The organism is Cellulophaga sp. RHA19, assembly GCF_002813425.1.
GTDB lineage: Bacteria > Bacteroidota > Bacteroidia > Flavobacteriales > Flavobacteriaceae > Cellulophaga.
On the sequence record NZ_PHUL01000001.1, the window covers coordinates 3,871,029 to 3,928,699 of the forward strand.

The window sequence follows — 57,671 nt, forward strand, 5'->3', positions numbered from 1 at the left end:
CAGCTAATTCAAAAGATAAAGCATCAGAATCTACAGGGTGGAAAGATCCATCTTTTAATACAACTTTCATTGTATCCATTTCATAACCAGCTAAAGGACCATTTCTCATAGCGACATCAAATCCTTTCTGTACAGCAGGTATAAACTCTTTAGGAATACGCCCACCTTTAATCTCATCAACAAACTGAAGACCTTCACCTTCGAAATCTGAATCCGCAGGACCCATTTCAAATACGATGTCACCAAATTTACCACGACCACCAGATTGCTTCTTATAAGTCTCTCTGTGAGATGCAGTTTTTGTTAATGCTTCTTTATATTCAACTTGAGGCTCACCTTCGTTCACTTCAACTTTAAACTCCCTTCTTAAACGATCCACAATGATATCCAAGTGAAGCTCACCCATTCCAGAAATAATAGTCTGTCCTGAAGCCTCATCTGTTTTCACCTGAAAAGTTGGATCTTCTTCAGCTAATTTAGCCAAAGCCATACCTAACTTATCAACATCTGCTTTAGTTTTTGGCTCAACCGCAATACCAATTACTGGATCAGGAAAGTCCATACTTTCTAAAACAATAGGATGCTTTTCATCAGACATAGTATCACCAGTCTTAATATCTTTAAAACCTACTGCCGCTCCAATATCTCCTGCTTCGATATAATCAATAGCATTTTGCTTATTAGAATGCATTTGGTAAATACGAGATATACGCTCTTTTTTACCAGATCTATTATTCAATATATAAGAACCAGCATCTAAACGACCTGAATATGTTCTAAAGAAAGCCAAACGACCAACAAAAGGATCTGTAGCAATCTTGAATGCTAATGCAGAAAACGGCTCCTTAACATCTGGCTTACGAGTCTCCTCTTCACCTGTATCAGGATTTGTTCCTACAATATCATCCTTATCCACAGGAGAAGGCAAATACCTACAAACAGCATCTAATAAAAACTGAACACCTTTATTCTTAAACGAAGAACCACAAATCATTGGAATAATAGCTCTATCCATAACAGCAGCCCTTAAAGCAGCATGTACTTCATCTTCAGTAATAGAATCCTCATCCTCAAAGAACTTCTCCATTAGGTTTTCATCGTACTCAGCAACAGCTTCAATTAAAGCAGCTCTATACTCGTGTACTTCAGCCTTCATTTCCTCAGGAATCTCAACTACATCAAAAGTAGCCCCAAAGCCCTCATCATGCCACACAATAGCTCTATTCTTTGCTAAATCAACAATACCTTTAAAATCAGCCTCATCACCTATTGGCAATACGATTGGAACCGCATTAGAACCCAACATTGTTTTAACCTGCTTACAAACCATTAAAAAGTTTGATCCCTGACGGTCCATTTTATTAACAAAACCAATACGAGGAACCTTATAGTTATCAGCCAATCTCCAGTTAGTTTCTGATTGAGGCTCAACACCATCAACAGCACTAAATAAGAAAACCAAACCATCAAGAACACGTAAAGATCTATTTACTTCTACAGTAAAATCTACGTGACCCGGAGTATCTATAATATTAAAATGATATCCTTTTGCACCTTCTGTAGGCTGACCGTTTTCCATAGGAAACTGCCAAGTACAAGTAGTTGCAGCAGAAGTAATTGTAATACCTCTTTCCTGCTCTTGCTCCATCCAGTCCATAGTTGCAGCACCATCATGCACTTCACCTATTTTATGACTAACACCCGTATAAAATAAAATACGTTCAGTCGTTGTTGTCTTACCTGCATCAATGTGCGCAGCAATACCAATATTTCTTGTATATCTTAAATCTCTACCCATATCTAGAATCTAAAATGTGAGAATGCTTTATTTGCTTCAGCCATCTTGTGAGTATCAACTCTTTTCTTAACCGCCGCACCTTCTTCTTTAGCCGCAGCTAAAACCTCCGCCGCTAACTTCTGAGCCATTGACTTTTCATTTCTCTTACGAGAATAACTAATCAACCACTTCATAGCAGTAGAAATTTTACGATCTGGTCTAATCTGCATCGGAATCTGAAATGTAGCTCCACCCACTCTACGACTACGTACTTCTACGTGAGGCATAACATTAGATAACGCTTCCTTCCACAACTCTAAAGCTGACTTCTCTTCATCAGTGTTCTTCTCCTCTACAATAGCAATTGCATCATAGAAAACCTTAAAGGCTACAGATTTTTTACCATCCCACATCATCATATTAACGAAACGCGTCACTAATTGATCATTAAATTTTGGATCCGGTAAAAGAGGCCTTTTTTTTGCCTGTTTTTTTCTCATCTCTTCTCTTTGTAAGTGTTAGTTAATTACTTCTTAGGGCGTTTTGCTCCATACTTAGATCTACGCTGAGTTCTCCCAGCAACACCTGCCGTATCTAAAGCACCTCTAACGATGTGGTACCTAACACCTGGTAAATCTTTTACTCTTCCGCCTCTTACTAATACTATCGAGTGCTCTTGTAAATTGTGACCCTCTCCTGGGATGTAAGCATTTACTTCTTTTCCATTTGTCAACCTAACCCTTGCAACTTTACGCATTGCAGAGTTTGGTTTCTTTGGAGTAGTTGTGTAAACACGTGTACAAACCCCTCTTCTTTGAGGACACGAATCCAAAGCAGCCGATTTACTCTTCTTAGTAATTGAGACCCTTCCTTTTCGTACTAATTGTGAAATTGTTGGCATACTATATTTATATGTATATAAATTTTTTCCCTTCTTTTAAGGGCGGCAAATGTAGTAATTATTTATTAAAATTCAAATAGTTAGACACTTATTTTTCTTTTTTCAACAATTAAACAAATTAGAATCTAAAAATAACCAAACTAAAACCACTTAAACATTCACTTAAAAAAGTCAATAATTAACCAATAGATAACGATTGTTAATCTATATATTTTCAAACATTACTTAAAATAATACCTTTATTATTTTTTTAATTAACATTATTTTTTGATTTTTGGGATCGACTAATTCAAATTTCAAAAAAAATGAAAACAAAACAAAAAGGAATCCTAACGCTACTCTTAGCGTTTATTGTGCACTTAACATTTGCACAACAAAAAACGGTTTCTGGTACAGTTACCGACCAAGATGGTATACCATTACCAGGCGTAAACATCCTTGTACAAGGAACAACTACTGGAACTCAAACAGACTTTGATGGCAAATATTCTATTTCAGCATCAAGTGGCCAAGTACTTGTTTTTACCTATCTAGGACAAACTCCTACATCCAAAACAGTTAGTAACCAAAATGTTATTAACGTACAAATGAAAGAGGATGCAGAAGCTCTACAAGAAGTAATTGTTACTGGGCTTGGAATAAGTAAAAAAGAAAAAGCTATCGGTTATGCAGTTCAAAAAGTAACTGGAGAAAGTATTGACAACGCCAAAGAGGTTAATCTTGTAAACTCATTACAAGGTAAAGTGGCTGGTGTACAAATACAAGGTAGTTCATCTACACTTGGTGGATCTTCAAGAATAACTATTAGAGGCTCAAATTCTTTCTTAGGAAACAACCAACCTCTATTTGTAATTGACGGTGTACCTGTAAGTAACCAAAGCTACTCTAACTCTGGACAAGAGAGAGGTTTTGGTGGAGGTAATTACGATTATGGTAACTCTGCCTCAGATATTGATCCTTCAAGTATTAAAACTATGTCTGTATTAAAAGGTGCTGCTGCAACAGCTATATACGGATCTAGAGGTGCTAATGGTGTAATTTTAATTACAACTAAAAATGGATCTGAAAAAAAAGGTCTTGGTGTAACTTTTGATAGTAGTATTACAATTGACGAAGTTAGAAACTTAATTCCTCATCAAAGAATGTACGGTGGCGGATCATCTTACCCTACAGCTAGTGGTTTTAATGAATTTACTCAAGACGGTGTAGCATATTTAGCACCTAACTATGGAAAAGATGGCTCTTGGGGTCCAAAATTTGATTCAAATGTAAATGTAAGACACTGGGATTCATGGGATCCAGGAGCAAGCAATTACAAAGAAACTAGACCTTGGGTTGCTCCAGATAACACATATGAATCATTTTTTAACTCTGGAATTACACTTATGAACAGTGTTTCTTTAAGCGGGGCTAACGACAAAGGTTCTTTTAGACTAGGTTATTCTAACGTTGACCAAACAGGTACCACACCTAATGGTGCATTACAAAGAAATACTGTAAACATTAATACCACCTATAATTTAACTGATAAATTGAAGGCAGGACTAACAATGAGTTACATTAAAACAGATGCACAAAACAGAAACATTACTGGATACAGTAATGGTAACCCATTACAAGGTTTTACTCAATGGTGGCAAACTCAATTAGATGTTAAAAGATTACAAAATCAACAAAATACTACTGAAGGCAACCAATACACTTGGAACCCAAAAGGTATAGTGACAGATGCCTCTGGAAACCTTACCTCATTTGACCCTACTCCAAATTATTTTGATAATCCATCTTGGGTTAGAGATAACTTTATGCAGGAAGATACTAGAAACAGGGTTTTTGGGAATGCAAATTTCAGCTATGCAATTAATGAGAATTTAAGCTTATCTTCTCAATTTGGTACAGATATTTCTCAATTTAGCTTAATAGAAGGAATTCCATTAAGATCTGTAGATCCATCTAAATATTTAGAAACAGAGAGAAAATTTCAAGAAACAAATTTTGAAGTAAGATTAAACTACCAAAAAGATTTCTCTGAAGACTTTACTTTTAGCGGTATATTGGGAGCAAACAGAATGAGACAGTTTACAAAAAGAATTACTGCTGCTACGTCTGGAGGCTTAGTTGTAGATCGTTTTTTTAACGTTAGCAACTCAATTGCTGCAGTAAATACAGATACATTTGAAGCCAACAAAGGAATTAACAGTATATTTGGATCTACTTCTTTCGGATTTAAAGACATGTTATTCTTAGATTTATCTGCAAGAAATGACTGGTCTTCTACACTACCAAAGAAAAACAACAGCTATTTTTATCCTGCTGCATCTATAAGTTTCGCTTTATCTGAATTAGACTTTATTAAAGGAAGTAATGTTGTAAACTTTGTTAAACTAAGAGCTAGTATTGCGCAAGCTGGTAATGATGCTGCTGCATATAGATTATCAGATGTTTACTCTCCACTAACACCTAATTTTGGAAGTTTCCCAATGTACACTGTTCCTAACTCACAACAAAATCCTGATTTAGTTAATGAGTTAACAACTGAAACTGAATTTGGTATTTTAGTTAAGTTATTTAATAGCAGACTAAGCATTGACGCATCTTACTATGACAGACTAACAGAAGATCAAATATTTAACGTACCTACATCTTCTTCTACTGGATACACATCTAAATTACTGAATGCTGGTAGCATGAAAAACTCTGGTTTTGAGTTTCAAATTAGCGGTACTCCAATACAAACAGAAAACTTTAGATGGGATATTGGCTTAAACCTTACTCAACAAAAAAACGAAGTTGTTGAGTTATTAAAAGATGAAAACGGAGAAACATTAGTAGAAAGTATTAATATGGGTGGAACTTGGGCTGCCGATTTAAGAATACAAGAAGGTAAACCTTATATGGCTCTTTATGGTCAGGATTACATCTACGATGATAACGGAAGTAAAGTTGTTGGTGATGATGGGGCTTACCTATTTACAGATGACAGAGTTTATTTAGGCTCTGCAATTGCTGATTGGGTTGGTGGCATAAGTACGTCTTTTACTTATAAAAACTTTACACTATCAGGTTTAATAGATTTCCAAGAAGGAGGAATTATTCACTCTTCTTCTTTACAATGGGCTAAATACTCAGGTATGTCACCAGAAACAGTTGCTTTTAATGGAGAAAGTGACACTAGAGCAAATGGTATGATCTTACCAGGTGTTACATCAACAGGTGCAGAGAATACAACTAGAATTGACCCTCAAACATACTATCAAACTTACTGGAACAGAGCTGCTCCAAATGTTTATGATGCAAGCTTTGTTAAATTTAGAGATCTTAGATTAAGTTACTCTTTACCTGCTAAAATATTAAAAGATCTACCTTTTACAAGTGTTAATCTTAGTGTTTTTGGTAGAAACTTAGCTATCATATCTGCAGATGTACCATACATTGACCCACAAGTTATTACAGGATCTGGAAATGTACAGGGATTAGAGAACGCTCAAGTACCTCCAACTAGATCATTTGGTGTTAATTTATCCGCTAAATTTTAAATTTTAAAAACATGAAAAAAAATAAAATATTTACATTATTACTTTCCGCGACAATGTTATGCGCATGTGATAATGGACTTGAAGAACTAAATATTGACCCTAACAATGCAGTTATTGTTAGTCCTTCGACCTTACTTACTACAGCTGAATATACATTTTACAATAGTTTAGCTGGTACAGGAGTTAATGCTGGCTGGGGTATGCTAATGACCCAACAATGGGCAGAAAATGAATATACTGAAGACAGTAGATACAACCAAACTATTACAGCTTTTGATGGCACGTGGTCTACTATGTATGCATCTGTTTTAAAAGAATTAGCATCCGCTAAGGAATTAGTAGAGTTACAAGATGTGTCAGATAATATAAAAACAAATAAGAAAAACATATTAGATGTTATGTCTTCTCAGGTTTTTACTTTTTTGTCCGACGGATTTGGAGCTGTTCCTTACACAGAAGCTATTAATAGTGAGTTTAATTTACCATCATACGATTCTCAAGAAAATATATACTTAAGCGTATTGGAATCGTTAGAGCAAGCAAGCAATACTTTTGATACAAGTTCACCTTCTTTTTCTTCGGGTGATGTAGTATACGAGGGTAATGTTGAAAACTGGATTAAGTTAACAAATTCATTGATGCTTAAATATGCTATTCGCTTATCTGATATAGATCTAGCAACAGCTACAAAATATGCAACTATTGCTTCTACTAATTTAATATCTAGTAATACAGAGAATGCATTATTTACCTTTGACTCTGCTCCAGACAGATCTAATCCACTATGGAGAAACGTTAACATTAACAACAGAGATGACTATGCTGTTTCTGAATTTTTAGTTACAACATTAACAGATTTAGGAGATCCAAGATTAGATATTTATGCTAAGCCTGCATCTGCAGGAACTATTGTTGGTATGCCTTACGGATTGTTAGATAATGATGCTACAACATTAAAACCAACTACTTCTAGACCAAGTGATTTAGTAAGAGCTGCAATAGCACCACATGTGATTATGTCTTACAGTGAGGTTCAGTTTTTATTAGCTGAAGCATACCAGAGAGGTATTTTAACAGGAGATGCAGAAACTGCATACAATAATGCCGTAACAGCTTCAATGAATTACTGGGGAATTGACGATGCAGCAGCTATATCTGATTATTTAACAAACAATGCATACGACGCAGCTAACTGGAAAGAGTCAATTGGTATTCAAAAATGGATTTCTTTGTATGTTAAAGGTTTTGAAGCTTGGAATGAATGGAGAAGATTAGATTACCCTCAATTGAGTGCACCTACAGCAGCGTTTATTAATACTATTCCTGTACGCATGCCTTACCCTCTATCTGAAACAACGTCAAACTCAGCATCATTAAATGCTGTATCTTCTAATCCTGGAGATATGACAGAAAAAGTATGGTGGGATGTTAATTAATTTTAATTAGCTGAAAATTCATATTTTAACACTTAAACCTGCGGAGATTTCCGCAGGTTTTTTTTTATTAAACTTTAAGAAAAAAAAGAATCTTTTCTATGTTAAAGCTAGCTCTGATTAATTCTTATTAATCTAAAACAACATGCACAAATGTTAATTTTAATAATATTTAACGTACACTGAAAATTAACTAATTTACATTATTAATATCTATTTGATATTTTTATTATTAATTCCACAACGCAATAAGCTTTTTTCTGACAATCTTGTTAAAATAAGTAGAAAATTAGTTTGCTTATTAACAAATATTTTTGATTTTTGATATCGACTAATTCAAATATTTCAAAAATGAAAACAAAACAAAGAGGAATCTTAACGCTACTCTTAGCGTTTATTGTGCACTTAACTTTTGCACAACAAAAAACGATTTCTGGTACGGTTACCGATCAAGATGGTATACCATTACCAGGCGTAAACATCCTTGTAAAAGGAACAACTACAGGTACTCAAACAGATTTTGATGGGAAATACACAATTTCTGCATCTAACGGACAAGTACTTTTATTTACCTATTTAGGTCAAACACCTACTTCTCGTACGGTTGATAACCAAAATATGATTAATGTAAAAATGACTGAGGATGCAGAAGCCTTACAAGAAGTTGTGGTAACAGCTTTGGGCATTTCTAGAGAAAAAAAATCTCTGGGTTACTCTACACAAACAGTTAGCGGTGATGATATCGCAGAAACAAGAAGCTCAAATGCACTTAACGCAATGTCTGGGAAAGTAGCAGGCGTTCAAGTATCTAACAATTCAGGAAGTTTAGGAGGATCAACAAGAATTGTTTTAAGAGGACCTAGTTCTATTACTCAAGAAAACAGACCTTTAATGGTTGTTGATGGCATCCCATTAGATAATTCAAATTATAATAGCAACGCTACTCAGTCAGGTGGTGGCGGACGTGATTTTGGTGATGCTGGTTTTGACATCAATCCAGATGACATTGAGACTATGAATATACTTAAAGGTGGTGCTGCGGCAGCACTTTACGGATCAAGAGCAAGTAACGGTGTTATCTTAATTACTACAAAATCTGGAAAAAAAGGAAAAGCACAGATAACAATAAATTCAGGTGTTACATTTGACAAAGTTAATATTTTACCAAAAGTGCAAAACCTATATGGTGGCGGTGCTGGTGATGCTAGCACTATTGGTCAAGTTGGTTTTGGTACAACTACAATTAATGGTACAGAGTATAGTGTTGTTGATTATGGCACAGATGAATCATGGGGACCTAGATATGAAGGTCAACAAGTTTTACATTGGGATGCTTTTGACCCTGAATTTAGTAATGATTATTTACAAACTAGACCATGGGTGGCTCCTAAAAATGATAAAGATTCATTTTGGAATACTGGGATCACTTATAATAATGGTGTATCCTTTTCACAAGGTACAGAAAAATCTACGGTACGTTTAAGTGCTAATAAAACAAGTACACACGGTATTGTACCTAATTCTGAATTAAATAAAAGCTCTGTTAATTTTAATGCTACAAGTCAATTAACTGAAAAGTTAAAAGTAGATGCTCTTGTAAACTTAACAATAACTGATGGGTTTAACAGACCTGCCTCTGGCTACACTGGTTCTGGTGTGGTTCAACAGATGTATCAGTTTGGACAGACTTCTCTAGATTTTGAACGTTTAAAAAATTATAAGAGAGAAGATGGAACTCAACGTAGTTGGAATAGAGTTTCTGCAGAAGATGGAAGCCCTAGATACTCTGATAATCCTTACTGGACATTATATGAAAATACATCAGAAGATAAACGTACACGTTGGTATGGTAATATAGGTGCAACATATAATTTTACAGATGAGTTATATGTAGTAGCTAAAATATATGCAGATACTTATGACTTTAGAATAAATGATCGTAGAGCAGTTGGATCTCAATCACCAGCATTCTATTCTGAAGCGGATAGAGATTTTCAAGAAGTAAATTACGAGGCTAGACTACACTTTGACAAAAAATTTATGGATGACAAAATTAGTGTCAACTCATTTATAGGTACAAACCGAAGAGATAATGAATTTCATAGATTATCTGCAGCTACATCTGGAGGCTTAGTTGTTCCAGGTTTATATAATATCAGTAATTCATCAGATCCAGCTCAAGCTACAGAATTTGATTCTTACAAAAGAGTCAATAGTGTTTACGGATCTGTTTCTTTAGGTTATGACAACTTTGCTTATTTAACTGTAGTTGGTCGTAGTGATTGGTCTTCAACACTTCCTGAAAATGACAACTCTTTCTTTTACCCAGGTGTAAACGGTAGTATTGTTTTCTCTAATTTAATTAAAGCTGATTGGCTATCATTTGGTAAGATACGTGGTGGTTATGCAGAAGTAGGTAGTGATACTGATCCATATCAATTAGCTACAACATTTGTAGCAGATATTCCTTTTTTAGGAGATGTACCTTTTAGTACAAATGGTGTCAGTCAAAACCCAAATTTACGACCAGAATTAAAGCAAACTTATGAAGTAGGTTTAGAAATGGCATTTTTAAAAAATCGTATTAGTTTTGACCTTACTTATTATAACGAAGAAACTAGTGATTTAATTACTCCAGTAACCGTTGATCCTTCAACAGGTTATAACTCTACATTTACAAATGCAGGTGTATTAAGAAATAGAGGTATTGAAGCTTTAGTTAATATAACTCCTATTCAAACAGAAGATTTTTCTTGGGATTTTACATGGAATTTTTCAAAAAACAACAACGAGTTATTAGAGATAATTGACGGTGTTGAGTCATTGCAAATTGCTTCATTCCCATTTAACTCAGTGTCAATTAATGCAGTTGTAGGGGAATCTTATGGTGTTATTAGAGGTACTAATTTTGTCTTTGACGACCAGGGTAATAAAGTTGTAAATGCTAATGGTAGTTATGCAGAAACTCAAAATGTAGAAAATTTAGGATCTATACTTCCAGATTACAATATGGGTTTCAAGAATACATTAAGGTATAAAAATCTTAGTTTAGGATTTTTAGTTGATGTACAAAAGGGTGGTAAATACAGATCTTTAACAAATATATGGGGTAACTACTCAGGTATTCTTGAACAAACTGCAACTAACAACAAAAGAGAAGTGGGAACCGTTTTAGAAGGCGTAACAGGTACTATCACGTATGACGCTAATGGTGACTATGTTGTTACAAATACCTCTCCTAATACTCAAGTAATATCTGCACAACAAGAAGGTACAGATTATTTCTTTGGAGCAGATGCTGCTAACGTATTTAATGCAGATTATATAAAGTTAAGAGAAGTTAGTTTAAGTTATAAATTACCTTCATCATTATTAAAAAACACAGGTATTACAGCTGTAAACATATCTGCTTTTGGAAGAAACTTAGGTGTTTGGGGACTAGATAATGAAAACTTTGACCCAGAAGTAGCTACTTCTGGAAGTGGAAACATCCAGGGTTCTGAAGGTGGATCACTTCCTTCAACTAAAAGCTATGGATTAAACTTACAATTAAAATTCTAAGAAAATGAAAAATAAACTTATACTATTATTAGCAATTGTATTGGCAATTACTTTTAATTCCTGTGACCAAGATTTAGCAGAAATTAATGAGAATCCAAACAACCCAGAGGTAGTACCCACTAGTAATATTTTTGCTAGTGCTACTAAACAATTTACAGATTTCTCAAGAGACGCATTTAACGAAGGGAGATTAACTCTTCCTTGGGTTCAATACTGGGGACAAACTGCTTATGCTGATGAAGACAGATATTTATATCGTGAATCTTCCGCAGAATCTATATACCGTAACACTTATTTAGTTGCTACAGATTTTAAAGCTATATTGGATCAAAATACAAACGAAGAAACAAGAGGTCTTGCTGCCGCATACGGAGATAATGACAACCAAATTGCCGCTTCTCGTATTATGCTTTCTTATATGTTTTACGAATTAACAAACTTTTTTGGGGATGTTCCTTACTATTCTTATGGTTCAGACAACGCTAGTTTTGAAGGTTTAAACTTAGATTTAACCGCCACTCCTGTTTTTGCTTCTCAAGAAGACATTTATATTGACATTCTTAAAGAATTAAGAGAGTCCGCAGATATGATTAACGAAGGCTCCGTAGTATTTAATAGTGGAGATAATATTTTTGGAGGAGACGCTTCTAAATGGAAAAAATTTGCAAACTCATTGATATTAAGAGTTGCTACAACTATAAAAGGTGTAGATAATGCAACATATGAGTCGGCTTTTGATGCTGCTATCGCAAGTGGTGTTATGACTTCTAACGATGATACTGCTGCACAATCTTACGATACTGCTGATGCAAATTCTTCTCCTTTATGGGGTTCTTTCATAGATAGAACTGATTTTGCTGTTGCCGCACCATTTATAGATTTATTAAAAGGAGAAAGAGGAAATTTCAATCCAGATCCACGTTTATTTAAAATGGCTGTCCCAATTTCAGAAGGAATAGAGGAAGTTAAAAAAGGTACTGCAGTGGTAACAGAAGATTATGATGATTATATAGGTATTCCTTATGCTTTTAGAAACACTAATTTCTTAAGGAACATAGCTTACTCTTACCCTAGCAGTAATGTTTTAAAACCAGATTACAAAGAGGTTTTAATGGAATACGCAGAAGTAGAATTTTTAATTTCGGAACGTAATGGTTGGTCACAAACTAACTATGAAAATGGGGTTACAGCAAGTATGGAAAAATGGGGAGTAGATGCTACAGATATATCTACTTTTGTATCTAGCTTACCTCCAGCTAACCAAGCAAACGTTCTTAATCAAAAATATATAGCTTTGTATATGCAAGCTCACCAAGCTTACACAGAATACAGAAGAACTGGTTTTCCTAATACTTTAATTCAAGCAAATGAAGTAGTTACATTACCACAGATTCAGATTGACGAACAAAATACTGATGAACCTTTAAGTAGTTATACTTTTGAACCTGGACCAGTAGATCCTTCAGTAGATGATTTACCTTTTCGTTTGAGATACCCACAAGTACTTCAAACTTTAAATGGTGAAAATAGAAATACTGCTGCTCAAGGACTTTCAAATGGCGATTTAATTACAAGCAAATTATTCTGGGATGTTAACTAATTTTAATTAGCTAAAAATTCCTAATTTAATATTTAAACCTGCGGAGATTTCCGCAGGTTTTTTTTATACCTTTGCCAAATGGAAAAAACTACCCAAATTTATGGTATTAGAGCAATTATAGAAGCTATAAATGCTAATGAAGCTCTAGATAAAATTTTTGTTCAAAAAGGATTAAAAGGAGATCTTTTTAGAGAACTTGAAAATTTAGCCAGAAAAAAAGGAATTAGTATTTCTTATGTACCTGTTGAAAAACTAAACAGACTAACAAGAAATAACCACCAAGGTGTAGTTGCTAACATATCTCCTATTACGTTTCATAATTTTGAAGAATTGGTAGAAGCTATAATTGAAAAAAAAGAAAACCCTCTTTTTTTACTGCTAGACCAACTGTCTGATGTACGTAACTTTGGTGCAATCATAAGAACTGCAGAATGTACTGGTGTAGATGGTATCATTATTCAGAAAAAAGGTGCTGCTCCTGTAACTGCAGATACCATAAAAACTTCTGCCGGTGCTGCTTTTAAAGTGCCAATTGCAAAAGTTAACCATATTAAAGACGCTGTACATTATCTACAAGCTTCTGGAGTTAAAATTATTGCTGCATCAGAAAAAACAGAAAATACAATTTACGATGTTTCTTTTAAAGAAGCTTCTGCAATAATTATGGGTTCTGAAGATGTAGGTATATCTCCATCAATATTAAAAGCCGCAGACCATACTGCCAAATTACCTTTATTAGGAGAAATAGAATCTTTAAATGTTTCTGTTGCTTGTGGTGTGTTTTTATACGAAGCCGTAAGACAACGTTTAGGATAAAATACTCCTACTACTCTTCTGTTTTCTTTTTAAAGTGATACGTAATATTGATTGGACTTGAACTTGTAGTGTCTAATTCTGGATCATCATCTGGTTTAAATTCTACAAAATTACCATTCTCATCAAAATGACGTAGAAATTCGTCTGCTTCTTCATTGTAGTTATCCTCTTCCCAAGCATACTTTTGGGGTTTAGGAATATCTGCTTTTAAAAAGTATGCAAAAAATAATCCCGTAATAAATCCGCCTAAATGACCTTCCCATGAAACACCTTCTTTTATAGGGAGTATATACCATAGCATACTACCATATACAAATACTACAAGTAAAGAAAGTGCAATTAACCGGTAATGCTTAGCAAAAACACCTTTAAAAAATATAAAACTAGCAAGTAAATAAATAACACCACTTGCACCAATATGGTAAGATGGTCTACCAATTAACCAGGTAATTAAGCCAGACAATAGCGTGCCATAAAAAAGAACTTTAAACGCAACTGGCTTGTAAAAATAAACCAATGCAGCACTTAACACTACTAACGGTAAAGTATTGCTATATAGATGTTTTAATGAGCCGTGTATAAACGGACTAAACAATATACCTTTAAGCCCGCTTAACGTTCTTGGATACACTCCAAAATTGTTAAAATTTATTTTAAACTGTAGCTCTACCCAATAGACTGTCCAAATACTTAATACAGCTATTATTGGCACTAATAGCACTGAATTAGAAAATTTAAAGTAATTATTGTCTGTCATTAACACTAATTTACTACAATAACGCAATGATTTAGCCAAAAAATATAAATCTGCTAAATTGTCATTTAGATTCTTTTTATTTTTGTGGTATGAATGAGCCTTTAGCAGAAAGAGTAAGACCTAAAACATTATCTGAATATGTGAGTCAGACCCATTTAGTTGGAGATAATGGCACACTAACGCACCAAATTAAAAGAGGTATTTTACCTTCTTTAATTCTTTGGGGACCTCCTGGTACTGGTAAAACAACATTAGCCAATATTATTGCTAATGAAATAGATAGGCCATTTTATACTTTAAGTGCTATTAGCAGCGGAGTTAAAGATGTTAGAGAGGTTATAGAAAAAGCAAAAAAAGGCGGTGGTTTATTCACTACAAAAAATCCTATTTTATTTATTGATGAAATTCATAGGTTTAGTAAATCCCAGCAAGATTCATTACTAGCTGCTGTAGAGAAAGGTTGGGTTACATTAATTGGAGCCACTACAGAGAATCCTAGTTTTGAGGTAATTCCTGCCCTTTTAAGTAGATGCCAAGTTTATATTTTAAAACCTTTTGATAAGCACGATTTAGTTGCTTTGTTAGAGCGAGCAGTAAGACAAGACACTCAGCTACAAAAGAAAAACATAGAGCTAAAAGAAACCGAGGCTCTACTTAGACTATCTGGTGGAGATGGCAGAAAATTATTAAATATTTTTGAACTAGTCATAAACTCAGAAAACACAGAAGATGTTATAATTACTGATGAATTAGTACTTAGCAAAGTGCAAAAAAATACTGTTTTATACGACAAAACAGGTGAGCAACACTATGATATTGTATCTGCTTTTATAAAATCTATTCGTGGTAGTGACCCAAATGGTGCTGTGTATTGGTTGGCACGTATGATTGAAGGTGGTGAGGATGTAAAATTTATTGCTCGTAGAATGCTTATTGCTGCATCTGAAGATATAGGCAATGCCAACCCAACTGCTTTAGTAATGGCAAATACTACTTTCCAAGCTGTTAGCACTATTGGCTACCCAGAGGCAAGAATAATTCTAAGTCAATGTGCAATTTACCTAGCTACGTCTGCAAAAAGCAATGCTAGCTATGCCGCTATAGGCAAAGCACAACAAGTTGTTAAACAAACTGGAGATTTATCTGTACCGCTTGCTTTACGTAATGCTCCTACTAAGCTTATGAAAGATATTGGATACGGTAAAGACTACCAATATGCTCACAATTATGAAAATAACTTTGTAGCAGCAGAGTTTTTACCAGATGAATTATCTGGTTCATCTTTTTATATTCCTGGTAATAACAACAGAGAAAGAACTATTAAAGAATTCTTAAAAAATAGATGGAAAGATAAATACGAACTTTAGAATTAAAATTTAATATTTAATTCTTTAGATTGTAATTTATCTCCTTGATAATACTCAAAAAACCATTTACCGTTTTTAGATACTATCATTCCGTTGATATCATTATTAATAGCTAAAAATACACTTGGCACAGTAGTTTTGTACATTTTGTATTCAATTTTTGGTGTACTGTCTACCAATTGATACCCATTTGGTATTTGCTGCGCATACAAAACACCTTCTAACACTGTTTCCTCTGCTTTAGCTGCAGCTATAACTTTTTTATCAACCGGAGCCGCCGCTACTGCTTTTTCTTCAACCTTTTTTACATCATCCTTGTAACTAACAATCAAAGTTTGGTTATTATGTTTTTCTTCTTCTTTAGGAGTGTAACTATAACTTATAGTATTAAAAGATTTAAAAGCCTCCCTTATTGCTTGGCTGTATGCTTTTTGATATTCTTTTTCTTTGCTTTTTTCTACTGAAGTTGCAAAAACTTGATCTGAATTACAGTCCTTTAAAAGCAAACCTGCTTTTGTAGTAAACATATTAGACTCATCTTTTAAATCAACTACTAAACCTAAACACCTATTAGACTTTAAATCCTGTGGTAAATCATCATCATAAACAACAGTATATCCTTTTTTATCAAACAAAAACTTAATTAAAGCACTTGTTCTATATTGATCTGCCTCTTTAAAAGCATTGAATTTTTTAGGTACAATTATATACTTATATTCATTAAAATTTTGTGCTGATAAAAAAAATGAACACATAAAAATTGCTCCAAAAAGTAACTGTTTCATAGGACTAACTTAAATTTAGCGCCAAGATATAACATTAATTCCTAACTGAAAAGATGCGTATTGTGAAGCTGCTAAATTTTTGTAACCAACTAAATTATCTGCCATTGCATATAAATTTACAGGGCCTAGATTTAAATTTGCTCCAAAACCAATATTTGTTGCTGAATATTTATCAATTGTATAAGTAGTTTTTAAGCTAAGTGTTTTTCCAAAATTTCTTTGATAAAATCCTGTTACTGCTACTTGTGGTCCGCGTGGTCTGTTAATTACATACAATTGTCCGCCAACAGCGTTAGGGTAACCTAAACTACCTCTACTACCACCAGCTTTACAGTCACAATCTTGCATACTTCTATTCTGTTCTCCAAAATTATAACGTATGGAACCGTAAAGTTTGGTTGGCCTAAAACTTATATATGAATCCTGATTCTCTTCATAAGGAATTAAACCATCCACCTCATCTACCAATTCTTGCCAAAAATCTCTACCTGTACCTATTAAGTCTTCAGGTAAAATTACCTCTACACCTTCTACGGTTGCTTGCCCTTTTAAAGTGTAATTTCTAACATCTGTAGAGTGCATTATAAATCCTAGATCTAAAATACTAGCAGTTACTGTTGTATTTCTGTTTAGTTGGTATGTAAAACCTAAATCTACACCCACTCCTAAATCGCCTCCTAACAGGCCTCTTTTAGTTAAAACACTACCAACACCTGTACCGTCATCATTAGCATCTTTTATACTATTTAAACCAGATGTTTGCAGCTGCATATCTGCTACCAATGTAGAAGCTAACAAGTTATTTTCTCCTGGCGTTGTCACAAAATACCCTTTATTTTTTGTTGACTTAAATGAAAAAATACTAGAGTACAATTTACCTCTTACACCAACTATTAGCCTATTATCTATACGTTTATTTATACCAAAATGGAAAACGTTTACCATTTCCCCTCTTGTTTTTAGATGAGACAAATCAAACCTTTGGTTAAGTCTGTCTGCATTACCCTCAAAACCTAAAATAGCATAATCTTTAAACCAATAACCTATAGCATCACCTTCATTGTAAATACCAAAAGAGTAAAAATTGTCTGGATTTTTTTTACTTCTAAATCCTACATTTAGTATTTCTACTTGGTATGTACCACTAAGATCGTCTGTTGGTTTCATACCATACAAGGCACGTTCTCTAATTTTATCGTTAATATCTAAACCATCATTTGCAAAAAAATCGTTTACAGATGCTCCACTAGAACCTGCCTGAAAAGATATACCAGACAATAAAGGAACGCCAACATACATATTTAAACCTGTTTCTATACCAGGATTTAAAAGCATTGCTTGTGGCACTTCTTTAAAATCGTACATTATTTGTTTATTCTGCGCAAAGCCATAAAAAGTGCACGCAAAAAATAGTAACATTACATACCTATTTATCATCTTACACCTATTTTTAATTTAGCACTAGACCTAAATATTAATTTTGGATTTGCGTTACTAGACACAGTGGTATTATCTCCTAAATTTTGAGCAGATAAACGCAATGCAGATGTATTTCTTATAATATCTAAAGATTTACCAGTACCGCCATATAAAACATCTAAATCTGTAGTTGTAGTAGATTCTGCTCCTATATTTAAAACAGTAGTATCTAATACATTACCACCATCATCAATAAGTTCTATAACTACGCTAACAGGTTTGCTAGTAGTGTTTTCTAATTGATAGGTAATTGTACTCTCTATTACATTATCTGAAATGTAATCTTCACTAAAAGCATCAAAATTAAAATCATTAGTGTAAAATGATGAAGGGTTAGAGTTTATAAGATCCTCTGTTGTTTCAAAATAAAATATACTTGCTTCTACAGTGGGTTCTATTACAATATCATCTGTTTGGCTAAAATCTTGCTCATCTATGCAAGATACCAACGATAAACATAAAAATAGAACACTAAATAAATAGTGGGGACTTTTCATTTTATAGTATTTGTGTAATTAATGGTAAAAATATAACTCTACAAATACATTTTTATTTCATCTAAAGAGTTAATTATACTACAATGATTGTGTATTTCCTCTTGATGCGTATTAAAATGTAATGCGTGTAAACCCACAGATTTAGCTCCTAAAATATCTGCCTCTAAACTGTCGCCAATCATTAAAGATTGTTCTGCTGATACGTTAGCTTTTTTTAAAGCAAGTTCAAAAATATAGGGATCTGGCTTTTTAACACCAGCCATTTCAGAATCTATTATCACATCAAAAAAACGATCTAAATTTGAGTTTCTAATTTTTTTATTCTGTACTTCTTGGAAACCATTAGTTATAATATGCAACTTATAATTTGGTTTTAAGTGTTCTAATATCTCTATAGCATTAGGAAATAAGTGGTTATGAGATGATAAATGATTTATATATTCTTCTGCTAACAAATTAATTTCATTATCTGTTGCATTATAATTTATGGTTTTAAAAGTGGTTTGCAAACGTTGAAAACGTAAGTCGGCCTTAGATATTTTTTCTTCTCTAAATAACTTCCAATATTGATGATTTATAGGCACGTAGGCTTTTAAAAAATCTTCAACTTTTACGCCAATTTTATTATCTTCTAATATTTTGGTAAACGTAAGGGCAGAGTTTTTTTCAAAATCCCATAATGTATGGTCTAAATCAAAAAAAACATCGGTGACAAGGTCTTTATACATTGTATTTTTTTAGTACTGTTTCGTAAATATTCATCCAGTTAAAACGGTGTTTTTCACCTAACAACTCATTAGAAAATATAGTAACTAACTTGCCATTAACTTTTTGCAACTGCAAATGTAGACCATCTAATTTAGAGAAAATTACTTTTTGACTTTTTAATCCTCTTAGAGCATAATTATGTACTGCAAACGGATGAATTTTTATAGGCTGTTGAGACTCTAAATGAATATCATAAAAAGAAAAAGGAGAACAAGTACCTGCTCTAAACCCTATACAATGCGTGTAACCCATTGTAAAATCTTCTCTAAAATCTGCATCAACTAAAGCTTTATATGTAGTAGGTATTTCTACTCTATTAAATCTAAACCGCACATATTTAATGGGTCTGTTTATTACAGAAGCTAATTTGCGTTTCTCTTCTTTTAATATTTCTAAGTTAGAAAAAGAATTGTAAGAAGCTGATAAGGATACTACGCTATAATCTGCTACTGATTTTATTAAATACTTAAATTTATTGTTGGTAGTAGATACATTTTTATCAAAAGTAGAGTAATCTGCAAACTGAAAAAAGAACATACTTTTTATATTATTAGCTTTGTGCAAACCTATTAGATAATCAAAATTATCATAAGGATCTTTTTTAGGATTAATCCACACAGATACCCTCTGAAAAACTCTCTTAAATTTTAACGTAAAAAAATCTAATAATAACCCTCCTAAACTACGCATTATTCCCCTGTGCGCATAACAATGAGATGTGGTTACATCTATTATAGACGTGTACTGATATTCTCTTTTTCTATGTGCTAAATCAGGAAATTGCATTAACAAAGCATCCAACACTTTATACATCCAAATATCTATAACTGGCTTTTCTAAAAAGCCATGCTTATAAGCTAAACTTTCTTTAACTGGGTATCTACCATGTTCATCTTTAACGTGTGGCAAATACTCTTCATACCTAGTAATTAGATAAAAACTAGCTGCAAAAACATCAAAAGGAATATTACTACGTTCGCCTGTTGCAAAAAAACATGGCGTGCCATCCCATTCACTAATATTAATTTCTAAATCTGTTATTCCTTGTTCATACAACAAATCATTACTACGTATAAAAAATTCATTTTGTAATGGTTGTTTACTATAGGTAATTTTTGCTCCAGAATGTTTTATAAAATCTTCAACCTTTGTAGTTAGTGTAACCTCTATACCCAGAATTTTACCAAATAGATGTTTCATAATATATGTGAAACGTGGCGTTATTTTATGTGTATAGATTAGTAACATTATGGATTTTAGCGATTTATATTTTTTAGATTATTTTTTACAATAAATTATCATCTGCAAAGCTAAAGTATTCTCTTTGAGTAATTATAATATGGTCTAAAACTTTCATATCTAATGCAGCTGCAGCATTTTTAAGTTTCTCTGTTATCTGCTTATCTGCAGCACTTGGCTTTAGTCCTCCAGATGGATGATTGTGTGCTAAAATTAAACCTATAGCCCCTATCTCTAAGGCTTGTTTTAATACCAAACGTACATCTACTAAAGTACCAGTTATACCGCCTTTACTTAATTGGGCTTTATGTATAACCTTGTTAGAGTTATTTAGATATATAATCCAAAATTCTTCGTGCGGTAACTCTCCTAATAAAGGTTGCAATAAATTAAACACATCTTTACTACTGCCTATTTTTTCTATCTTTTGTGCCTCTTCTCCTCTTCTACGTCTGCCCATTTCTAAGGCAGCAGCAATGGTAACTGCTTTTGCTTCTCCTATACCTTTAAATTGCATAAGTTGATTGATAGATAGCTTTCCTAGATCGTTTAAATTATTATTTACAGACCCTAAAATACGTTTAGATAATTCTACAGCACTTTCATTTCTACTACCAGAACCAATTAATATTGCAATTAGTTCTGCATCAGACAGTACTGATTTTCCTTTTTGTACTAATTTTTCCCTAGGTTTGTCATTATCTGACCAGTTTTTAATTGAGAACGAGGTTGGTTGGTTTTGCATTTGTTAAAGATAATAATCTTTACTAACATACGTATTTACCCATTAAAACGTTACTTCTATAAATAACTAATACAATGAAAGAAATTCTGAATCAGCTTTACGAAATTGAACAAAAGAGTGAAAAAAATAATATCACTCTGTTTGACAGAAACCTAAAACGTTTATTTCATGAAATTGAAGAACAAGGTTTTTTTATAAAAAATCCGTTAGGCGAAAAATTTTCAGAATCTAGAACAGATATAGATGCTACTTTAATGAATGAATTAAACACTAAATCTAAAATTACCAAGGTGCTAAAACCTATCATATATAAAAAAGATGGTGACCAATTAATTATTATACAAAAAGGAGTAGCAATAGTAGAATAAGTAAGTATGAAAACAGTAAATTTTGGAATAGATTTAGGCACAACAAATAGTTTAATTGCTAAATATGAGAGTGGTGTTTTAGAGGTTTTTAAAAACCCAATAGGACAAAAACAAACACTTGCTTCTGCGGTTGCTTTTAGGGGTAGTAGAATTTTAGTGGGTGATAAAGCAAGAGATTTATTAGAAAAAGACCCTTTAAATGTATTTACCTGTTTTAAACGAAAAATGGGGACTACAGACCGTTATTTTGCAAAAAGCATAAATAAAGATGTATCTCCTGTAGAGCTCAGCGCTTATGTATTAAAAGAACTTAAAAATTTTATACACACCGGTGAAGAACTGCATGAGGCAGTAATTACAATACCTTCTTCTTTTGACACCATACAATCTAATGCTACAAAAACTGCTGGTCATGAAGCTGGTTTTAAAGAGGTGTATTTGTTACAAGAGCCTATTGCTGCTAGTTTGGCTTTTGCCAACAAAAATAATTTAGAGCTAAACGAAACTAAAAAGTGGTTAATTTACGATTTTGGTGGTGGTACTTTTGATGTTGCTCTGCTAGAAATTAACGAGAGAGAAATGAACGTTTTAGATAACGAGGGCGATAATTTTTTAGGTGGTATGGATATAGACAACCTAATTATAGAAAAGCTTATTGTTCCTAAATTAGAACCCATTTTAAACGAAACAAAACTTTGGGACAAGTTTAAAGAACCTAACAACCCGCTGCAAAAATTATATTTTGAACTTTTATTTAGAGCTGAAGAAGCAAAAAAAGAGCTCTCTAGGTTTGAAACTACAGAAATAGACATAGATTATGCAGAAAAAGATATTTACACCAGTATAGAAGTTACTAGGGCCGACTTTAATAGTTTACTTGCTCCTTTAGTTGAGCACACTATTAATTTTTGCAAAAAAATATTAAGCAATAACAACCTTACCAATACAGACGTAGAAAAAATTATTATGGTAGGCGGTAGCACCCTTATACCCTATGTTAGAGAGCAAGTAGAAAAAAACTTAGCTATAGAAATAGATACCAGTGTAGACCCTACTGCAGCCGTTGGCATAGGTGCTGCTTACTATGCAGGTTCTAAGCCATCTTCTTTAAAAGAGGAAGATGTTACAAAAACAAGTACAGAAAATAGTGCTAATGAGTTTCTTAAAAACAAACCACTTGTTAAATTAATATTTGAGAAAAACACTAAAGACTCTGAAGAATTAATTGCTTTTACTTTAAATACACCAACACAAGGTTTTTATAGAATTATAAGAAAAGATGGCGGCTATGACACTGGTCTTGTTACGCTAGAAAACAGTGTAAATGTATTTGTAGATTTACTAGAAGGGCAAGTAAACTCTTTTAATTTAAAAATTTACAACGCCCAACAAGAAGTTCTTTTTTCTACGGATGACATACACATTAACCAAGGAAAATATAACATTCAAGGTCAATTATTACCTAACGACATTTGCATAGAAGTTGATGATGTGCAATACAACGTAACTAAATTAGAAGCCATATTTAATAAAAACACAGTTTTACCTCTTAAAAAAACAATGTATAAATCGGCATCTAAAACTATTTTAAAAGATAGTGATGACAAGTTGCAAATTAACATTGTAGAAGGTGATGGTAATGGTTTACCTAGTTCAGGTTTATCAATTGGTTACATAGAAATTACTGGCAAAGAGCTAGAGCAAGATTTAATTAAAGGAACAGATATAGAACTAAATATTTCTGTGTCTGAGTCTAGAGATATTGCTGTAGACATATTTTTAACCAGCTGCGACCAAGAGTTTAGCAATACTTTTAAACCTACAGAAAGGTACATTAGTAGTTCTAAAATGGAGAACGAAATTAGAGTAGTTACCCACAAAATTGAACAAGAAAAAGCTAAACCAGAATACGCAGAAAATTATGAGTTATTACAAAAATTTAAAAATATAGAGCACGCTTTAATAGAGTTACAAATAGAGCTAACCTTGTTAGCTGATACTGATGTTACCGATGCTAAATTTAAAATTGATAATAAAAAAAGAAGCTTAATACAAGAGTATGATTTACTTACTAGGCATAAAGAACTAGATAATGATATTGAAGAATACAGAACTTCAGTTTTAGCTGTTAAACAATATTTATCTGAGACTAATAGTGAGTATTACACCGCAGAATTAAATAAAGTAATTGCTAATGAAAAAACATTTATAAACTCTGGTAATAAATACTTAATACGTTCTAAAATTAAAGAATTAGATGCTATTAGAAATGCACTTTTTACCGCTGATGACTCTAACTTTATAGGTCCGTTTTTTCATTACAAATCTATAGATCATTATCCAGACCAAAACAAGGCAGATATGTTAATTGCAGAAGGTGATAAAGCTCTAGAAAACAGACAATACAAAGTGGTAAAACAAGTTGTATACCAGCTTGCTAATATGTTACCAGATGACAAACCAAAGACCTCTTTTGGCAACCAAGACAAAACTGGTTTAAGCTAAAACTAAGTTAACAGTATTATAAAAAAAGAACGGCTGAATTAAATTCAGCCGTTCTTTTTTAGTATTTAATAGTTTTATTAACTCTTATTTTCATCATACTCAATATCCACTAAGGTTACTCCTAAAGGGGTAATATTTATTTCTGGTTTTACACCTAAATACGTTATGGTAAAGCTTTTATTAGATAAGTCTTTACCTATTTTAGACGAGTTCTTAAAAAATCCGTTAGGAGAATTTATAGTAGAATTTGTATCTACATCTTTATGCTGATAAAAGTAAGATCCCATATAAATATATAAGGTATCATCTTCATCATGCAAGTTTAACGTTACAGAAGTATTCTTTTTTATATATGTAGCCTGATCTCTACTTAGCTCTGTGTTTACACCAAAAAGGATTACGTCTTCTGCACTAGTATTATTAACCACAACCTCATAACCGGTAATAGAATTACTTTTAATACTCTTAAATATTCTAGGAAAAGGGTTTGCCCCTGTTTTTAAATTCTTTAACCTCCATTTTACAGTACTAACATCTTCTCCTTTAAATAAGTTTGCAAAAAATGGCGTTTTATTTTCTCTTGAAACACTTTCACTAGGCTCTTCATAATACATATGTGGCTCACTATCCATAATTATAGTTTCTTCAACCTCCTCAACTTCCTCTACCTCTGGCGGTAAAATTTTATGAGGCTCTAAATGGTAAAACACATCTGTAAAAACAATATCATCATCATACACAACAATATTAGGGTCTGCTCCTAAACTATCTATAACATATTTGTTTTTTAAAAAACTTAGTTCTTTTTCATTTACACTTTTAAAGTACTTTTTACTAGCACTTAATTTTGTAGAAGATCCATAGGTTTCTCGTTTTAAACTTTCGCTACCCACAAAATCATCACCCATATAAAAAACCAATTCTTCTAAATAGTTTTTATTCATTATTTTAAAAGAATCGTTAGGTCTTGTATAAGCTGCGTAGTCTGAATTTATAACGTTAAAATGCTCAAAAAGAATAAAAGGTCTAGTTCTTTTGTTTACCACTTTTATAAAGTCGCCAGATCTTAGTCCTTCATTGCTTTTAAAAGAAGCTGTGTATGGTGTAGTTCCAGATTTTATAATTATTTTATTATTTATATCTAAACTATCATTTTCTGCTTTGTGTATTAAATCTGAATAAAATGCTGTTTTATCATCCTCATAAGAAAACTCTAACGTAGGAATTTTATAACTAGGAGAACTGTATGTAGAGTAATTTGATGATGATGAAGACGATGTAAATATACGCCCTACTCTTACTAAAAATATCATAATCCCAATAACAATTCCAATTGCTTTTAAGCCTGAAAAAGACGAACCAGAACTTTTATCTGTTTGTCTACTATTAGGCCTTTGCTGGCTTTGTCCTCCTTGATGAAGACTCCCTACTTGGTTTGCTGCTTTGGCATAAAAATCTTTTATTTCTTGACTAGTAACTTCTATTAACTTAAAATTACGAAAAGCTCTTTGTACCTTAGGAAACTCAGAATAAGTATTCTTAGTTATATTGTAATAATCTATCATAGCACTTACATAGTCCATTTTAGATTGAGAAATTACCCCTAAAGAAACTGTATTAAGCAAATAAATATAGCTTTTATAAGCAATCTCTGGGCACCTACTCATTAAATCTCCATTAGACGATACTTTAATTTTTTCAGTAATAATATCTGCTTGTGATTTTATATAACGGTAATATGTAGATAAAAGATTATCTGTAAAAAGTTCCTTACGTTGCATAGCCTTAATAATGGTATCGTACTTTTTTGCAGTAAAGTCCGTTTTTACCATTTTCATAAAATAAGCTTCAAAATAAGGCTCTAGAAACTCTTTTATATTTGGTGTATCTGCTAATAAAGCAGCATCTATAATAAATGTTTTTTCTCCACTATCTTTACCTGTGGTAATAAATTGTTTTAAATAACTGTGTTTTTCTACAAAGTAGACAGACTTTTTTTCTTCTTCGCTAGAGAGTTGTTTTACTATGCTGCTTACCTGCTCTGGGTTGTAGGCATTAGCGCCAGAACGCAATCTTTGTATTTTTAATGTTTTTTCTAGTCTAATAATTCCTCGGCTATCCAAGTTCATAAGTTCGTCCAGAGAAAGTCCTAAAAGGTCAACAGGAGAAATATACATAAGTAAGTTTAGATATTCTTTTAACGAAAATATCTAAACTTTATGATGTATTTACTTAAAAAAGAAAAAATTACTGTTTTATAAGTGTTTTAAAATCGTTTAAATCTAAACCACCATAGTTACCAGAACTCATAAACAAAACAACAGAGTTGTTGTAATCTTGTTTATTTACAAGATCTTTAAAAGCTGCTGCATTAGTTAAAATTTGTAAATCATCTCTTTTAAAAGCGTCTTTAATTTGTTGTGGACTAACAGGATCTAATTTTTTTATAGCTACAGATTCTGGAATATAAAAAACCACTGCTACATCTGCAGCATCTAAAGCACCTTTATATTCTTTTAAAAATTCAGGATTAAAACTACTGTATGTATGTAGCTCTAAAAAAGCTATTAATTTTCTGTTTGCATATTGTTCTTTAACTGCTTTTGTAGTGGCTGCCACTTTACTTGGTGAGTGTGCAAAATCTTTATAAGCAACACACGTTTTACTCTCTGCAATTTTCTCTAGCCTTTTAGAAGCTCCTTTAAAAGTTGCTATTGCCTCGTAAAAATCGTCTTCGTCTATTCCTATGTTTTGGCAAATCCATTTTGCACCTGCTAAATTACTTAGGTTGTGTTTACCAAAAACTTCAATTGGCATAGGACCTTCTGGAGTTTCTAACAAGGTTTCGCCATCTTCAATAGTATAATCTGGAGTTGAGTATCCTAACTTACGTATTGGGTTTTCAGATGCCTCTACAACTTTAACTACTTCTACATCTTCTTCATTGTAAGTTATGCTTCCTCCTTTAACAATACTATCTACAAATATTTTAAATTGCTCCACATAGTTTTCAAACGTAGGAAAAACGTTAATATGGTCCCACGCAATTCCGCTTAACAAAGCAATATTAGGCTTGTACAAATGAAACTTTGGTCGCCTGTCTATAGGAGAAGACAAATACTCATCGCCCTCTAAAATAATAAAGTCGTTTTCTTCTGTTAAATGCACCATTCTATCAAAACCATCTAATTGTGCACCAACCATATAATCTACTTCTCTGCCGTGGTAATTAAGCACGTGCAAAATCATAGATGTAATTGTTGTTTTTCCGTGGCTACCGCCTATAACAACTCTTGTTTTATTTTTACTTTGCTCGTATAAAAACTCTGGATAAGAATAAATAGTAAGTCCAAGCTCTTTTGCTCTTAAAAGCTCTGGATTATCTTCTTTAGCGTGCATACCCAAAATAACCGCATCTAAATCTGCAGTAACTTTATCTGTAAACCAACCAAAAGATTCTGGCAACAATCCTTTTGCTTCTAACCTACTTTTAGAAGGTTCAAAAATAACATCGTCACTACCTGTAATTGTGTATCCTTTATGTTCTAAGGCTAATGCCAAATTGTGCATTGCACTACCGCCAATGGCTATAAAATGAATTTTCATACGTAAAATTATAGCTGTAAAGATAACAATACAAATAGGTTTAAAAAAAATAAACACAACAGACAATTACACGGTAAATAGGGATGTAAAAAACTTAGATTGGTACTACTTTTGATCTGTTTAGATGACTTTACTCACTTAAAAGGTAAGTTAACGCATTCTTAATTGCATAGTTGTACTATAAAGCTCAAATTTGTTAGTACATTTAATGCAGATTTAGATTTACAAATCTTAACAAGATAACATACAGATAATGAAAAATTTAACTTCTATTATAGTTCTAATTTTATTTGCAAACATAGCAATGGCACAAGAAAATAACAGTTTTGACGCACTTTGGAAAACCGTAGAAAAGCACGAGAAGTCTTCTATGACCAAATCTGCCCTAGAAACAGTGCAAGCAATTGCTGCCAAAGCAAAAAAAGAAGACAACTCGCCACAGAATGTAAAAGCATTGTTGTACATCTCTAAATATGCAATGACTTTAGAGGAAGATGCTGTGTTATCTATTATAACAAATTTTAAATCTGAAATTGCTAATAGTGACACACCTACAAAAAACGTTTTACACAGTTATTTAGCTAATTTATATTTACAATATTTTAGACAAAATAGATATCGTTTTTACAATAGAACTACAACTGAAACTAAAGTAGATAGTATAGATTTTAGAACTTGGGATTTAACTACTTTATTTTATGAAATTGACACTAATTTTAAGTCCTCCTTAAAAAATAGCAGTGCATTACAAAAGATTAAAGTAGATGAGTTTGACTTGTTATTAAACAACAGAAAAGATTCTAAAATATACAGACCTACACTGTTTGACCTTTTATCGCATACTGCATTAGAGTTTTATAAAACAGATGAAAGTAGCATAACTAGACCTGCTGATCAGTTTGAGATTGATGACCAAAATATGCTATGCAGTGGAACAGATTTTATTAGTTTACCTATTAACGAAGACGATAAAACATCATTAAAGTCTAAAGCTTTAAAAGTTTATCAAGGCTTATTAGATTTTCATAAAAACGATGCTTCACCAAAGGCTTTTGTTGAAGTAGATTTAGAACGATTAAATTTTGTTTACAATAACGCTGTTTTTTTAGAGAAAGATAAACACTACATATCAACCTTAAAAAAAATGGCAAACACTTATAAAAACGATGCTGTTTCTGGTTTATACAATTACAATATTGCTACCTATTACAACACCAAAGGAGATAGTTACCATCCAAATAGCGTAATACCAAAAAACCAATGGAAGAAAAATGATGCTATTAAAATTTGTGAAGCTGTAGTTGCTAAATTTCCTAAAAGTAGAGCCGCAGAAATGTGTAACGACTTGGTTACAACCATAAAAAGAAGTAGACTTGACATAAGCACAGAAAGTTACATACAAGTTAACAAACCGTCTAAAGTACTTGTTAGGTATAAAAATGTAAACGATTTAAATTTTACAGCCTATACAATTTCAGACAAGCAATTATATACGTTAGATACAATTTATGATGATGACAAAAAGCTACAGTATATAAAAAAGCTTAAAAGTGTAAAAACGTGGAAGTCTAAATTAAAAAACGAAAAAGATTACCAAAACCATACTACTGAAGTTATTATACCAAAATTAAATGTAGGACAACTACTTATACTTGCAGAACCTACTAAATTAACAAAAACTTACGGGTATAGTGCCATACAAGTAACAGACTTGGCTGTTGTAAATAGTACTACAAATACAGCAGATTATTTTCAGGTAGTAAACAGAGCAAATGGTAAGCCTATTGCAAATGCTACAGTTAAGTTAGAATATCATAAAACGTATAATGACCCTGTACAACACGCTAAATTTAAAACCAATAGCTTGGGTATGGTTACCATTCACAAAACAGACCAAAGGTGGCGCAATATAAAACTAAAGGTTAGTAGTAATGATGATTACGCTACATTTGGCACTTATAATGTATACACTAAAGCCAACAGTAATAGTAATATAAATTATAATAATGCTTTTTTATTCACAGACCGTAGTATTTACAGACCAGGGCAACCTGTTTATTTTAAAGGTATTGCTATTAACCAAAAAAATAATAAATCTGACATATTAGAAAACATTAAGGTTACTGTAACGCTAAAAGATGTGAATTACCAAGCTGTAAAATCTTTAGAGTTAACTACAAATGAATATGGCTCTTTTAATGGAGAATTTATATTACCTAGTAACGGCTTAACAGGTAATTTTACTATAGAAGCAATATCTAGTAGCAACAAAATAAGTAATACCAGTTATTTTTCTGTAGAAGAATACAAACGACCTAAATTTACAACAACTTTTAAACCTGTTACAGAGACCTACAAGGTTAATGATATGGTAACGGTAAACGGTACAGCCAATGCTTTTGCTGGTAGCACAATTACTGATGCTAAAGTTGTTTACACCGTAAAAAGGTTGGTTAGATATCCTAACTGGTATTATTGGAGAGTACCCTACTATAATAGCACACCACAAGAAATTAAACACGGGGAAACTAAAACAGATGCTAATGGAAACTACCAAATAACCTTTAAGGCTATACCAGAAAAAAGTGTAAACAAGGATAACTCTCCTATTTTTAATTATGAAATTACTGCAGATGTTACAGATATTAATGGAGAAACAAAAAGTACTACAACTGTAGTTAGAGTTGGTTACCATAGTTTAAATGCCACTATAAATGTAAGCTCGCAAATAGATAAAACTAAAAAAGATAGCGTATTATATGTTAATACTGCTAACTTAAACGGACAGTTTACTGCCGCAAAAGGGTCGTTAAAAATATATAAATTACAAGCACCTAAAAATGTAAAACGCAGTAGACCTTGGTCTGCTCCAGATTACAAAATAGATGAAACTACGTTTAGCACAAACTTCCCTAACGAAATATACAAAAAGCAGCAACCAAGAGATTGGGACAAGGGACCACTATTATGGAGTACTAATTTTGACACTAAAAAATCTTCTGTAATTAATTTGCCTACTATTAAAAAATGGGAATCTGGTAAGTATATTATTGAGCTAGAAGCTAAAGATAAATTTGGACAAACTGTTACAGACAAGGCAATAGCAAGTTTATTTAGCAACACAGATAAAACTACAGCAGACAACGAACTTTTTGATATAAAAATCGACAAAAATAGTTACAGCGTTGGAGATAATGTAGAAGTTAAACTGTTATCTGCAGCAACACCTTTAAATGTTACGTTGTATATAGATAGAAGTAACAAACCTATTGAAACAAAAATAATAACACTTAGTAACTGTTCTAAAACAATAAAAATACCAATTACCAAAGAAGATATAGGTGGCTTGTCTATTAACTATACTTTTACGGCTTACAATTCTTTTAAAAATGATAAAGTATATATTAATGTTCCACACCCAAGTACATCATTAGAAATAGAAACAGTAACTTTTAGAGATAAAATACAACCTGGTACAGATGAAACTTGGAAATTTAAAATTAAAGGCTCTAAAGGAGATAAAGTTGCTGCAGAAATATTAGCAAGTATGTATGATGCTTCCTTGGATGAATTTAGAAGCCACAGCTGGTATTTTTACCCAATACACCATAAAAACCACTCTAATAACATAAGAAGTAGTGCTTACAAAAGTTTTTCTGAAGATTCGTTTACAGTTTATAATAATGAATTCTATGAGTATATATACCAAGGACAAAATTATGACGCTTTTAATTGGTATGGGTTGTATATAGGTAACTCTTATTACAATCGTAGGTCTTTATCTGTAATGAGAAAATCTGCATCACCTGTTGCCATGGAAATGGTTGCTGAAGATACTGAAGAAATAGTTGTTGTAGAAGAAAGTGATTCTGGTGCTTTGGATGATGCTATAAGTAGCCCAATGGAGTCTAAAAAAGACACCACTGCTCCTGCTCCTCCTAAAAAAGAAAAAGAGGAGGTTAAAATTAGAAAAAACTTACAGGAAACAGCTTTCTTTTTTCCAGAATTGCAAACTGATAAAGAGGGTAATGTATCTTTTAATTTTACTACCCCAGAAGCGTTAACTAAATGGAAATTACAATTATTGGCACATACTAAAAGTTTAGAAAGCGCTGTTACTACATTGCAAACTGTAACCCAAAAAGAGCTAATGGTAATGCCTAATGCTCCTCGTTTTTTACGTGAAGGAGATAAGCTTATTTTTAGTAGTAAAATTGCAAATATTACAGAGAAAAACTTATCTGGTCTTGCGACCTTAGAACTTAAAGATGCTGTTAGTGGTAAAGATATTACATCAGAATTAATAACATCTGTTACAGAAAATAACTTCTCTGTAGATGCTAAAGGAAACACACAAGTTTCTTGGACATTAGAAATTCCAAAAAATCTTCAGGCTGTACAATATACTGTTATTGCTAAGGCAGGCAATTTTAGTGACGGTGAGCAAAATTTGCTTCCGGTACTTACAAATAGAATGTTGGTAACAGAAACTTTACCTATGTGGGTAAGAAGCAATCAAACTAAAAAATTCAGCTTAGATAAATTAAAAAATAACACATCTACAACATTAACAAATCATAAATTAAGTTTAGAAATAACATCTAATCCTGCTTGGTATGCAGTGCAAGCATTACCGTATTTAATGGAGTATCCGCACGAGTGTAATGAGCAACTTTTTTCTAGATATTATGCAAATACATTGGCTAGTCACATTGCAAATAGCAATCCTAGAATACAAGAGGTTTTTAAACAATGGGCAAATTCTGATGCGTTACTTAGCAACTTAGAAAAAAACCAAGAATTAAAATCGCTTTTAATACAAGAAACTCCTTGGTTAAGAGATGCACAGTCTGAGACGGAACAGAAAAAACGTATTGCATTACTTTTTAATTTAAATAAAATGAAAAGTGAGCAAGCTGCAGTTGTGCGTAGATTAACAAACAACCAGACTAATAAAGGTGGTTGGGCTTGGTTTAACGGAGGCAAAGAAAGCAGGTACATTACACAACATATTATTACTGGATTTGGACATTTAGATGCCCTAAAAGCTCTAAACAATACGGATAAAGATGTAGGTAAAATGATTAATAAGGCAATTGCCTACTTAGATAAAGAATTTGTGAGTGAGTATGAGTATATGAAAAAGCATAGCTCTGACTTAAAAAGTGATCACTTAAGCAATATGCAGCTTCATTACTTGTATATGCGTAGTTTTTATCCGGATGTTAAAGCATCTAAAAAAACAAAAGAAGTTACAGAATATTACAGAGATCAAGCTAAAAAATATTGGAACAAACGTAGCCTATACAATAAAGGTTTACTTGCTTTAAGTTTGTTTAGAATGGATGAAGATGCTACTGCTAAAAAGATTTTAAAATCTCTAAAGCAAAACAGTATTACTTCTGATGAATTAGGAATGTACTGGAAAGAAAACACCAACTCTTGGTATTGGTACCAAGCGCCAATTGAAACTCAGTCGTTATTAATTGAAGCTTTTGCAGAAATAGAAAACAATACAGAAACAGTTGATAATCTAAAAATTTGGTTGCTTAAAAACAAGCAAACCAACCAATGGAAAACCACAAAAGCGACTACAGAAGCTGTTTACGCATTGCTTTTACAAGGTAGCGATTGGCTCTCTGTTACAGACGCTGTAGATGTTTTGGTGGGTGATAAGAAAATAGACCCTAACAAATTAGAAGATGTTAAAGTTGAAGCTGGCACTGGTTATTATAAAACAGCTTGGAATAGTAAAGAAATAGAACCTAAAATGGCAGATGTACAAATTACCAAAAAAGGTAATGGTATTGCTTGGGGCGCTATGTACTGGCAGTATTTTGAAGATTTAGACAAAATTACATCTGCAGAAACACCGCTTAAATTATCTAAAAAATTATTCTTAAAAAAGAATACAAATACTGGCGAGCAAATATCAGAAATTACTAAAAACACAAAATTGGTGGTAGGTGATTTGGTAAAAGTACGCATAGAGCTTAGAGCAGACAGAGCAATGGAATTTGTACATATGAAAGATATGAGGGCCTCTGGATTGGAGCCTTTAAATGTAATATCTAGATACAAATGGCAAGACGGCTTAGGGTATTATGAAAGCACAAAAGACGCTAGCACAAATTTCTTTTTTGATTATTTACCTAAAGGAGTTTATGTATTTGAGTATGATTTACGTGTAAATAATGCTGGCGATTTTAGCAATGGCATTACAACAATACAAAGTATGTATGCACCAGAATTTAGTAGCCATAGTAAAGGTGTACGTGTTTCTGTTAACAAATAGTATACGTTAAACAAATGTATTGCTTATCTTAACAAGATAAACTGTTTTTTATGAACTGGATACTGCTATTAGAAATACTATACGTACCCTTATTAATTTTTACTTGTCTACGTATAATTTATGATACAAGAGGCACAACAAAAACACTTGCTTATTTATTAAGTGCAGTGTTTTTGCCTTTTATAGGTATTATCATTTATTTTTCTTTTGGTATAAATTACAGAAAGCATAAAATGTATGCCAACAAGTCTTTGTTGGATGTGAGACAAAAAGAAGTTTTAGAAAAGGAAATTATTGCACACTCTAAAGAGGTATTGGCAAACGGTAATGAGTCTGCCAAAAGTAGATCAGAATTGGTAAACCTTTTGTTAAAAGATACCACTAGCCCACTTACCAACAATAACACCGTAAAGATTTTACTAAATGGCGAAAACAAATTTCCGGAAGTCTTAAAAGCTATTGAAGCCGCAAAACACCATATACACATAGAGTACTACATTTTTAGAGATGATGAAATTGGAAATACAATAGAAAAATTGCTTCTTAAAAAAGCAAAAGAAGGTGTAAAAATTAGGTTTATTTATGATGATTATGGTAGTTCTGAAATAAGAAAAACACTAAGTAGCAGGTTAAGAGATGCAGGTATAGAAGCTGTACCGTTTTATAAAATAAAATTAATTGCATTTGCAAACAGACTTAACTACCGTAACCACCGTAAAATTATTGTAATAGATGGCAAAGTAGGTTTTGTTGGTGGTATAAATGTGAGTGATAACTATGTAAATAAAAAGAATAGTACAGATCGTGTTTTTTGGAGAGATACACACTTAAAAATTGAAGGGCCTGCGGTTACTTACCTGCAATATATATTCTTGTCTGACTGGAATTCTTGTTCTACTCAAAATTTAATTTTAGAGAAAGGTATGTATGTGCCTTTTAATTCTTTTACGTACACAGATACTAAGTTAGTACAAATTGCTGCTAGTGGTCCAGACTCTAACTCGCCTACAATTTTATATTCTATTTTACAGGCAATTTACTTAGCTGAAGAAGAAATTTTAATTACTACTCCTTATTTTATTCCCGGTGAAAGTATGTTAGATGCTTTAAATATTGCTGCTATGAGTGGTTTAAAAGTAAAACTACTAGTTCCGTACAACTCAGACACACTACTAGTTAACGCAGCATCTAGAGCATATTACAGAGAAATATTAAATGCAGGAGTAGAAATATACAGATATAAAAAAGGATTTGTACATGCAAAAACTATAGTTACAGATAAAAAAATAGCTATTGTTGGTACAGCCAATATGGATACTAGAAGTTTTGAGCTTAATTTTGAAGTAAACGCTATTGTTTATGATGAAGAAATTGCCACAGAACTTACCACTGCATTTTATAATGACTTAATTGACTCTGAACAAATAGATAAAGAAAAGTGGATTAACAGACCTTGGTATATTAAATTAACAGACAAAATAGCTAAGTTACTCTCCCCAATGCTATAACTAATTGTTTTTTAGTGTTTTAAATTGAAGATTTCAAATATTTTAATTAACTTTAGAAAACACAACTAAATTTAAATTATTACTACATCAAATACACAGGCCTACTCTATGGCTAATTTCCTGAAAGATGCATAAAAAGTAGTGGTTTTTTACCCCACGATTTAGTCATTACTTTTTTGTATCTTTTTTAAATACTCATTTTATCTTTAAAAATGTAAGACTGTCTTCTAGACACCTCTACTTCTTCACCAGAGTTCATTGTTAATTTAAGCTTACCATTAAACCAAGGCACAACATTAGCTATATAATTTACATTTATAATTTGCTGCCTGTTTACTCTAAAAAAGTTATGATCTGGTAGTTTTTCTTCAACTTGGTTTAAAGACTTATATAACATTGGTTTTTCGCCTTTAAAATATACGCGCGTGTAATTACCTACAATTTCAAACAAAGAAATATCTCCTATTTTTACCAACCAACATTTATCGCCATCTTTTATAAAAATCTGACTACTTTCTGTTAGCTTCTCTTTAGTCTCGTTAGTAACATTTTCTTCGCTACTTTCTGCAGTAGAACCTTCTAACTGGACCTTTACTTTTTCTATTGCCTTTCCAAAGCGTTTTGCATTAATAGGTTTTAAAATATAATCCAATGCATTATACTCAAAAGATTTAATTGCATACTCATCAAAAGCTGTTGTAAATACCGTAATTGGTACTTTATCTAGCATTTCTAAAAGTTCAAAACCATCTTTTTCTGGCATATTAATGTCTAAAAATAATAGGTCGGGCTGTGTTTCATTAATTAACTTGTAGCCTTCATCTACATTTTCTGCTTCACCAAGAATTTCTATCTCACCTTGGTTTTTTATCAATTCTTTTAGCTCATTTCTGGCTAACCTAGAGTCTTCTACTATAACTGCTTTAATCATACTCATACCATTGGTATTTTAATATTTGCTACTACCTCTTCATTTATCTCTTCTAAAGAAAACTCTGCTAAGTTTCCGTATAACAACCGTAGTCGTTGTTTTATATTTTTAAGACCTAACTGTGTAGAGCCTTTTACTATTTTTAATTTACCTGTATTACGCACAATAATATGCAAATATTTTTCTGTTCTGTTTGTAATTAAGGTAATTGTACCTCCTTTAATTAGATTTGCAATTCCGTGTTTTGCTGCATTTTCTACCAATAACTGTATTATCATTGGTGGTATAGAAACAGATAGTGAGTTAGGGTCTACTTCTTTTACAAACTCTAACCTATCTTCAAACTGAATTTTAGATAAGGCTATATAATTCTCTACCATATCTAACTCTTCTTCCAAAGCAATAGAATTTACATCGTTCTTAATTAAAGAATACCTGAGCATTTCAGACAATTTTGTAAGCATTTCTCTAGACTTACCAACGTCTTCTAACATTAAGCCTCTAATATTGTTTAAGCTATTAAACATAAAATGAGGATTAATTTGCCCCTTTAAAGAGTTTAACTGAGACTCCTTTAAACTCCCCTCTAACTTAAACTGTTTAAGAGTAATGTTTTTGTTATAGTCATAGGCTTTTATAACTAAAACTGTAAAAAGCCATATCACAAACATTGCAGAGAAGAATGGTATATTTGTTAAACGCATAAACCAATTTATAGAGTCTGTTAAGCTTTTTTCAGATTCAAAACTAGAAATACTCTGAACCACATCTAACATTGGCCATAAAATTAAAGAATATATTATCTGAACTCCAATAAAAAGCAATACCAAACTAACTACGTTTCGTTTTTTAAGATTACCAAACGCTATGTGCTTTTCTATATAATATAATAATATAAAAGACATTGCATATGCTAGTAAGCCACAAGCAATACCTTCTCCTATTAAGTAACCTATGTAACCGTAATATTCGTTTTGGTCTGCATATTCTAATCCGTAAGAGACTTTGTCAAAAGTTAGTGTGGATAGTATTAAAACCAACCATCCTATTAAGGCAAAAACCCAGTATTTCCAGTTATTTATAAGTTTCATTAAATTTATTCTAATACATTAATACGCTAATAAAAGCTTTTTATAATTATGCTTAAGCGATAATGTTTAAAATTACGACAATCAATAATTCTGCTAGTAGTATCATAATATTTTTTTTTAGATTGATGGTTAATGGTTGATTACTTGTTTTTAAAATCCTAAGTGATACAAAAGTTTACCAAAATTGTAACCCAAACCAAAAAGTAGTGCAAGAGCAAAAGTGCTAATTAAAATACCATAAGCAATTGCATTTACTTTTTTGGTTAAAGTTGTTGGTTTCTGCATAACTGTTAGTTTTAAATTTGATGATTTTGATTGATGATTTTGATTGATGAACTATTTATTAATGAACTGTTGTTGATTGATTGATTGATTGATGATTTGTTTTTGATTGATGATTCAAAAATAAAATAGTTTAAGTGTCTTTTTAGGTAATTTATGGCGAACGGTAGTATTTAAAACCTAAACGGCAATACAGGTTAACACCTTGGTTTCTTATACAAATAATTGTACAATAGCACCGCCTAATTTGTAGCCTACGTGGTATACTGGCACTATTGCTATAATGCTACATATTAATAAGGCTTTAATTTGTTCTGCTTTTTTGATGATTGCTATTCTATTTTTCATAATACAAAAATTTAAGGTTGTTATTAGTTGTTTAATTATGATGTAAAGGTATAGCAGCTTATCCCTAAAAAAATCCGTTTTATGACAAACGGTAATTTAAGATTAGCGAACGGTAATTTTGAAGAATTGAATTGAAATTGCTGTACACACAGCACATAACTAGCTATATTACAAGCAACAAACTAATTATTTTTTTACTTTGGGAGGGTATTTACTTAGTGCTTTTTCTACTATTTGCAGCAATTTAAGCTCTTTAGCTTCTGGTGTTTGGTTTTCTTTGTAGCCACTAACGCTAGTTGCTTGCCATACTAATGCATCTCTTTGTACATCTATAAAGTCAAACGTAATTTCTCTATCTAATTGGGCTCCGCCAATTGGCAAACCAACAGACAGTCCGCCACCAATATTATTACCGCCACCACCTAAACCAACACCAACAGAGTTGTTTGGTGTTCCTTTATATACTTGTGCCGTAATATTAATATAAATCTCTGGTTCTTCTGCTAATTTAAACCCTTTTGTACGCATAACATCTTCTACAGCGTTTAGCAAACGTTTGGTATCTAAATCGTTTAAACCGGTTTTCATATCCATATAAAAACCATATGTAGTGTAAGCCGTAAAGTCTAAATCTTTATCGTAATCATAATTTACACGTATAGTGTTACAAGAGACAAACAATAAAATTAAAAGTAGAGATACGTAGCTTTTCATTGGTATATATTTTAGTTGCACTTATCTAATATACGGTTTAAACAAGAGGTATAGCCTTTTAAAGTTATTAAAAAGATATGGTAACACCCTACAATTAAACAAATTAATTGTTAAGCTGCTGCCATAATTTATCTTTTAACTCTTGCAAACCTTGCTGTGCTACAGAAGAAATAAACATATATGTTGCACCATCTAAGTCTCTGTCTAACTCAACACTCATTTCTGCAATAAGTTCATCATCTAACATATCACTTTTAGAAATTACAACAAAACGTTCCTTATCTATAAGTTCTGGGTTATATCTTTTTAACTCGTCTAACAGTATTTTATATTCTTTACCAATATCCTTACTGTCTGCAGGTATTAAAAATAATAAAGTAGCATTACGCTCTATATGTCTTAAAAAGTAATGCCCTAAGCCTTTACCTTCTGCTGCACCTTCTATAATACCAGGTATATCTGCCATTACAAAACTCTGAAAATCGCGATACTGCACAATTCCTAAGTTTGGTTTTAGCGTAGTAAACTCATAATCTGCAATTTTAGGCTTTGCAGAAGTTAACACAGATAATAAAGTAGATTTACCTGCATTAGGAAAACCAACTAAACCTACATCTGCCAATACTTTTAACTCTAGAGTTATTTGCATTTCCTCACCAGACATTCCTGGCTGTGCATATCTAGGAGTTTGGTTGGTACTAGTTTTAAAATGCCAGTTACCACGGCCACCTAAACCACCTTTTACTAGTATTACTTCTTCTCCGTGTTCTGTAACCTCTAGTACAATTTCGTTAGTTTCTGTATCCCTAACAACTGTTCCTAGTGGCACATCCATATACACATCTTGTCCGTCTGCACCAGAACTACGGCCTTTACTACCGTGCTCACCGTGTCCGGCTTTAAAGTGTCTTTGTACCTTATAATTTAATAAAGTCCACAAGTTTTTGTTACCACGCAAAATAATATGACCACCACGGCCACCATCACCACCATCTGGACCACCTTTGGTAATATACTTTTCTCTATGCAAGTGCACAGAGCCTTTACCTCCGTTACCAGAAGAAACCGTCATCTTTACATAGTCTACAAAATTACCTTCGGTCATTGTTTTAGGTTATGGAATTAATATAATAAGTGTGTAGTTTTATAAAGTATCTATTACTTTACTTAACCTTGTTGTAATATCTTTTATTTCTCCTATACCATCTACAGTATGGAATTTGCCTTGCTTGTCATAGTATGCTTGTAACGGAGCAGTTTTTTGGTTGTACTCATCAAACCTATTACGAATTTTACTTTCGTCTTGGTCATCACTTCTACCACTAACTTTACCACGTTCTAACAAACGTTGTATTAAAACTTCGTCATTTGCATCTAAAGCAATAGTTGCATCAATCTTCATATCTTTAGTAGATAAAAAGTTATCTAATGCTTCTGCTTGTGCAGTTGTTCTTGGGAAACCATCAAAAATAAATCCACTTGCATCCGGATTCTTCTCTACTTCTTCCTTTAACATATTAATTGTTACTTCATCTGGCACCAACTCACCCTTATCTATAAAAGACTTTGCTAGTGTACCTAATTCTGTACCATTTTTTATATTGTAACGAAACACATCTCCTGTAGAAATATGTTTTAAATTGTACTGTTCTTTTAAAAAATTTGCCTGTGTGCCCTTGCCAGCTCCCGGTTTCCCGAATAGTACAAGATTTATCATATTATTTTGATTTAGTTGATACACTTCTTTTAGGTTTCTACCAAGCTCGTTATAATCTAACCCGTAACCTACAATAAATTTATTTGGAATTTCTATACCTACGTAATCTATATTATACTCACCACTATACACAGATGGTTTGTAAAATAAAGTAGCTATTTTAAACTCTTTAACGTTACTGTTGCTAAACATATGCACCAGCTCTTTAACAGTACGGCCAGTGTCTATAACATCTTCTAATATTATTACACTTCTACCTTCAATAGTATCAGATACATCTATTAGTGTTTCTACAATTCCTGTAGAAGACAGCCCACTGTAAGAACTTAGTCTAACAAAAGAAACCTCGCAATTGTGTTCGTATGCTTTAAGCAAATCTGCGACAAACATAAAGGAACCATTAAGTACACCTATAAAAACCGGAACCTCATCTTTGTAATCTTCGGCAATTTTATCCGCTATATTTTTAACCGCAGCTAAAATCTGTTGCTCGGTTAAATAAGGTCTAAAATATTTGTCGTGTAGCTTAATCAATTGGATGTTCATTTATTAAAAGCGCAAATATACCATTTTGATTTCTCTTTTTAGGATATACAAGAGCAGTTTTAAGATTTAAGTGTATTTTTGTTACCAAGTTAACAATACTGCAAAAATTACAAAAATGAACTTTTTTTCTTCTGACTTTAAACTTGGTATCTTGGGCGGTGGCCAATTAGGTAAAATGATGCTCTATGAAACCCGTAAATTAGACATATTTACTAAAGTTTTAGAAGCTACAGATGATGCACCCTCTAGTATTGCTTGTAATGAATTTGTTAAAGGTGATATTTTAGATTTTGATACTGTTTACAATTTTGGAAAAACGGTAGATGTACTAACTATAGAAATAGAAAATGTAAATTTATCTGCGCTTGAAAAATTAGAAAACGAAGGCAAAAAAGTATACCCACCAACAAGTGCTTTACGTGTTATACACAACAAGGCTACTCAAAAATTATTCTACGTAGACCATAATATACCTACCGCAGATTTTCACAGATTTGCCTATACTAGCGAAATTAAAGACAGTGTAGAAAATGGCGGATTAAACTTACCATTTGTTTGGAAATGTGCTCAGTTTGGTTATGATGGTCAAGGTGTAAAAGTTGTACGTACATTAACCGATTTAGAAGATCTACCCAATGTAGAATGTATTGCAGAAGAAATGGTGCCTTTTAAAAATGAACTTGCAGTAATTGTTGCTCGCAATAGTAAAGGTGAAGTAAAAACATATCCTGTTGTAGAAATGGAGTTTCACCCAGAAGCCAACCAAGTAGAATATGTTATTTGTCCGGCTAGAATACCAGACGCTGTTGCCCAAAAAGCACAAGAAGTAGCTTTACAAGTAGCAGATAAAATTAAACACGTTGGTTTGTTAGCTGTAGAAATGTTCCAAACTAATGAAGATGAAATATTAGTGAACGAAGTTGCTCCTAGACCACACAACAGCGGGCATTATAGTATAGAAGCCAGCTACACTAACCAGTTTGAGCAACATATACGTGCTATACTGGGCTTGCCATTAGGTAATACAAAAAGTAAAGTTGCTGGTATTATGGTAAATCTTGTTGGCGCAGAAGGCTATACGGGTAATGTAGTCTATAAAAATATGGAAGATATTTTAAAGCTAGAAGGTGTTACTCCGCATATTTACGGTAAAAAGGAAACAAGACCTTTTCGTAAAATGGGACACGTAACTATTGTAAATAAAGATGTAGATAAGGCTCGTAAGATAGCCGAACAAGTAAAAAATACAATTAAAGTAATAAGCGAATAAATTATGAGCAAAGTAGCCGTAGTAATGGGAAGCACAAGTGACCTTCCTGTAATGCAAGACGCAATAGATATTTTAAAAGGTTTTGATATTGAGGTAGATGTAGATATTGTTTCTGCACACCGTACACCAGAAAAATTATTCGACTTTAGTAAAAACGCACATACAAACGGTTATAGTGTTATTATTGCAGGTGCAGGTGGCGCAGCACACCTACCAGGTATGGTTGCATCTATGTCTCCACTACCAGTAATTGGTGTTCCTGTAAAAAGTAGCAACTCTATAGATGGTTGGGATTCTGTTTTATCAATATTACAAATGCCTGGTGGCGTACCTGTTGCAACTGTTGCTCTAAATGGCGCAAAAAACGCTGGTATTTTAGCTGCACAAATTATTGGGTCATCTGACAAATGTGTATTGGATAAAATAATTTTTTATAAAGAAGGATTAAAGCAAAAAGTTATTGAAGGAGCAGAAAAAGTAAAAAGCATAAAGTAATACAGCCCTTCTAAAATTTTCTCATTACCGTAATATCTTAAAATATTAAAAAATGAATCCATTATTATCCCATTTTGATACTGCACCGTTTTCTCAAATTGAAAACGAGCATTTTATGCGTGCTTTTACACAAGCTATGGCAGATGCAAGAGCAGAAATAGATGCTATAACAAATAATACTAACGCTCCTACATTTAAAAATACTATTGAGGCTTTAGATTTTGCTGGTGAGCAGTTAGACCGTATTTCTAGTGTGTTTTTTAATTTAAATTCAGCAGAAACCAATGAAGAAATACAAAAAATAGCACAGGAAGTTTCTCCTTTATTATCTGAGTTTGGTAATGATATTACTTTAAACGAAGCTTTATTTAAAAGAGTTAAAACCGTTTATGAGCAAAAAGACAGTTTAAACCTAACTGTAGAACAACAAACATTGTTAGACAAAAGATACAAAGGGTTTAGCAGAAACGGTGCAAACTTAGCTGATGATAAAAAAGCAAGACTTAGAGAAATAGATGCAGAATTATCTAAACTAAAACTAAAGTTTGGAGAAAATGTATTGGCAGAAACCAATAAATTTAAAATGCATTTAACTAATGAAGCAGATTTAGATGGTTTGCCAGAAGGTGAAAAAGAAGCTGCAGCACAACTAGCAAAATCTAAAGATTTAGATGGTTGGCTAATAACATTAGATTATCCTAGCTATATACCTTTTATGAAGTATGCTAAAAACAGAGAGCTTCGTAAAAAATTATCATTAGCATTTGGTAGTAAAGCGTTTAAAGGTGATGAGTTAGACAACCAGGAAAATGTATTAAAAATAGCAAAATTACGCCACGAGCGTGCCAATTTACTTGGGTATGCAACACACGCTAATTTTGTGTTAGAAGAACGTATGGCAGAAACGCCAGAAAAAGTACATTCTTTTTTAAATGAATTATTAGAAAAAGCAAAACCAGCTGCTGAACGCGAGTTTAAACAGCTAGAAGATTTTGCTAAAGAATTGGATGGTATAGACCAATTACAAAAATGGGATGGTGCGTATTATTCTGAAAAACTAAAGCAAAAACTTTTTAGCTTAGATGATGAAATACTAAAACCTTACTTTAAACTAGAAAATGTAATTGCTGGTGTTTTTAAAGTAGCCGAGAAATTATTTGGTTTACAGTTTAAAGAAGTTAACAATGTAGACAAATACCATGAAGATGTAAAAACATACGAGGTGTATGACGCAGAAAATACTTTTGTCTCTTTATTCTACGCAGATTTTCACCCAAGAGCTGGCAAGCGTGGTGGCGCTTGGATGACCTCTTACAAACCACAATATATAAAAGACGGTGTAAACGTTCGTCCACATATATCTAACGTATGCAACTTTACAAAACCTACAGATACTAAACCATCATTGTTAACTTTTAACGAGGTTACAACATTGTTTCATGAATTTGGTCACGGTTTACACGGTATGTTAGCAAACACTACGTACCCAAGTTTATCTGGCACATCTGTGTATTGGGACTTTGTAGAATTACCAAGTCAGGTTTTAGAAAACTGGTGTTATGAGAAAGAAGCTCTTGAGCTTTTTGCAACACATTACCAAACAGGAGAAGTTATACCTATGGAGTTGGTACAAAAAATAAAAGAATCTGCTACTTTTCAAGAAGGTATGCAAACCTTACGCCAATTAAGTTTTGGTTTATTAGATATGTCTTGGCACGGTGTAGACCCAACAAAATTTACTGATGTTAAAGCACAAGAAGATAAAGCCTTTACAGGCACAGATTTATACCCTAGCACAGCAGAAACTTGTATGAGCACTGCTTTTTCTCATATTTTTCAGGGAGGATATTCTTCTGGTTATTATAGTTATAAATGGGCCGAAGTTTTAGATGCAGACGCATTTGCTTACTTTAAAGAAGAAGGAATTTTTAACAAAAACGTAGCTACTAAATTTAAAGATAATGTATTGTCTAAAGGAGGTACAGAAAACCCAATGGTTTTATACAAACGTTTTAGAGGTGCAGAACCAAAAGTTGAAGCTCTACTAGAAAGAGCGGGATTATTGTAGATTACAATAAAATTTAAACATAAAAACCAGGATAATAATTTACTTATTATCCTGGTTTTTTATTTTAGTAAGAGTACTTACTCTCTATTCTTCTTCATCTAAATCTACCTCTGCACTAACAAGCGCTAACGCTTCATCCTCTAAAATTTCTTTAGCCTCTTCTGTTTCTTCTACCTCAGGAACAGAATCTTTTATTTCGTTAAATTTATGAATACGATCTAACTCTCCTTCTTCACCAGAGAAATAAGGAAAAACATCCATAATTGGTGACTCTGTAATAGCTGGTATGGTATAATCTCCCATAGTATCTTTCATTACAGCAACGGTATTATCATATGCTTCTTTAACATCGTTAGCTTGTACTAATAAGTACATATTTGTTTTACGCTCTTTACCACTTTCTTCATCAAAAGCAATTAAAGAAACTTTACTTTTAAACCAACGATCTGTGTTTTCAAAAGGATGAATTTCTGCAAAATTAGCAACCTTAATGTTTGTTATTTTAAACTCATCACTAATGTAAGCTTTCATCTCCTCATTAATTCTAGTTTCTGCCTCCGTATAAGAAATAGCATCTACCAAATAAGGTTCTGTTGTTACTTTTTGAGCTCCAGTGTCGCTCATTTTTCTATATTTTACCTTGCATTCGTACCAAGTTGCGCTCATAATTTTTCCTGTTTTTTGGGAAGCCAAATATAACCGTTACATAAAAAATTAGACTGCTATTATAAAAATAGATATTCACAATTTAAAATTAAAAAACATAGCACACTTATAACAAGGTAGTTGAATTTAAAACTTCTAATATTAATCTATTTTTTAACTCCTAAACTTCACTTAAATAAATCATAACACATCTTAAAATAGCCGTGTTATTTACCGCTTAATTGTATTTTTGTAGCTCACAATTTACACGCCGCTAAGCACGTGTAATTAATAGGTCTTTAGTACGACAAAATAAAGTCCAAAAACTGTTACTTTCTTAAAATAGCAGCAAAAAATTAAAAAAATGTCATTAAAAAAAATAGCATATTCGGTTTTAGAACTCGCAATTGTATCTAAAGGTAGTTCTTTACAAACCACGTTTAATAATAGTGTAGACCTTGCACAAAACGCAGAAAAATTTGGTTACAAGCGTTTTTGGCTAGCAGAGCATCATAACTCTATAACCATAGCTAGTTCTGCAACCGCAATATTAATAGGTAAAGTTGCAGAAAACACAAAAACAATACGTGTTGGTTCTGGTGGTATTATGCTACCTAACCACTCCCCTTTAATTATTGCCGAACAATTTGGCACATTAGGTAGTTTATATGCTAACCGTATAGATTTAGGTTTAGGTAGAGCTCCAGGAACAGACCCAGAAACGGCACACGCTATTAGAGCAAACCACACACAGGCAGCACACTCGTTCCCAGAAGAAGTTGTACAAATACAACAGTATTTTTCTGCAGAAAACAAAAACTCTAAAGTAAGAGCAACAGTTGCCGAGGGTGTAGATGTGCCATTATATATTTTAGGTTCTAGTACAGACAGTGCACATTTATCATCTAGAAAAGGCTTGCCATACGCATTTGCTAGTCATTTTGCTACAGCAAAGCTTCATGAAGCACTTAAAATTTACAATGAAGAATTTGTACCGTCTAGTTATTTAGATAAACCATACACTATGGCTGGTGTAAATGTTATTGTAGCTGATACTGATGAGGAAGCTGAAAAAATATCTACATCATTACTTAAAATTATAGTTGGCCTACTTACCAACCAAAGAGATTTTATGTTACCGCCAGTAGAAATGACAGATGATTTGCGTGAACTTTTTAAACACCCTGCTGTAGACCAAATGTTAAAATATTCTTTTATAGGAAGCAAAACAACTGTAAAAAAGCAGGTAAAAGAATTTTTAGAACAAACTCAGGTTGATGAGCTTATTGCGGTAACAAACATTTACGATCACAAAGACCGCATAAAATCATATAAATTATTTTCAGAAATAATGAATGAAATAAATTTAGAAAAGGAATAAAAGTAAGTTTTTTTTGTTTTGATAGAGCAATTTTTTGGATTTGTAATTTCACGGTAATCCGTGTGTATAGATCTTAGAAGTTGCTTTATTTTTGTTTTAAAATGAACTCAACAGAATGAAATTTAGACATCTACTTTTAATACTATTCTCTTTTTTATGTTTACAAAATAGTGCTCAGAATAATAAAGTTCTACTAGAAGAAACAATTACCAATATTGTTGTAGCGTTTAAAGATAAAAATGCTAAAATTATAAATAATTACACCTCTAAAGAAAATGGAATTACTATACTTGTTAGGTATGGTGCTTTAGATAATTACAGGACCATAAGTTCTATTAACTTTAAAAAACCCATACCTAATTACCTGCCGTACACAGAACCCATATCTAGCACCAAAATAAGTTACAACAAACCTCCTAAATTTGATTGTAACACTTATAGCTGGTCTAAAAAAGGGTTGTTTTGTGATACGATACAAAAAAGTACTCTCTTTACTAATACAATTAAAAATTTAAAGTATGAACTAACTTCTGAAACATACACTAAAGAACTAAAACGTGCTTTAGAATTAGAAAAAAATAGTTATAGAATTGTTTTAGTTGATGACAATAATGAAGATTTAATATTTTTTCTAAGTTATATTGATGACAAATGGATATTAACCTTAATAGACCGTGTAACTACAGATTGTAGTGCATAAAAAAACTTAAACTAATCATATGAAACACTTACAAATTTTATTTATACTTATTTCGTTTTTCATTTATCATTCTTCAATTGCTCAGCAAAATAATTCTATAAACTGCTATAAGAAGGTAAAAAAAGAAACAAAAATGCTACAAAAATATACTTGCAATAAAGCAGTAAAAAAAATTGGGAATATTTTTGAGCAATACAACTACTCTTTGCAATTAAAAGAGCTACAATCTATTTTAACTAACAAAACAATAACTAAACATTTTAAACATACCAGCGATATTGCAAATATTAAAATACGCGAGGTTAGTTTTAAAATATGTAATGGTAGTTTTATAACCGTTTATTACAAACAAAAGAACAATAAATGGTATCCGTTAGAGTGTTTGGTTTCTCTTTAAATAAAATTAATACGGTATAACTTTTATATTCATAGCTTTTATTTGTGCTACCAAATCTTCTGAAAAATTCATAGAATTAGTTATTTCTAAGCTGGGCAAATACTTAATATCTTCAATAGATTTTACATCAAAACAATCGTCTTCTCCGCTCCAAAAAGGAATTAACTGACCGTATATTTCATCTCCACCATCTGGCTCTAAAGCTTTAATATCTGGTAATAAAGAAGACGGAATTGGTAATTTTTTAAAATAAGCAGCAACTTCTGGTATTATTTGATATCCTTCTTCCTCAATATCAATTTTACGGTCTTTGTAATTTTTTACAAAAAAGTGTACGTTAAATTTTGGGTACAAAACCTCATCTACATACATTAACTTATTTATTACCATTAATTTAAAATTAAAGTCGGACTCAAAATAACAATCACCCTCTGGCAATTGCTCTAGCTTTAACTTTACCTCATAATTAAATAATGCCTGGTTTTTTAATTCTAACTGCAATACATTAGATGGTATTTTATTTAATGTAGTTGGCAACTCTTTAAATACATTCTTTTTTAAATTAAGCTCTTTTAAATTAATTAAATTAGATAAGTTTTCTGGTACAGTAGAAATATTTGTTTCACTAACATCCAAAATTTCTAATTGCTTCATTTTATTTAACCAACTAGGCAATTCTAAAAGCGGATTTTTATTTAACCTAAGTATTTTTAGTCTTTTTAAAGTAACCAAACTCTCTGGTAGTTCTTCTATTCTATTATTTGATAGATCTAACTCCTCTAATTGATTTAAGTATTTTATTCTTGATGATATTCTACTTAAAGATGTGTTTGATAAATTAAGACTTTTTAAGCCTGTAATTTTTACAACAGAAGACCATAGAGGACTTTTATTACCTGAAAAATTTAGATATTTTAAACTTTTTATTTTCTCTAGATTAGGAGGCAAGCCACTTAAAGGAACACTATAATAATCTCCGTCTCTAGATATAGTTAAAGAAACTAAGTAGTTAAACTTATATAATTTATTTATGAGATCTGGTGCTATTAAGCTTACATTACGCAAGGTAAGCTCATTTAACGATTTTAATTTTAATATTCCCGGGTATAAATCTTGTACAGTTTGGTTAGATACTGCCAAACACTTAAGATTAGAGCAAGTAAAAATACCATGTGGTAGCTCAAAACCATAACCATAATACAATTTTTGTGTTGCCGGCCCAAAATCATTTTCACTATTTAACTCCCAAATATCTGAATAATAAGTACGCGGATGATTCTCTATATACCTTAAAACTTCCTTATGGTATATTGACTGATCTATTTTTTCTGCCAAAGGATTTGCACTGTTATACGGGTCGTAAGTACAATACCCATAAACTTCACTTTTGGTTGTTTTTCCTAGTCTTTTTTTAAGCTCTAAACGCAAACCAAATCTAGTAAATACGGCTTCGTATAAATTCTGAATTTGTTCTGGAGCGCTACGTTTAAAAAAAGATTTTTTTCTTGCTGTTAAAAACTGTTGAAAAGTAGATTCGTCAAAAGCAATTATTTGACATAAAAATACAAATTCTCCTTTTTGTGCCGGATTACTTGCTTGTCTTCTTGGGGGTAAAATTTGACAAACGGAATAGACCTCTCCTCCTTTTAAATCATCTTCTTTAAAAAAAATATCTCCAAAAGGTGACACTTTCAAAACTTCTCTCTCCTTAAAGTCTTGAAATAATGCATCTAAAATTAATTCTTCCAATGGTTAGTTGTGTTTAATTTAATTCTGCGCAACACAAAAAAACTACTCCACCTCTAAAAAGGTTTCTGCTGTAATTTCTGCATCACTATTTTTATCCCAAATTTTCACTTGCCACTTTACAGGATTACTAACAGCTCCTTTTGTTGTTATTAAAGAAGCCTGTATAGATTGCTCTACTAATTCTGGTGCTAATTTTTGGTTTAAAAATAGATCTGTTTGGTCTAGTATAATACGCTCATCATCATCTTTAACAAGCATTGTCATTCCTATTTCTATAGTACCGTCTTTTATAGTAAATCCTTTTAGGCCCTCAAATATAAACAACATTTTATCATTAAACCCAACTTTTCTATTGGTAATCACAGACTTACGCTCTGTAGAGAACAAATAACACTCTTTATAGCTTAATTTATCTGCATTAATGCTAATATCCGGATCCTTAACAAGTTCAATTTCCATTGAAGAAGTTAACACACCATTGCCTTTTAAGTCTGTTAATGTATAAATAACATCATAATTATTGCTAGATAAAATAGGGTTAGCAAAACTTATTCTCCCTACTAAATCCTTCATATCTGTATTTAACCCAATTTTAGAATTTTGCAACAAACTAGGGTATTTTAAAACTGTATCTCCTTTTTTAGAAATTACAGCTACTGCTAAATTTGGGTAATATTTTCCGTTTTCTTCTGTAAACCCTTCTATTTCTTTAAAAGTAGTTACCAAAGTTTTACCGTAGACCAATATAGGTTCTTCTAATGGTTCATCATCTACAGTAACAGCTACTCTAGACGCACTTAGACCTTCATTTTTATTGGTTAGACCTATATTAGAATCTTTATTAAAGTTACATGACGTAATTATAATAATTGAGCATACTGCTACTAATTGTAAAGCGTAATTTTTCATAAGTTTAGTGTTTATATGGTTATAGTTATTTTATACAGGATATCCGCCTAAGGTGTCTTTTACATATAGATTAAACTCTTTACGTACCTTTTTAAAGTCTAGATTATGATACTCTGCTATTTCTTTTAATTTCCCTTTTACTTTTACTTGTTTAGTAAAATAAATACCTGCAAAAACCAATAATGCCGTTATAAATATGCAGCATATTAAAATTACTACTGTTTTTATAGTGTTATAATCTGAGTAAGAATATGATTTGCCTGCTATAAATACATTGTATAACAGCACCAATGCTCCAAAAAGCAACAAAACATAGCGAAGGTACTTTGCACTAGACATAAAATTTAGGTACTCATCTAACACCTCTTTAAGCTTTGTTTCTGATATTTTTTGTAGTTCATTAAGCTGATTTTCTTCTTTATTCATTTTCATTCATTTTTTGTTGTGCTTTAGCCCAAGCTGTAGTTAAAGAAATTAGTTTAATATCTTTATGTAAAATTGGCATTACTTTAAACTTTATATTTTGATCTGCTTTAAAGTTGAATTGATGCTCCTCTTCTACTCCATTATCTGCTAGTAACTCTATTGTATTATTTTTATAATAGGCATACGTACCATCTGTATTTAAATTAAAACCCAAAGAGGTAATGTCTTTTATAGAATTGTAACTTAATTTTATGGTTGCATTAAGCTTATTACCCACTGTAAAAACATCTTTAGACACTAATGTTAAACGTTGCAAAGAATCGTCTAACGATGTTTGTTTGATAGCTAATTCTAAACCAACAATAGCAGCTTCTTCTTGCCCTTTAATTGTAGACAAATTATGTTGTTCTATAGTTATTGTTTTAGATTCTACATCTACAAAAAACACTGTATCTGTGCTCACCAAAGGAACTTCTCCTTGTAAAAAAAAGCTAATTATAGCCATCACTAAAGATTTTACTTCTACCATATTCTATTTCTATTATTAAGGAATTGTACTTAAATCGTCTAAAAGCCAAGTATTATTTTGTTTTACAAATCTAAATGTATGCTGTCCGCCTTCATAAAACTTAGTTGGCTTGGTTGTAGTTACTAAAACCTCTATATAATTAACACCATCTATTGTGTGGTTTACATAAATAGTTTCGCTTTCTACTAAAAGTCCAATAAAGTTATGTGTAAAAATTAGGCTGTAATCTTCTGCTATAAAAAGGTCTACAGGGATATAAATTTTAGTAGTGTAAAGTGCAGTGTACCAATCCTCCTCTGTATCTCTAAAAGTAGTTAGTTCTTTTTCTTCTTCTGGAGTATTCTCTAAACAGGCATAACATCTAATTTTTGAAGCAGACAACCGTTTAAATTTTACAGTGTCTTTTGTTTTTAAGGCTGATAAAAAAGTAGCCCATACTTGTTTCATTTCTTTTAAAGAAACTTCTTTTGGTTGTTGCTGCGCATTTACACCCCCAACAACCAGTAAAAAAAATAAAACTACTTTATATTTTACCATAACAATTGTACACCAATTAATTTACCGCAATTTACAGCAATACATTGTTATATAAATCCCTTTTTTCAGGGGTATTATTTTTTAGAAAAATCTAAAAACAGGGTAATGATATAATTATTTTTCTTTTGTTTTGGTATCTAAAATTTGTAGTAAGGTTGGCATTCTGTAATTACCGTGCATAGATTTTACCAACTCATAAGCCTCATCTAAATTTATACCTATGGCAGATATATAAAGTGGCTTTATACTGTCTCCTCTTAAAAGAAGTTTACTGTTTGTTTTATTTAAATGAAAACTAGATTTTGCAACACCTATAATAGGAATTTTTTTATCTAAATTATTATATAAATGACCTCCCAAACCTAGTTTACCTTCATCATCTAATAAAACATAACTATCTACTATTATTAACTCCACATCTTGTAAATTATACTGTTTAAGTAAACTTAAAATACAAGGTAATTCTCTTTTATAAAATGCACCTGGCTCATAGTCTGGCACATCTTTAATAACTTCTTCCTTTATATCTAAAACAGTATCATCTAACCAATTACTAAAACTAACACCAACTGTTTTTGCTTTATTGTTATAGTAATAAGTATCAAAGGCTAAAATCATAATATGTATCTCTTTTTAAAATTTGGTTTACTTGTAAGCGTATAAAATTCTTCTTCCTTCAAAAATTTCATTGTTCCCTTTTTCAATTAAAATTAGTTTTTGTTTTTTAAAAATTCTTTCAATTTTAAAGATGGTATTATTATCTATAATTGCTGCCCTATCTTCAGCTATTTTTATATTAAAATTATTTAGTTCTTCATATTACTTAAATTTTAGATCGTCATTTAATTGCTCCATAGAATAGGTTAATGGGCCTTCTGCCAAATACATCCAATACTCTTTTAAACTTCCATTACTGTTAAGTACATATTTACGTTCTATATCAAACTCAAATTCTTCTATTTTAAATGAACAATCATTATCCTTCATTTGTAAATACGAAGCTACTCTATAAGCGCAGTTTATATTATTAGGGCTTATTTCTTCGTCTAAAACCCTATATTTTACTGTAATTCTAGCCGATTTAGGTACCCTAGCTATGTTTTTAGCACACCCAAAGTTTAATACAAGCAGAAGAAGAACTATTTTTTTCATCACATTTTTTTATATTAAATGCATTAACATTATGTATAAACTACCAGTAAGTGCCTACTAAAAACGTCATACGTATAAAGGCTACAACACTGTCTTTAGTTAATTGTAAAGGAGTATCTAAACTAGTAACCTCATCACCATCTACAAAAACAACAAAAAGTCCGTCTTTAAAAGCTAGTAGCACATTATCTATAGCCTCTTGTTCTACAGCTAAATCTTTATTTGCTAAATCTCCAAAATCTACTTTACCACTTTGGGCTTGGTCTTGTATTTCTGCAGGACTTAAAAAGCCAACCACATTAACCTCTAATCTCTTTTTATTAAAAGCTTCTACTTGGTTTTTTACACAACCTACCAATAACTCTTGCAAATTATTAGGAGTTGCGTCTAAGGTTAATGGTATTTGTTTTACCTTTTTTTTACCTAGCCTTTTAAGTTGTAGTGTTAGTTGTGGCATATGTATTTATAGTTTTTTGGTGCGTTAGGGATTGGCGTGTAAAGCCCACAGTGCGATAGCACGAGGACTTACAACAAAAGCCCGCCCCACCTTAAGTGGGGAACGCCCTTATAATTTTAAAATTAGCTATTTATTTGTGCTAAAATTGTTGGATCTTGTATTTTGTTGTCTTCTGACAAAAGTTTCATTTTAGAAATAATTTCTGCCGATTTTGGATCATCGTCTACAAAGGGTAAAAACATACGTCCTCTGTGCTGACTGTGTACAGGAATTATAGATAATTGTAAGCCATTTTTACTTACTTGTCCGCTTCCTAAATGTATGCTATACTCACCCAAAGTACCTGCTACCAATATGTGGCGCTCTTTAACTGTAATGTTTTTAAGTTTAAAGAGCTGTGCAGACTCGGTTGCTAATGCAGCACGCATTTGCATAGTGCTGTGACTAGCTTCTGGATCTACACCACCAACGTGAGCAACACTTACCACAAGGTCTATGTCTCTCATAATTTCGCTAAAAACCACCGGTGGCACATCTTTTAAAGGAATTGGCTTGTAATTTTCTAATGAGTAAAATACTATGTGCTCTAAAGTTGGAGCCTCTATATCTGCTGGCGAAAACCAATCTGCCATAGCATACATTGTTGCCATAAAACCTTTTTTATGATACACTTTTTGCAATCCGTCTTCATGGCTAACCGTCCAACCACGACCACGTAATAATGCCACGGTTTTTTGTGGCTGAATTTGGTGTCCTTGGTAACGTTCTGATTTTGACCCAAGCTCTAGCTCGTCTTTAGTAACCAAGTACAACTCTCTAAATACTTGTTTAAATGGCTGTACCAAACGCTCTGCAAAAAGGTGTTTTTGGTACAAATCCCACTGTACGGCTTTGTATAGGTGAGATGGATGTGCAATTACCAAGACATCATCTTCTTTTAAAATATGCTTTTTACCTTCTGTATCTGTTAATACTCCGTCTGCATAAAAACCAGAGATTTGCTTATCTGGAGCAAACAATACCAATTTGCTAAGCATAACTTTTACAATTGGGTGTTGCATTATTTTGTGTATCTCTGCTGCGGTAAACTCGTCTTCATTTACCATTGCATTTTCTAGAGACAAACGAGTTCTACTATATTGTTTAGACAAGTAAGACTTGCCTTCTTTTAAGGCCAATACTTGTTTGTCTTTTTTATACTTGGCAGGTATAGATTTTTGTTTTTTATTACCTTTAGTGACTAGAATATCTGTTTTACCATTGTCTGTAATTACTAGTTCTATAACGGCATCATCAAACTTTAAAACAGCATTTTCCATTATTGCTAAAGTTGCTTTACTTTCCATAGCCCAACTAAAGCGTACGCGGTCTTGAAAACCTGCGTTTCTAGACAGGTTATCTAAAGCAATTTCTACAGCATTTTTCTCACTCTCTTGACGTTGCGCTCCAAATTGCTTGCTTTCTTTTAAAAACTTTTGCAATAGGTTGTATCGTTTTAATAAGTCTTTCTCTGGAATAGTTTTACTTAACGGAATTAAACCTAAAGCCCTAACATAGTCTTTATCTCTTTTCTCTGTAATTTTTTTTAAGGTTTCTGTAATTTTAACCTCACCAAGCATTACACTAGAGTATAGTTTTACTTGTCTGTGCCCATTGCCGTCTGTAATATATTTGGCAGCTTCGTGTAATATTTTCCAATTGGCTTTGCCTATACTTTTATACACTTTATTAAACCAGTCTATATCTATTGCACCAATTGCAAAGTCGGACTTTGGAATGTTAGAATATCTAGAAATTATAGTTTCTTTTTCACTACTCATATAATCTGATGCATGTGCCTGAAACCACCATACAGCATCTTCTAATTTTTCTAGTCCAAGATACTCACCAACAAAACCAGCCCATTGCGTTGCATAACAAGCAAGTTCTACTAATCTTTTCTTTGGAATTTTAGCTTCATCTGCAAGTGCTACAAAGTCTGCATAAGTTTCTGTATCTTTTAATGCACTCTTTTTTAAGATAGAACTAAAGGTAGATTTTTTTGTGTCTCCATAATAGCTGTAACCACGCTCAAAAGTATCTTTACCCATACGCTGTAACACCTTAAAAACATAGTCTACACCTTCTATTTTTGATAGACTAGAAATATAACCTGTGGCATCTGTAGCTAAATCTCCACGCTCTAACTCTGTAGAAAGTATGTTTGTTTTTAATGCATTTAAAACTCCAAACGGAACCAAGTCTACATCTAAATTACCATTACGTATTCTGTAGTTTTGAGCACCATCTAAAATAGACATTAACTCATGAGAGTTTAGTGCCTGAAAAAGTAAATCGTCTTTAGTAATTAGTTTTTTTTGATACAAAACCAATGAAATATCTAAAAGCGGTAACTGTAATCCTCTATTGGTATTTCTTTTTTCTGTAATGTCTTCAATGCTTGTTATTACTTTTGGATACCCTATATATTGTGCTGCCAAATACATTTTTATATCCCAATATTTTTTTAGTTGCTCTAAATCTCCAAACTTTATAAGTTCTTGTTCGTTTATTACAACTACTAAACCATTAATAACATCTACCCAATCATAATTATTATACCTGTAACCTTCGCCATAAGTAAACTTCTCTTTTTTTAGCTTCTCTGGAAAGTTTGCAATAGCATCTTCCCAAACACTTAATTTAAAACTTAACACGGCAGGCCTATCTGCAAAAGCCCTAAATAAGCGTCTTAAAATTTTAGTATATCTGGCGTTTGTACTGTAATAACTACGGTCTGCAGGGTCTAACTTTATGCCTTCTAAGTTAGGAGTGTATTGCTTTACATAATCTTCAAGCTTTTTGTAATTGCCATAAGGAGCAGTAAACGTATTTATGTAGTTTATTGCAGCATACATCTCAAAATCGTTTAATTTACTTTCATTGTACCATTTTATCCAAACATCTGCCAAAGGTATATTATGCAAATGCTCCTCTGCAGACATCTCTTCTCTAAATTTTTTAATTTCGTGAATGGTATTAGCTAATAAAGCTGTGGTTGTACTACCATCATAAGCCTCTAACTTATATTCATAATTTCTATGCTCATAAACTAATGCTATTAAATTATTTATGGCACCAACTGTTTTACGTTCATCTATAAAATTGCTAAACTTAAATTTTGCTGTAGAAATACCCAGTTTATCAAAAAAACTTTTGCTGTTATTAAACTTAACTTCTGGTGTGTAAAGTGGTGACAAATTAGTGTAATCTACTGCTCCAAAACCATTACTATATGTAAATCCAATTTTAGTTTTAGAAAACTTATCTAAAAATACACTTTCGTTTTTAGTAAATTTTGGTCGCTCTTTATACAAGTTAATTTGTTCTTCTACAAATTCTGGATATTGCTCTTCTTCCTCTATTAAGGTTAGTATCTCTAAAGCTGCCAAACGCTTGTCTACTGCTTTAGCTGTTATTAAATTTTGCGTACTATTTTTAAAAACATCCTCTGGTTGCTTAATTAAAAGTTTTATTAAGCCAGAACGTAAAGTTTTGTTTTTACGACCAAATAAATCTTCCACTACATCTAAGTCTTCTTGAAATAATGGCATATGATGAAAAACGGTTAAACCGGTAGACATTACAGACTCGTTCCTATCTTTAATAGCTTGGTGCGCCAATTGTCTGCGCCAAGCATCTTTAGATAAAATAAGCATTCCTGGTTTTTTACTTCCATAATTGTACCCAAAAGAATAAGTGTAATGCTCTGGAAATACTTTTCTAATGTAACTTTCTCTAACTT

Annotated in this window: 45 protein-coding genes (2 of these 45 cut by a window edge); 16 read left to right on the top strand and 29 right to left on the bottom strand. The window is 32.2% G+C overall.

Translation table 11 applies throughout. The features are described from left to right. The 3 genes in view from fusA to rpsL are tightly spaced (at most 26 nt apart) and all read right to left on the bottom strand, a layout consistent with a single transcriptional unit that may run on beyond the window. Positions 1 to 1,798, bottom strand: the 5' portion of a protein-coding gene (fusA, locus tag AX016_RS16905) for an elongation factor G (RefSeq protein ID WP_100896730.1). The gene continues 335 nt to the left of window position 1, outside the view; the window shows 1,798 of its 2,133 coding nt (coding positions 1-1,798); its start codon is at positions 1,796 to 1,798; its stop codon lies off the left edge, out of view. A gap of 2 nt (positions 1,799 to 1,800) precedes the next feature. Next, positions 1,801 to 2,277, bottom strand: coding sequence for a 30S ribosomal protein S7 (gene rpsG, locus AX016_RS16910; RefSeq protein ID WP_072303198.1), 477 nt, complete (start codon positions 2,275 to 2,277; stop codon positions 1,801 to 1,803). 26 nt (positions 2,278 to 2,303) lie between these two features. Beyond that, positions 2,304 to 2,678: a 30S ribosomal protein S12 gene (gene rpsL / locus AX016_RS16915; RefSeq protein WP_013621708.1), complete on the bottom strand. Its 375-nt coding sequence runs from the start codon at positions 2,676 to 2,678 to the stop codon at positions 2,304 to 2,306. Between the two features lie 305 nt (positions 2,679 to 2,983). On the opposite strand from rpsL, the gene AX016_RS16920 reads away from it, so the two are divergent. The 5 genes from AX016_RS16920 to rlmB all read left to right on the top strand — a co-directional run bounded on the left by AX016_RS16920 (position 2,984) and on the right by rlmB (position 13,624). Next, a complete protein-coding gene (locus AX016_RS16920) occupies positions 2,984 to 6,214 on the top strand; it encodes a SusC/RagA family TonB-linked outer membrane protein (RefSeq protein ID WP_100896731.1) in 3,231 nt (1,076 codons plus the stop codon). Between the two features lie 11 nt (positions 6,215 to 6,225). Continuing rightward, positions 6,226 to 7,650, top strand: coding sequence for a SusD/RagB family nutrient-binding outer membrane lipoprotein (locus tag AX016_RS16925; RefSeq protein WP_100896732.1), 1,425 nt, complete (start codon positions 6,226 to 6,228; stop codon positions 7,648 to 7,650). Positions 7,651 to 7,998: 348 nt separating this feature from the next. Further along, positions 7,999 to 11,208 (top strand): SusC/RagA family TonB-linked outer membrane protein, encoded by a 3,210-nt coding sequence (locus tag AX016_RS16930; RefSeq protein ID WP_100896733.1) that lies wholly within the window; start codon positions 7,999 to 8,001, stop codon positions 11,206 to 11,208. A gap of 4 nt (positions 11,209 to 11,212) precedes the next feature. After that, positions 11,213 to 12,808 carry a SusD/RagB family nutrient-binding outer membrane lipoprotein gene (locus tag AX016_RS16935; RefSeq protein WP_100896734.1) on the top strand — a complete coding sequence of 532 codons (1,596 nt, stop codon included), beginning with the start codon at positions 11,213 to 11,215 and terminating at the stop codon, positions 12,806 to 12,808. A 78-nt stretch (positions 12,809 to 12,886) separates the two neighbouring features. Continuing rightward, positions 12,887 to 13,624: a 23S rRNA (guanosine(2251)-2'-O)-methyltransferase RlmB gene (gene rlmB / locus AX016_RS16940; protein WP_100896735.1), complete on the top strand. Its 738-nt coding sequence runs from the start codon at positions 12,887 to 12,889 to the stop codon at positions 13,622 to 13,624. 10 nt (positions 13,625 to 13,634) lie between these two features. Here rlmB and AX016_RS16945 read toward each other — a convergent pair whose 3' ends face one another. Continuing rightward, a complete protein-coding gene (locus tag AX016_RS16945; RefSeq protein ID WP_100896736.1) occupies positions 13,635 to 14,381 on the bottom strand; it encodes a rhomboid family intramembrane serine protease in 747 nt (248 codons plus the stop codon). Between the two features lie 89 nt (positions 14,382 to 14,470). Here AX016_RS16945 and AX016_RS16950 point away from each other — a divergent pair, with 89 nt between their 5' ends. Beyond that, on the top strand, positions 14,471 to 15,748 hold the full coding sequence (locus AX016_RS16950) for a replication-associated recombination protein A (protein WP_100896737.1): 1,278 nt from the start codon (positions 14,471 to 14,473) through the stop codon (positions 15,746 to 15,748). A 2-nt stretch (positions 15,749 to 15,750) separates the two neighbouring features. On the opposite strand, the gene AX016_RS16955 is transcribed toward AX016_RS16950, so the two are convergent. The 6 genes from AX016_RS16955 to radC all read right to left on the bottom strand — a co-directional run bounded on the left by AX016_RS16955 (position 15,751) and on the right by radC (position 21,261). Continuing rightward, positions 15,751 to 16,533 (bottom strand): hypothetical protein, encoded by a 783-nt coding sequence (locus AX016_RS16955; protein ID WP_100896738.1) that lies wholly within the window; start codon positions 16,531 to 16,533, stop codon positions 15,751 to 15,753. A 15-nt stretch (positions 16,534 to 16,548) separates the two neighbouring features. Then, positions 16,549 to 17,970 carry a DUF5723 family protein gene (locus AX016_RS16960; protein ID WP_100896739.1) on the bottom strand — a complete coding sequence of 474 codons (1,422 nt, stop codon included), beginning with the start codon at positions 17,968 to 17,970 and terminating at the stop codon, positions 16,549 to 16,551. After that, on the bottom strand, positions 17,967 to 18,509 hold the full coding sequence (locus tag AX016_RS16965) for a hypothetical protein (protein ID WP_100896740.1): 543 nt from the start codon (positions 18,507 to 18,509) through the stop codon (positions 17,967 to 17,969). Before AX016_RS16965 ends, AX016_RS16960 begins: the two co-directional genes overlap by 4 nt. A 38-nt stretch (positions 18,510 to 18,547) precedes the next feature. Next, on the bottom strand, positions 18,548 to 19,237 hold the full coding sequence (locus AX016_RS16970; protein ID WP_100896741.1) for a YjjG family noncanonical pyrimidine nucleotidase: 690 nt from the start codon (positions 19,235 to 19,237) through the stop codon (positions 18,548 to 18,550). Further along, complete coding sequence (locus tag AX016_RS16975; RefSeq protein WP_442861204.1) at positions 19,230 to 20,477, bottom strand: polysaccharide deacetylase family protein; 1,248 nt, start codon at positions 20,475 to 20,477, stop codon at positions 19,230 to 19,232. Before AX016_RS16975 ends, AX016_RS16970 begins: the two co-directional genes overlap by 8 nt. Positions 20,478 to 20,562: 85 nt before the next feature. Then, positions 20,563 to 21,261: a RadC family protein gene (radC, locus tag AX016_RS16980; protein ID WP_100896743.1), complete on the bottom strand. Its 699-nt coding sequence runs from the start codon at positions 21,259 to 21,261 to the stop codon at positions 20,563 to 20,565. 74 nt (positions 21,262 to 21,335) lie between these two features. Here radC and AX016_RS16985 point away from each other — a divergent pair, with 74 nt between their 5' ends. Together AX016_RS16985 and AX016_RS16990 are read left to right on the top strand one after the other, a co-directional pair. Next, complete coding sequence (locus tag AX016_RS16985) at positions 21,336 to 21,629, top strand: hypothetical protein (protein WP_100896744.1); 294 nt, start codon at positions 21,336 to 21,338, stop codon at positions 21,627 to 21,629. Between the two features lie 6 nt (positions 21,630 to 21,635). Next, positions 21,636 to 24,134, top strand: a complete 2,499-nt coding sequence (locus AX016_RS16990) for an Hsp70 family protein (protein ID WP_100896745.1) — start codon at positions 21,636 to 21,638, stop codon at positions 24,132 to 24,134. A gap of 77 nt (positions 24,135 to 24,211) precedes the next feature. Here AX016_RS16990 and AX016_RS16995 read toward each other — a convergent pair whose 3' ends face one another. Together AX016_RS16995 and AX016_RS17000 are read right to left on the bottom strand one after the other, a co-directional pair. After that, positions 24,212 to 26,311 (bottom strand): hypothetical protein, encoded by a 2,100-nt coding sequence (locus AX016_RS16995; RefSeq protein ID WP_100896746.1) that lies wholly within the window; start codon positions 26,309 to 26,311, stop codon positions 24,212 to 24,214. Between the two features lie 70 nt (positions 26,312 to 26,381). Next, entirely contained in the window at positions 26,382 to 27,740 is a 1,359-nt protein-coding gene (locus tag AX016_RS17000; protein WP_100896889.1) for a UDP-N-acetylmuramate--L-alanine ligase, read from the bottom strand. A 253-nt stretch (positions 27,741 to 27,993) separates the two neighbouring features. Between AX016_RS17000 and AX016_RS17005 the strand changes: the two genes are divergently transcribed. Next, positions 27,994 to 34,035 (top strand): alpha-2-macroglobulin family protein, encoded by a 6,042-nt coding sequence (locus tag AX016_RS17005; protein ID WP_100896747.1) that lies wholly within the window; start codon positions 27,994 to 27,996, stop codon positions 34,033 to 34,035. A 50-nt stretch (positions 34,036 to 34,085) separates the two neighbouring features. Further along, positions 34,086 to 35,543 (top strand): cardiolipin synthase, encoded by a 1,458-nt coding sequence (gene cls, locus AX016_RS17010; protein ID WP_100896748.1) that lies wholly within the window; start codon positions 34,086 to 34,088, stop codon positions 35,541 to 35,543. Between the two features lie 187 nt (positions 35,544 to 35,730). On the opposite strand, the gene AX016_RS17015 is transcribed toward cls, so the two are convergent. The 7 genes from AX016_RS17015 to AX016_RS17035 form a co-directional block, all read right to left on the bottom strand. After that, complete coding sequence (locus AX016_RS17015; RefSeq protein WP_100896749.1) at positions 35,731 to 36,480, bottom strand: LytR/AlgR family response regulator transcription factor; 750 nt, start codon at positions 36,478 to 36,480, stop codon at positions 35,731 to 35,733. Further along, the gene (locus tag AX016_RS17020; protein ID WP_100896750.1) at positions 36,477 to 37,565 is read right to left on the bottom strand and encodes a sensor histidine kinase; all 1,089 of its coding nucleotides are present in this window, start codon (positions 37,563 to 37,565) and stop codon (positions 36,477 to 36,479) included. Before AX016_RS17020 ends, AX016_RS17015 begins: the two co-directional genes overlap by 4 nt. A gap of 150 nt (positions 37,566 to 37,715) precedes the next feature. Next, the gene (locus AX016_RS17405; RefSeq protein ID WP_286142098.1) at positions 37,716 to 37,850 is read right to left on the bottom strand and encodes a hypothetical protein; all 135 of its coding nucleotides are present in this window, start codon (positions 37,848 to 37,850) and stop codon (positions 37,716 to 37,718) included. A 210-nt stretch (positions 37,851 to 38,060) separates the two neighbouring features. Beyond that, positions 38,061 to 38,195, bottom strand: coding sequence for a hypothetical protein (locus tag AX016_RS17410; protein WP_013621682.1), 135 nt, complete (start codon positions 38,193 to 38,195; stop codon positions 38,061 to 38,063). 186 nt (positions 38,196 to 38,381) lie between these two features. Beyond that, entirely contained in the window at positions 38,382 to 38,909 is a 528-nt protein-coding gene (locus tag AX016_RS17025) for a DUF4136 domain-containing protein (protein ID WP_100896751.1), read from the bottom strand. A 103-nt stretch (positions 38,910 to 39,012) separates the two neighbouring features. Then, positions 39,013 to 40,014: a GTPase ObgE gene (gene obgE, locus AX016_RS17030; RefSeq protein WP_100896752.1), complete on the bottom strand. Its 1,002-nt coding sequence runs from the start codon at positions 40,012 to 40,014 to the stop codon at positions 39,013 to 39,015. A gap of 39 nt (positions 40,015 to 40,053) precedes the next feature. Then, a complete protein-coding gene (locus tag AX016_RS17035) occupies positions 40,054 to 41,160 on the bottom strand; it encodes an adenylate kinase (RefSeq protein ID WP_100896753.1) in 1,107 nt (368 codons plus the stop codon). A 127-nt stretch (positions 41,161 to 41,287) separates the two neighbouring features. Between AX016_RS17035 and AX016_RS17040 the strand changes: the two genes are divergently transcribed. The 3 genes from AX016_RS17040 to AX016_RS17050 are packed head-to-tail and all read left to right on the top strand — an operon-like array spanning position 41,288 to position 45,005. Beyond that, entirely contained in the window at positions 41,288 to 42,442 is a 1,155-nt protein-coding gene (locus AX016_RS17040) for a 5-(carboxyamino)imidazole ribonucleotide synthase (protein WP_100896754.1), read from the top strand. 3 nt (positions 42,443 to 42,445) lie between these two features. Further along, entirely contained in the window at positions 42,446 to 42,937 is a 492-nt protein-coding gene (gene purE / locus AX016_RS17045; protein WP_100896755.1) for a 5-(carboxyamino)imidazole ribonucleotide mutase, read from the top strand. A gap of 52 nt (positions 42,938 to 42,989) precedes the next feature. Then, a complete protein-coding gene (locus AX016_RS17050) occupies positions 42,990 to 45,005 on the top strand; it encodes a M3 family metallopeptidase (RefSeq protein ID WP_100896756.1) in 2,016 nt (671 codons plus the stop codon). Positions 45,006 to 45,089: 84 nt separating this feature from the next. Here the strand turns inward: AX016_RS17050 and AX016_RS17055 are convergent, their stop codons facing one another. Continuing rightward, on the bottom strand, positions 45,090 to 45,671 hold the full coding sequence (locus AX016_RS17055; protein ID WP_100896757.1) for a DUF4494 domain-containing protein: 582 nt from the start codon (positions 45,669 to 45,671) through the stop codon (positions 45,090 to 45,092). A 343-nt stretch (positions 45,672 to 46,014) separates the two neighbouring features. Between AX016_RS17055 and AX016_RS17060 the strand changes: the two genes are divergently transcribed. From AX016_RS17060 to AX016_RS17070, 3 genes are all read left to right on the top strand, one after another. Continuing rightward, positions 46,015 to 47,031 carry an LLM class flavin-dependent oxidoreductase gene (locus AX016_RS17060; RefSeq protein WP_100896758.1) on the top strand — a complete coding sequence of 339 codons (1,017 nt, stop codon included), beginning with the start codon at positions 46,015 to 46,017 and terminating at the stop codon, positions 47,029 to 47,031. Positions 47,032 to 47,146: 115 nt separating this feature from the next. Beyond that, a complete protein-coding gene (locus AX016_RS17065; protein ID WP_100896759.1) occupies positions 47,147 to 47,731 on the top strand; it encodes a hypothetical protein in 585 nt (194 codons plus the stop codon). 19 nt (positions 47,732 to 47,750) lie between these two features. Continuing rightward, a complete protein-coding gene (locus AX016_RS17070; RefSeq protein ID WP_100896760.1) occupies positions 47,751 to 48,128 on the top strand; it encodes a hypothetical protein in 378 nt (125 codons plus the stop codon). Between the two features lie 6 nt (positions 48,129 to 48,134). Here the strand turns inward: AX016_RS17070 and AX016_RS17075 are convergent, their stop codons facing one another. From AX016_RS17075 to AX016_RS17115, 9 genes are all read right to left on the bottom strand, one after another. Further along, positions 48,135 to 49,877 carry a leucine-rich repeat domain-containing protein gene (locus AX016_RS17075; RefSeq protein ID WP_100896761.1) on the bottom strand — a complete coding sequence of 581 codons (1,743 nt, stop codon included), beginning with the start codon at positions 49,875 to 49,877 and terminating at the stop codon, positions 48,135 to 48,137. 42 nt (positions 49,878 to 49,919) lie between these two features. Further along, on the bottom strand, positions 49,920 to 50,786 hold the full coding sequence (locus AX016_RS17080) for a hypothetical protein (protein ID WP_100896762.1): 867 nt from the start codon (positions 50,784 to 50,786) through the stop codon (positions 49,920 to 49,922). 30 nt (positions 50,787 to 50,816) lie between these two features. Next, positions 50,817 to 51,212 carry a hypothetical protein gene (locus AX016_RS17085; RefSeq protein WP_198519456.1) on the bottom strand — a complete coding sequence of 132 codons (396 nt, stop codon included), beginning with the start codon at positions 51,210 to 51,212 and terminating at the stop codon, positions 50,817 to 50,819. After that, positions 51,205 to 51,741 (bottom strand): hypothetical protein, encoded by a 537-nt coding sequence (locus tag AX016_RS17090; RefSeq protein WP_100896764.1) that lies wholly within the window; start codon positions 51,739 to 51,741, stop codon positions 51,205 to 51,207. The genes AX016_RS17085 and AX016_RS17090 overlap by 8 nt, the downstream gene beginning before the upstream one ends. Positions 51,742 to 51,756: 15 nt before the next feature. Then, positions 51,757 to 52,278: a hypothetical protein gene (locus tag AX016_RS17095; RefSeq protein WP_100896765.1), complete on the bottom strand. Its 522-nt coding sequence runs from the start codon at positions 52,276 to 52,278 to the stop codon at positions 51,757 to 51,759. 114 nt (positions 52,279 to 52,392) lie between these two features. After that, the gene (locus tag AX016_RS17100; protein ID WP_100896766.1) at positions 52,393 to 52,896 is read right to left on the bottom strand and encodes an endonuclease V; all 504 of its coding nucleotides are present in this window, start codon (positions 52,894 to 52,896) and stop codon (positions 52,393 to 52,395) included. Between the two features lie 201 nt (positions 52,897 to 53,097). Continuing rightward, positions 53,098 to 53,430 carry a hypothetical protein gene (locus AX016_RS17105; protein ID WP_100896767.1) on the bottom strand — a complete coding sequence of 111 codons (333 nt, stop codon included), beginning with the start codon at positions 53,428 to 53,430 and terminating at the stop codon, positions 53,098 to 53,100. A gap of 40 nt (positions 53,431 to 53,470) precedes the next feature. Next, a complete protein-coding gene (locus AX016_RS17110; protein WP_100896768.1) occupies positions 53,471 to 53,887 on the bottom strand; it encodes a hypothetical protein in 417 nt (138 codons plus the stop codon). 122 nt (positions 53,888 to 54,009) lie between these two features. Next, positions 54,010 to 57,671, bottom strand: partial view of a DUF4132 domain-containing protein gene (locus AX016_RS17115; RefSeq protein ID WP_100896769.1) — the 3' portion only. The gene runs 1,330 nt beyond the window's last position; only the last 3,662 of its 4,992 coding nucleotides appear in the window; its start codon lies off the right edge, out of view — the gene reads right to left on this strand; it ends in the stop codon at positions 54,010 to 54,012.

What these genes read in the sequence shown, in the direction of transcription:
- rpsG (WP_072303198.1), bottom strand. Translation starts at nt 2,277, where the DNA reads ATGAGAAAAAAACAGGCAAAAAAAAGGCCTCTTTTACCGGATCCAAAA.
- rpsL (WP_013621708.1), bottom strand. Translation starts at nt 2,678, where the DNA reads ATGCCAACAATTTCACAATTAGTACGAAAAGGAAGGGTCTCAATTACT.
- AX016_RS16920 (WP_100896731.1), top strand. Translation starts at nt 2,984, where the DNA reads ATGAAAACAAAACAAAAAGGAATCCTAACGCTACTCTTAGCGTTTATT.
- AX016_RS16925 (WP_100896732.1), top strand. Translation starts at nt 6,226, where the DNA reads ATGAAAAAAAATAAAATATTTACATTATTACTTTCCGCGACAATGTTA.
- AX016_RS16930 (WP_100896733.1), top strand. Translation starts at nt 7,999, where the DNA reads ATGAAAACAAAACAAAGAGGAATCTTAACGCTACTCTTAGCGTTTATT.
- AX016_RS16935 (WP_100896734.1), top strand. Translation starts at nt 11,213, where the DNA reads ATGAAAAATAAACTTATACTATTATTAGCAATTGTATTGGCAATTACT.
- rlmB (WP_100896735.1), top strand. Translation starts at nt 12,887, where the DNA reads ATGGAAAAAACTACCCAAATTTATGGTATTAGAGCAATTATAGAAGCT.
- AX016_RS16945 (WP_100896736.1), bottom strand. Translation starts at nt 14,381, where the DNA reads ATGACAGACAATAATTACTTTAAATTTTCTAATTCAGTGCTATTAGTG.
- AX016_RS16950 (WP_100896737.1), top strand. Translation starts at nt 14,471, where the DNA reads ATGAATGAGCCTTTAGCAGAAAGAGTAAGACCTAAAACATTATCTGAA.
- AX016_RS16955 (WP_100896738.1), bottom strand. Translation starts at nt 16,533, where the DNA reads ATGAAACAGTTACTTTTTGGAGCAATTTTTATGTGTTCATTTTTTTTA.
- AX016_RS16960 (WP_100896739.1), bottom strand. Translation starts at nt 17,970, where the DNA reads ATGATAAATAGGTATGTAATGTTACTATTTTTTGCGTGCACTTTTTAT.
- AX016_RS16965 (WP_100896740.1), bottom strand. Translation starts at nt 18,509, where the DNA reads ATGAAAAGTCCCCACTATTTATTTAGTGTTCTATTTTTATGTTTATCG.
- AX016_RS16970 (WP_100896741.1), bottom strand. Translation starts at nt 19,237, where the DNA reads ATGTATAAAGACCTTGTCACCGATGTTTTTTTTGATTTAGACCATACA.
- AX016_RS16975 (WP_442861204.1), bottom strand. Translation starts at nt 20,477, where the DNA reads ATGAAACATCTATTTGGTAAAATTCTGGGTATAGAGGTTACACTAACT.
- radC (WP_100896743.1), bottom strand. Translation starts at nt 21,261, where the DNA reads ATGCAAAACCAACCAACCTCGTTCTCAATTAAAAACTGGTCAGATAAT.
- AX016_RS16985 (WP_100896744.1), top strand. Translation starts at nt 21,336, where the DNA reads ATGAAAGAAATTCTGAATCAGCTTTACGAAATTGAACAAAAGAGTGAA.
- AX016_RS16990 (WP_100896745.1), top strand. Translation starts at nt 21,636, where the DNA reads ATGAAAACAGTAAATTTTGGAATAGATTTAGGCACAACAAATAGTTTA.
- AX016_RS16995 (WP_100896746.1), bottom strand. Translation starts at nt 26,311, where the DNA reads ATGTATATTTCTCCTGTTGACCTTTTAGGACTTTCTCTGGACGAACTT.
- AX016_RS17000 (WP_100896889.1), bottom strand. Translation starts at nt 27,740, where the DNA reads ATGAAAATTCATTTTATAGCCATTGGCGGTAGTGCAATGCACAATTTG.
- AX016_RS17005 (WP_100896747.1), top strand. Translation starts at nt 27,994, where the DNA reads ATGAAAAATTTAACTTCTATTATAGTTCTAATTTTATTTGCAAACATA.
- cls (WP_100896748.1), top strand. Translation starts at nt 34,086, where the DNA reads ATGAACTGGATACTGCTATTAGAAATACTATACGTACCCTTATTAATT.
- AX016_RS17015 (WP_100896749.1), bottom strand. Translation starts at nt 36,480, where the DNA reads ATGAGTATGATTAAAGCAGTTATAGTAGAAGACTCTAGGTTAGCCAGA.
- AX016_RS17020 (WP_100896750.1), bottom strand. Translation starts at nt 37,565, where the DNA reads ATGAAACTTATAAATAACTGGAAATACTGGGTTTTTGCCTTAATAGGA.
- AX016_RS17405 (WP_286142098.1), bottom strand. Translation starts at nt 37,850, where the DNA reads ATGCAGAAACCAACAACTTTAACCAAAAAAGTAAATGCAATTGCTTAT.
- AX016_RS17410 (WP_013621682.1), bottom strand. Translation starts at nt 38,195, where the DNA reads ATGAAAAATAGAATAGCAATCATCAAAAAAGCAGAACAAATTAAAGCC.
- AX016_RS17025 (WP_100896751.1), bottom strand. Translation starts at nt 38,909, where the DNA reads ATGAAAAGCTACGTATCTCTACTTTTAATTTTATTGTTTGTCTCTTGT.
- obgE (WP_100896752.1), bottom strand. Translation starts at nt 40,014, where the DNA reads ATGACCGAAGGTAATTTTGTAGACTATGTAAAGATGACGGTTTCTTCT.
- AX016_RS17040 (WP_100896754.1), top strand. Translation starts at nt 41,288, where the DNA reads ATGAACTTTTTTTCTTCTGACTTTAAACTTGGTATCTTGGGCGGTGGC.
- purE (WP_100896755.1), top strand. Translation starts at nt 42,446, where the DNA reads ATGAGCAAAGTAGCCGTAGTAATGGGAAGCACAAGTGACCTTCCTGTA.
- AX016_RS17050 (WP_100896756.1), top strand. Translation starts at nt 42,990, where the DNA reads ATGAATCCATTATTATCCCATTTTGATACTGCACCGTTTTCTCAAATT.
- AX016_RS17055 (WP_100896757.1), bottom strand. Translation starts at nt 45,671, where the DNA reads ATGAGCGCAACTTGGTACGAATGCAAGGTAAAATATAGAAAAATGAGC.
- AX016_RS17060 (WP_100896758.1), top strand. Translation starts at nt 46,015, where the DNA reads ATGTCATTAAAAAAAATAGCATATTCGGTTTTAGAACTCGCAATTGTA.
- AX016_RS17065 (WP_100896759.1), top strand. Translation starts at nt 47,147, where the DNA reads ATGAAATTTAGACATCTACTTTTAATACTATTCTCTTTTTTATGTTTA.
- AX016_RS17070 (WP_100896760.1), top strand. Translation starts at nt 47,751, where the DNA reads ATGAAACACTTACAAATTTTATTTATACTTATTTCGTTTTTCATTTAT.
- AX016_RS17080 (WP_100896762.1), bottom strand. Translation starts at nt 50,786, where the DNA reads ATGAAAAATTACGCTTTACAATTAGTAGCAGTATGCTCAATTATTATA.
- AX016_RS17085 (WP_198519456.1), bottom strand. Translation starts at nt 51,212, where the DNA reads ATGAATAAAGAAGAAAATCAGCTTAATGAACTACAAAAAATATCAGAA.
- AX016_RS17090 (WP_100896764.1), bottom strand. Translation starts at nt 51,741, where the DNA reads ATGGTAGAAGTAAAATCTTTAGTGATGGCTATAATTAGCTTTTTTTTA.
- AX016_RS17095 (WP_100896765.1), bottom strand. Translation starts at nt 52,278, where the DNA reads ATGGTAAAATATAAAGTAGTTTTATTTTTTTTACTGGTTGTTGGGGGT.
- AX016_RS17100 (WP_100896766.1), bottom strand. Translation starts at nt 52,896, where the DNA reads ATGATTTTAGCCTTTGATACTTATTACTATAACAATAAAGCAAAAACA.
- AX016_RS17105 (WP_100896767.1), bottom strand. Translation starts at nt 53,430, where the DNA reads ATGAAAAAAATAGTTCTTCTTCTGCTTGTATTAAACTTTGGGTGTGCT.
- AX016_RS17110 (WP_100896768.1), bottom strand. Translation starts at nt 53,887, where the DNA reads ATGCCACAACTAACACTACAACTTAAAAGGCTAGGTAAAAAAAAGGTA.